A 57,671-nucleotide genomic window follows, 5' to 3' on the forward strand; every position below is an offset into this window, starting at 1 on the left:
AATGGGGGAACCCAGCCATCATAAGATGGTTATCTTGTACTGAATACATAGGTGCAAGAGGCGAACCAGGGGAACTGAAACATCTAAGTACCCTGAGGAAAAGAAATCAACCGAGATTCCCTTAGTAGTGGCGAGCGAACGGGGACTAGCCCTTAAGTGGCTTTGAGATTAGCGGAACGCTCTGGAAAGTGCGGCCATAGTGGGTGATAGCCCTGTACGCGAAAATCTCTTAGTCATGAAATCGAGTAGGACGGAGCACGAGAAACTTTGTCTGAATATGGGGGGACCATCCTCCAAGGCTAAATACTACTGACTGACCGATAGTGAACTAGTACCGTGAGGGAAAGGCGAAAAGAACCCCGGAGAGGGGAGTGAAATAGATCCTGAAACCGTATGCGTACAAGCAGTGGGAGCCCACTTTGTTGGGTGACTGCGTACCTTTTGTATAATGGGTCAGCGACTTATTTTCAGTGGCGAGCTTAACCGAATAGGGGAGGCGTAGCGAAAGCGAGTCTTAATAGGGCGTCTAGTCGCTGGGAATAGACCCGAAACCGGGCGATCTATCCATGGGCAGGTTGAAGGTTGGGTAACACTAACTGGAGGACCGAACCGACTACCGTTGAAAAGTTAGCGGATGACCTGTGGATCGGAGTGAAAGGCTAATCAAGCTCGGAGATAGCTGGTTCTCCTCGAAAGCTATTTAGGTAGCGCCTCATGTATCACTGTAGGGGGTAGAGCACTGTTTCGGCTAGGGGGTCATCCCGACTTACCAAACCGATGCAAACTCCGAATACCTACAAGTGCCGAGCATGGGAGACACACGGCGGGTGCTAACGTCCGTCGTGAAAAGGGAAACAACCCAGACCGTCAGCTAAGGTCCCAAAGTTATGGTTAAGTGGGAAACGATGTGGGAAGGCTTAGACAGCTAGGAGGTTGGCTTAGAAGCAGCCACCCTTTAAAGAAAGCGTAATAGCTCACTAGTCGAGTCGGCCTGCGCGGAAGATGTAACGGGGCTCAAACCATACACCGAAGCTACGGGTATCATCTTCGGATGATGCGGTAGAGGAGCGTTCTGTAAGCCTGTGAAGGTGAGTTGAGAAGCTTGCTGGAGGTATCAGAAGTGCGAATGCTGACATGAGTAACGACAATGGGTGTGAAAAACACCCACGCCGAAAGACCAAGGTTTCCTGCGCAACGTTAATCGACGCAGGGTTAGTCGGTCCCTAAGGCGAGGCTGAAAAGCGTAGTCGATGGAAAACAGGTTAATATTCCTGTACTTCTGGTTATTGCGATGGAGGGACGGAGAAGGCTAGGCCAGCTTGGCGTTGGTTGTCCAAGTTTAAGGTGGTAGGCTGAGATCTTAGGTAAATCCGGGATCTTAAGGCCGAGAGCTGATGACGAGTGTTCTTTTAGAACACGAAGTGGTTGATGCCATGCTTCCAAGAAAAGCTTCTAAGCTTCAGGTAACCAGGAACCGTACCCCAAACCGACACAGGTGGTTGGGTAGAGAATACCAAGGCGCTTGAGAGAACTCGGGTGAAGGAACTAGGCAAAATGGCACCGTAACTTCGGGAGAAGGTGCGCCGGTGAGGGTGAAGGACTTGCTCCGTAAGCTCATGCCGGTCGAAGATACCAGGCCGCTGCGACTGTTTATTAAAAACACAGCACTCTGCAAACACGAAAGTGGACGTATAGGGTGTGACGCCTGCCCGGTGCCGGAAGGTTAATTGATGGGGTTAGCTAACGCGAAGCTCTTGATCGAAGCCCCGGTAAACGGCGGCCGTAACTATAACGGTCCTAAGGTAGCGAAATTCCTTGTCGGGTAAGTTCCGACCTGCACGAATGGCGTAACGATGGCGGCGCTGTCTCCACCCGAGACTCAGTGAAATTGAAATCGCTGTGAAGATGCAGTGTATCCGCGGCTAGACGGAAAGACCCCGTGAACCTTTACTATAGCTTTGCACTGGACTTTGAATTTGCTTGTGTAGGATAGGTGGGAGGCTTTGAAGCGTGGACGCCAGTTCGCGTGGAGCCATCCTTGAAATACCACCCTGGCAACTTTGAGGTTCTAACTCAGGTCCGTTATCCGGATCGAGGACAGTGTATGGTGGGTAGTTTGACTGGGGCGGTCTCCTCCTAAAGAGTAACGGAGGAGTACGAAGGTGCGCTCAGACCGGTCGGAAATCGGTCGTAGAGTATAAAGGCAAAAGCGCGCTTGACTGCGAGACAGACACGTCGAGCAGGTACGAAAGTAGGTCTTAGTGATCCGGTGGTTCTGTATGGAAGGGCCATCGCTCAACGGATAAAAGGTACTCCGGGGATAACAGGCTGATACCGCCCAAGAGTTCATATCGACGGCGGTGTTTGGCACCTCGATGTCGGCTCATCACATCCTGGGGCTGAAGCCGGTCCCAAGGGTATGGCTGTTCGCCATTTAAAGTGGTACGCGAGCTGGGTTTAGAACGTCGTGAGACAGTTCGGTCCCTATCTGCCGTGGACGTTTGAGATTTGAGAGGGGCTGCTCCTAGTACGAGAGGACCGGAGTGGACGAACCTCTGGTGTTCCGGTTGTCACGCCAGTGGCATTGCCGGGTAGCTATGTTCGGGAAAGATAACCGCTGAAAGCATCTAAGCGGGAAACTTGCCTCAAGATGAGATCTCACTGGAACCTTGAGTTCCCTGAAGGGCCGTCGAAGACTACGACGTTGATAGGTTGGGTGTGTAAGCGCTGTGAGGCGTTGAGCTAACCAATACTAATTGCCCGTGAGGCTTGACCATATAACACCCAAGCAATTTGCGTCGAAGAGACCAGATTGCGGTGTGTGAAGACGAAACGAACCGAAAGTTCGATGTTCACAAACACCGACAGCTGTCACATACCCAATTTGCTGAAGCGAGGCCATCAGGTCACGACTCAGTACCCGAATTTCTTGACGACCATAGAGCGTTGGAACCACCTGATCCCATCCCGAACTCAGCAGTGAAACGATGCATCGCCGATGGTAGTGTGGGGTTTCCCCATGTGAGAGTAGGTCATCGTCAAGATTAAATTCCGAAACCCCAATTGCGAAAGCAGTTGGGGTTTTGTTTTGCCCGCGAAAAAATTTTGAATGCCTCCGTGCCCGCCCAATTGTCGCAAGAGCTTCCATTAGGGAAAAACCTTCTGAAGTGATCGGGCAGTTTTTGGTATGGTGCAGCTCGTTTTTTCACGGACTGATGTCACGCCTATGGATCGGCACTCATTTATGTCAAAGAGTTGCTGTAGAAATGCATGAAGCCATCCCGATCAAGGATCACGAAAAAGAGACGCGTCTGGTCAACAAGCGGTTGATCGCCTGCGCCTTGTTCGTTTTCGCCATCAGTTGTGCCCTAGTGGTGCGCCTCTACATCCTGCAAGTGGTGGAGTTCGATTACCACTCGACCATTTCCGAAAACAACCGTGTTCACGTTTACCGATCCCACCGACGCGCGGACTGATCTACGACCGCAATGGCGTACTGCTAGCCGACAATCGTCCCAGCTATAACCTGACCATTACCCGCGAGCGAGCTACCAACGTCAATCAAGAACTGGATGAGGTTATTGATCTCCTGCACCTGCCTGTCGAAGACCGCACAGTGTTCGACAAGGCCATGAAGCAGTCCCGTCATCCCTTCACGCCGGTCACGCTGTTTTACGAGCTGACCGAGGAGCAGATCGCCGTATTAGCGGTCAACGAGTTCCGTTTGCCCGGCCTCGATGTAGAGCCGCAGTTTGTTCGGCACTATCCGCTGGGTGCGCACTTCGCGCATTCGATAGGCTACGTCGGCCGTATCAATGAAAAAGAATCCAAGACCCTCGACTCGGTTGAATACCGCGGCACCCAATCTATCGGTAAAACCGGAATCGAGCGTTTCTATGAAGCACAGTTACACGGCCATGTCGGTTACGAGGAAGTGGAAACCAACGCCCAGGGTCGAGTGCTACGTGTGCTCAAACACACCGACCCGGTACCTGGTAAAAACATCGTACTGAGTCTCGATGTCAAACTGCAGGAAGCTGCCGAAGCTGCTTTGGGCGATCGTCGAGGCTCTGTCGTGGCGCTCGACCCTTCCACTGGGGAAGTGCTGGCCATGGTCAGCAATCCGAGTTTTGATCCGAACCTGTTCGTCACAGGTATCAGTTCCAAGGAATATTCAGCACTGCGTGATTCCATCGACCGGCCACTGTTCAATCGCGTGCTGCGCGGTTTGTACGCGCCGGGTTCGACGATCAAGCCGGAAGTGGCAATCGCCGGTCTCGATGCCGGAGTCGTGACGCCGCAGACCCGAGTATTCGATCCGGGCTACTACCAACTTCCGGATTTCGATCACAAGTATCGCAACTGGAACCACAGCGGCGATGGCTGGGTAGATATGGACGCAGCAATCATGCGCTCCAACGACACTTACTTTTATGACCTGGCGCACAAGCTCGGGATTGATCGCCTGCACGATTACATGGCCATGTTCGGTCTGGGCGAAAAGGTCTCGCTGGACATGTTCGAAGAATCTCCCGGCCTGATGCCGTCCCAAGCCTGGAAGCGCGCGACGCGGCGCCAGGCCTGGTTTCCGGGCGAAACCGTCATTCTGGGTATCGGACAGGGCTATATGCAGGTGACGCCGCTGCAACTGGCTCAGGCCACGGCGCTGATTGCCAACAAGGGCGTGTGGAACCGTCCGCACCTGGCCAGGACCGTCGATGGTGTGGCGCCGGTCGACGAGCACCCGATGCCGAACATCCTGCTCAAGGATCCCCGTGACTGGGAGCAGGTCAACCATGGTATGCAGATGGTGATGCACGATGCCCGCGGCATTGCTCGCGCGGCGGCGGCGGGTGCGCAATATCGCATTGCCGGCAAAAGCGGAACGGCGCAAGTGGTGGCGATCAAACAAGGCGAGCGCTACAACCGCGAGAAGACCCTCGAACGCCACCGTGATAACGCCTTGTTCGTCGGCTTTGCCCCGGCGGAGCATCCGAAGATCGCAATTTCGGTGATGATCGAGAACGGCGAGGCCGGTGGTCGCGTCGCAGGCCCTGTGGTGCGGCAGATCATGGACGCCTGGCTACTTGATCAGGACGGCCATCTCAAGCCGCAATACGCGGCGCCAACCAAAGTGCCGGGTAATCCGCACGTTTGACCTGAACCGCTTCCAGCGCAGGCTGAGCCCGTGCTGGAAGCTGTCGAGATGCCTACGGACTACTTGCAACTGTAGCCTTCAGGCATCGTCACGCTGTAGTTGCGTTGTACACGGTTCTGGAAACTCAGGTTTTGCAGGCCTTGTTCAACGAGAAAGGCCTCGACCTTGGCCGGCTGGCAATCTTCGTTATAGGAGGTAGCCCGAAGCAGGTAGACCGCACGCTTGCTCACTTCATCCCGAGCCGTGGCGATGAACGTGCTGAGCGTGGTATAGCCGGTTCGCTCCGAAGTGCCCACCGGGCCATAAGTGGTATTTGGCGTACTTGTGCAATTCAGCTGATTGTCTTTTTTCTTCTTGTTCTTGCACACAGTCGAGGTACTGGTTACCACTTGCCCATAGTCGGTGGCTGTGTAGCGGTAACTCACTTGCCGGCTGCCAATATCGAGGCTGATGGTCAGTTTGATCGGAGCATGGTTTTTCGGCAGGCTCGCGTCGGTATAAACCTCCTGAAAGCCGTTGTCTTTTAACGCGTTGACCATATCGCGAAGATAGTAACGGGCATTCAGTGCGTTCTCATCACTGTTGCTTGCAGATGTCACGAGCACAGTTGCCTTGCGGTCGAAGTGATAATCCGGATCGGGTGTTGCGTTGAGTGCTACGTCTAGCTTTGTGGCGCAGCCACTGAGAAACGCCGTCAGTAACAGCAGCGCGCAGGATAAGTAACGGGACATGGAATAACAGCCTTGCAACTAAGGATTGAATAAAAATTAAACGGTTGGGGCCGACGATAAACAAACTGCAGGGGCTCAGTCTCTTTGGTATTCCAGTAAATCGCCAGGCTGGCACTCAAGCAATGCGCAGAGCTTGTCCAGGGTTGCCATTTTCACCCCCTTGACCTTGCCATTTTTCAGTAATGACAGGTTTGCCTCGGTGATGCCGAGCAAGTTGGCTAACTCTTTCGAGCGAATTTTTTGCGTGGCCATGACGACGTCAAGGCGGACGATAATGGTCATTGTATTGTTCTATATATATTGACTTTGCTCATCGCTGAGTACTTTTGCATCGCGCATGATAATTGAAAACGAACAGAGCAATATGCCTTTGACAATCTCATAGGCGGAAGAGGAAGACAGGCCGATCGAGAATTGAAAAATGCGCTCTCCCGCAGGAAGGTCTATCGACAGTGCCAAACCTTGTAAGGTTTCCACCAAAGGGTAGGCGGCGGGAGTAACGATACACAGTACCCCCACTTGCCACAGGACCTTGATATTGCGGTTAGTCCAGGTTTCACCGCGGGACAAGCGCAGGAAAAACAAGCCGGTCAGCCATAAGGCGTAGGCTGATAGCACCACGGGCAGGAAGTCCAGGACAACGAGTAGCACTGTGGCCAAAGGCGAAAGCCAGTTATTGGGGTCAAGCAGCGCGCCTTCAACAAACGGATCCAGCAGTTGTGGGGAGCCTTCAGCGAAGGCATAGAGCAGAGCTGCCAGCATGTCATCCTTGTTGAACAGCCAGAGCATCGCGCTGCCGCCGACCTCGGTCATACCCAATACCCAGACCAGAATCGCTGCCAGCAGCCCCACCCAATGCATGCGTTGTAGCGCCATTACGTTGATGCGATTACTCATGAAAATTCCTTGCTATGTCAGTTGGTGTGACTGATTTTCGATGTTTAATTATCGAATAGCAATAATATATTTCAATTAATTTGTGATGGTTTAATCGTTGTCACGCTACATTCAACAATGTGGCGATTTTTGATGCCGAAACGATGTGGCAGGCGGGAGTATCAAAATGTCTGGTGGGGAGATAGCGATTACTACAGCGCAGATCTTCGTGCGCTACTTTGCGATGTCTGGTCTGAGGGGCCCTCGCCAGCCTGCTAGCGACGGCCCCCTGTAATGACCGAAAAATCAGGCCCCAGGCACCGGGCAGCTCATGTCACCTTCTTCACACTTCAAATACTGCTTGAGCGCCTCGACCCGCACCTTGGTCACGGCCGTCATGCAGTTGCTGTAAATCAACGGATAAACACTGCCACCTGTTACCCCGGACGCGGAAAACTTGCACTCGGCATCACGAAAGCCGATCCACGCCCGCTGCGCACTGATCAACAGCTTTTTGCCATCGGGGTTGTCCTTCAAGCGCCCGGTGATCTGCTGATACACCGTATTCAGCTCCTTGTCCGCCGCCTTGAAATCCTGCCCGGCGCATTGGTTCATCGTCGCCTGATCGCTGGCGTTGGCGCAGTCGACAGTGGCATTGGCGAGAGGGCTAAGCAGCAGTGGCGTCAAGGCCAGGAGCAGGCGTGGGGACATTGGAGGTTCTCACTGTATCGGATGAAAGTACGCAGCAGTGTAGCGGCTGCGCAACTTCTATTCAGGCACTCGTTGCCGGGAAGCTTGCAGCAAACGATCTGCGGTCGCCGCAATCTCTTCACCTTCATGCAACAATTCCAGCCAGTGCCCAGGAATGGCTCGCACACCATAGTAAGCACCGGCCAATTGGCCAACAATCGCGGCGGTGGTGTCAGTGTCATCGCCCAGGTTGGCGGCTTGCAGGATGGCCGCAGCAAAATTGTCGGTGTGATGAAAGCACCACAGCGCTGCTTCCAGCGATTGCACGCAGTAGCCGCTGCCACGGATTTCGCTGGCCGGCTTTGCAAGGTAGTCACCCCTGGCAATCGCCGCGACGTTCGATTGGGTGAAGGTCAAGTGTGGCAGCTTGCGCATTTCTGTTTTAGAGGCGCCAAGCAGAGCTGTGCTGATCAATTCAGCAAGCAGCTGGCAGCATTCGATGGCTTCAGGGGCGGCGTGGGTGGTTCGTGAGCTTTCGGCGCAAAACCGTTGAGTCTGTCGGGCGTCGGGAAAGAAAAACAGCACCACCGGTGCCAGGCGCATCAGCGAACCGTTGCCGGCGGTATACGGATCGGTTGAACCGGCAAAGGGCTCACCGGTTTGCTGGTATCGTGAAAGTGCCTGACTGACGGTCATGCCGATATCGAAACACTCACCGGTCGAACTCAAGTAGCCCCATTTCCACCAGTTAAGGTAGCGGCCCATCTGGTCAGCCGCATCAAAGCCGTTTTTGCTCAGCAGACTTTCTGCCAGACACAACGCCATGGAGGTGTCATCCGTCCATTGCCCTGGTTTCAACTGGAAGGGGCCGCCACCCATCATGTCGGTCATCGGCTCAAACGAGCCGCGCAGCTGGAATTCGACTGTGGTGCCGACCGCGTCGCCGCAGGCCAGGCCGAGCAGGGCGCCGCGATAACGTTCGGAGAGAGATGGCTGCATGATTCGTCCTTGGTTGAGTCAACGCACTGGAAAAGGTAACAGTTTCATCCGCCGGGTTGCGCCCGAAATCGCTCGAACAGCGACTTCAACATGCAGCCAGATGTTTCCTGTTCCATGACCACCAGCACGGCTTTGATACAACTTCGGATTGGACATGTGGTCATACAAGCCTAGTGTTCAGAACAGGAGGTGACGTATGAAACCAGTACCCAATAGTTTCGAGCGCAAAATCACGCTCAAGGCGCCCCGTTCACATGTCTGGCGTGCATTGGTCGATGCCGAGGCGTTTGGCCAGTGGTTTGGGGTGGCGCTGGAGGGCAGGCGGTTTATTGCCGGTGAATGGACGCAAGGGCAGGTCACGTATCCGGGTTTTGAACATGTGTTGTGGAATGTGCTGATCGAACGGGTCGAGCCGCAACAGTTGTTTTCATTCCGTTGGCATCCGTATGCGGTCAATCCGAAAATCGACTATTCCCAAGAGCCGACCACGCTGGTCAGGTTCGAACTGGAGGACTTTGAGAGCGGCACCCTGCTCAAAGTGTCCGAGTCCGGCTTTGCGCACATTCCCGATATTCGCCAGAAAGAGGCTTACTACATGGACAGCCGTGGCTGGGAAGAGCAGTTGAGCCGGCTCAAACAGTTTCTCGTCGAAAGCGCCAAGGCACGCGAGCGCGATGGTGGCTGACGTTTTCGAACCGTGGTTGCAGCGCTGGGCCTTGGTGGCGGACGGTGCGCCGCTTATCACCCCTGGCAGCCGTCTGTTGCCGGTACGCCTGGGCGATACGCCGGCCATGCTCAAGATTGCCCTGGATATCGATGAAAAACATGGCAATCAACTGATGGCTTGGTGGGAAGGCAACGGCGCGGCACAGGTGTTGGCCCTTCACGAAGACGGCTTGCTGATGGAGCGGGCCATGGGCCGGCGTTCATTGATGCAGATGGCGCTCAACGGTCAGGACGACGAAGCCAGCCGTATCTTGTGCACGGTACTGGCGCGGTTGCATGCAGTGCGCGACAAGCCGCCTCCACCGCTGGTGGAGCTGGGGCCATGGTTTGCTTCACTGCGCTGCGCTGCCGCAGTACACGGTGGGTCTTATGCCCTGAGCCTGCAGACTGCCGAAGCCTTGCTCGCCGCCCCGCAGGAGGTGGTGTTACTGCACGGTGACATGCATCACGACAATGTTCTTGATTTCGGTGCGCGCGATTGGTTGGCGATCGACCCGAAGCGGGTGAGGGGCGAGCGGGGCTTTGACTACGCCAACCTGCTCTGTAACCCGGCATTACCGACGGCCAGTAATCCTGAACGTTTCCGTCGACAGGTCGAGGTGATCGTCGAAGCCGCGCAGCTTGATCGCCACAGGCTCCTGCAGTGGGTGCTGGCGTTTGCCGGATTGTCCGCTGCCTGGTTTCTGGAGGATGACCTGCAGGATCAGGCCTCAGGACAGCTGAAAGTCGCGCAGATCGCCACTTCCATGCTTGACGCCTGACACGTCTAAGGGTTTTCGGAAGGGCTGCTATGGCGAATGTCTTACACGCGATGGTAGCTATGTCGACTATTGCCGATTGGATCCACCACGTAATCTACACCCATCAACTGAAGCACAGGGAGTGTTTCAGGATCACGGATGATCGACCATTAGCAAGGATCGCTGCCGACAGGGAGTCGATAATGGTCTTGGGAAAACCCGCTTCGGCGGGTTTTTTTTCGCCTGTAGAAAACTTTGGTGCCGCTCTCAATCAATCTAGGAGCTGCCGCAGGCTGCGATTTTTTGATGTTGGTTTTTAAGATCAAGATCAAAAGATCGCAGCCTGCGGCAGCTCCTACAGTTGTTTTTGCGTCTTTATGAGGCAATCAACTGTCGCAGGACATAGTGCAGAATCCCCCCCGACTTGAAGTACTCCACCTCATTCAAGGTATCGATCCGGCACAGCACCTCGATTTTCTCCTGATGCCCGTCCTCACGGGTAATCACCAAGGTCAGGTTCATCCGCGGTGCCAGTTCGACGCCGGTCAAGCCTTGAATATCGAATGTTTCCTTGCCGGTCAGGTGCAGGCTTTTGCGGTTCTGGTCCAGCTTGAACTGCAGGGGCAGCACACCCATGCCCACCAGGTTGGAACGGTGGATGCGCTCGAAGCTCTCGGCGATCACCGCTTTGACGCCCAGCAGGTTGGTGCCTTTGGCAGCCCAGTCGCGACTGGAGCCGGTGCCATATTCTTGCCCCGCGATCACCACCAGTGGTGTCCCCGATGCCTGATAGCGCATGGCCGCGTCATAGATCGGCAGTTTCTCGCCGGTGGGGATGTAGATCGTGTTACCACCTTCTTCACCGCCGAGCATTTCGTTGCGGATGCGAATGTTGGCGAAGGTGCCGCGCATCATCACTTCGTGGTTGCCGCGACGTGAGCCATAAGAGTTGAAGTCGCGCGGCTCCACGCCTTTTTCCCGCAGATAGCGTCCGGCCGGGCTGTCAGCCTTGATGTTACCGGCAGGGGAGATGTGATCGGTGGTCACCGAGTCGCCGAGCAGAGCCAGCACCCGTGCACCCTTCACATCCTTGATCTCTGGCAGCGGGCCGGAAATGTCGTCGAAAAACGGCGGATGCTGGATGTAAGTCGAGTCGTCCTGCCACACATACGTCGCCGCTTGCGGCACCTCGATGGCTTGCCACTGTTCGTCACCGGCAAACACTTCGGCGTATTCCTTGTGGAACATCGCCGTGCTGACCTGGTTCACCGCGTCGGCGATTTCCTTGCTGCTTGGCCAGATATCGCGCAAGTACACCGGATTGCCCTGTTGATCATTACCCAGCGGTTCGCTGCTGATATCGGTACGCACAGTCCCGGCCAAGGCATAAGCCACCACCAACGGTGGCGAGGCCAGCCAGTTGGTTTTCACCAAAGGATGCACGCGGCCTTCAAAGTTGCGGTTGCCGGAGAGTACTGAGGCGACGGCAAGATCAGCGTTTTGAATGGCTTTCTCGATCGGCTCCGGCAACGGCCCGGAGTTGCCGATACACGTGGTGCAGCCATAGCCGACCAGCGAAAAGCCGAGCTGATCGAGATACTGCGTGAGCCCGGCAGCCTTGTAGTAGTCGGTGACCACTTTCGAGCCTGGCGCCAGCGAGCTCTTCACCCACGGTTTACGGGTCAGGCCTTTCTCCACGGCTTTTTTCGCCAACAGCCCGGCGGCCATCATCACGCTCGGGTTGGATGTGTTGGTGCAAGAGGTGATCGCGGCGATGACCACGGCGCCGTTTTTCAGGCGATAGGTGTGGCCTTCGTATTCGTACTCGGTCTCGCCGACCAGATCGGCATTGCCCACGGCGACGCCGCCGCCACCTTCACTTTCCAGACGGCCTTCTTCTTTGCTGGTGGGTTTGAATTGCAGGTCGAGGAAGTCGCTGAACGCTTGGGCGACATTGGGCAGTGAAACGCGATCCTGCGGGCGTTTCGGCCCGGCCAGACTGGCTTCGACGCTGCCCATGTCGAGCGAAAGGCTGTCGGTGAACACCGGCTCCTGACCGGGCAGGCGCCACAAGCCCTGAGCCTTGGTGTAGGCCTCGACCAGTTTCACCACTTCCGGTGGCCGCCCGGACAGGCGCAGGTAATCCAGCGTGACGTCATCGACCGGGAAGAAACCGCACGTCGCGCCGTATTCCGGGGCCATGTTGGCGATGGTCGCGCGGTCGGCCAGCGGCAGATCGGCGAGGCCGTCACCGTAAAACTCGACAAATTTGCCGACCACACCTTTCTTGCGCAGCATCTGTGTCACGGTCAGCACCAGGTCGGTGGCGGTGATGCCTTCCTTGAGCTTGCCGGTGAGTTTGAAGCCGATCACTTCAGGGATCAGCATCGACACCGGTTGCCCGAGCATCGCCGCCTCCGCTTCGATGCCGCCGACGCCCCAGCCTAGTACGCCGAGGCCGTTGATCATGGTGGTGTGGGAGTCGGTGCCGACCAGGGTATCGGGGAAGGCATAGGTGCGGCCATCTTCATCCTTGGTCCACACGGTGCGGCCGAGGTATTCGAGGTTGACCTGATGGCAAATCCCTGTGCCCGGCGGCACCACGCTGAAGTTGTCGAAAGCACTCTGGCCCCAGCGCAGGAACGCGTAACGTTCGCCGTTGCGCTGCATCTCGATGTCGACGTTCTGTTCGAACGCGCTGGCGGTGGCGAATTTGTCGACCATCACTGAGTGGTCGATCACCAAGTCCACCGGCGACAACGGATTGATTCGCTGCGGATCGCCGCCGGCCTTGGCCATGGCGGCGCGCATCGCGGCGAGGTCGACCACCGCCGGTACGCCGGTAAAGTCCTGCATCAGCACACGGGCCGGGCGGTACTGGATCTCGCGGTCGGAGCGACGCTCCTTGAGCCATGCGGCGATTGCCCGGAGATCGGCGCCGGTAACGGTTTTTTCGTCCTCCCAGCGCAGCAGGTTTTCCAGCAGGACTTTCAGCGACATCGGCAACTGGTCGATATTGCCAAGGCTCTTGGCAGCATCGGGCAGGCTGAAATAGTGGTAGGTCTTGTCGTCGATTTGTAAGGTTTTAAGGGTCTTCAGACTATCGAGGGACGGCATTACGATCACTCCTTTGAATCCGCACGGCTACGGATTGAGGGGACGGGCAGAGCTATCAACGTAGCCCTGTTTTCATTAGCTGGCTAATAACTGGACTCTATGAAGAGAACCAAGGTTCCGACATCGGCTATCATGCGCCGGTTTTCGTGACAGGCTTTGCTGCAAAGCAAAACCTGAGCATCGCGCAGGGGCCGAATGTCCGCCCTCTGCCCAGGAGTCAGAATGAACACCCTATTCATGCATTGCCGGCCAGGCTTCGAAGGCGAAGTCTGTTCGGAAATTTCCGACCTCGCCGCCCAACTTAACGTGGCCGGTTACGCCAAAGCCAAAGCGGCCACCGCCTGCGCCGAATTCGTCTGTACCGAAGAAGACGGCGCCGAGCGCCTGATGCGCGGTCAGCGTTTCGCCGAGTTGATCTTCCCGCGCCAATGGGCGCGTGGCGTCTTCATCGATCTGCCGGAAACCGACCGCATCAGCGTGATCCTCGCGCACATGGCCGATTTCCCGGTGTGCGGCAGCCTGTGGCTGGAAGTCGTCGACACCAACGACGGCAAGGAACTGTCGAACTTCTGCAAGAAATTCGAAGGCCCACTGCGCAAGGCTCTGACTGGCGCCGGCAAACTGGTGGATGACGCCAGCAAGCCGCGTCTGTTGCTGACCTTCAAAAGTGGCCGCGAAGTGTTTCTCGGCATGGCCGACGCCGGTAACTCGGCGATGTGGCCGATGGGCATTCCGCGTTTGAAGTTTCCGCGTGAGGCGCCGAGCCGTTCGACGCTGAAACTGGAAGAGGCCTGGCACCACTTTATCCCGCGTGATCAGTGGGAAGATCGTTTGCACAGCGACATGACCGGCGTTGACCTCGGCGCCGCGCCAGGGGGCTGGACCTGGCAACTGGTCAACCGCGGAATGCTGGTAACGGCCATTGATAACGGCCCAATGGCCGAAAGCCTGATGGACACCGGGTTGGTGCAGCACTTGATGGCCGACGGTTTCACCTTCAAGCCCAAGCAACCGGTGGACTGGATGGTTTGCGACATCGTTGAGAAACCGGCGCGTAACGCGGCGATGCTCGAAGAGTGGATTGGCGAAGGCCATTGCCGCGAAGCGGTGGTCAACCTCAAGCTGCCGATGAAGCAGCGCTATGCCGAAGTGAAGCGTTTGCTCGAACGCATTGCTGACGGGTTCAAGGCGCGCGGGATCAAGGTCGATATCGGCTGCAAGCAGCTCTATCACGATCGCGAAGAAGTGACCTGCCATCTGCGCCGGCACGATGTGAAAAAGACCAAAAGATGACCGAACACCCGGCAATACGCGACAATGCCGGCAAGTTTCAGGAGTGAATCATGAGTGAAATGATCGACACGCCGGTCGACGGCACCCTCGACGCCACCGGCCTCAATTGCCCGGAACCGGTGATGATGCTGCACCAGCACATCCGTGATCTGGCACCCGGTGGCCTGCTCAAGGTGATCGCTACCGATCCCTCGACCCGTCGCGATATTCCCAAGTTCTGTGTGTTTCTCGACCACGAGCTGGTGGGGCAGCACGAAGAGGCCGGTACTTATCTGTACTGGATTCGCAAGAAACAAGCCTGAATTCCAGGCCAAACGCAAAACCAATTGTGGGAGCGAGCCTGCTCGCGAAGACGATGTACCAGTCACTGCTGATGTTGACTGAGACAGCGCTTTCGCGAGCAGGCTCGCTCCCACATGTTTGTCTTGCGTATGGGGCTTAACCCAACGAACGACTGATCCGAATGCGTTTGCGTGCGCTGCGGGTCAGGCGGATCGACAGCATCAGCGCCGCACAGCTCAAGCCGACGATCAAACCCTGCCACAAGCCGCTCGGGCCACGCGGTTCACCGAGCCAGTCAGTCAGGCCGAGGGCGTAACCTACTGGCAGGCCGATGCCCCAATAGGCGAACAAGGTCAGGATCATCGTCACGCGAGTGTCCTGGTAACCGCGCAGGGCACCGGCGGCGGTCACTTGGATCGCATCGGAAAACTGGAACAGCGCCGAGTACACGATCAACATCGCGGCGATGTGAATCACCGTCGGATCAGCTGTGTAGATCGCCGCAATCGGCTCACGCAGCAGCAACATCATGCTTGCAGACAAGCAGGCATAAGCCAGCGCCGCGCCCATGCCGACGCCAGCGGCAAAACGTGCTTCGCGCGGTTCTTCACGGCCCAGTGCCTGACCGACACGCACGGTGACGGCCATGCCTAACGAGTAGGGGATCATGAACACGAGTGAGCTGACGTTCAGCGCGATCTGGTGCCCGGCAACCACGGTGGCACCGAGGCTACCGATCAGTAGAGCGATTACGGCGAAGATGCTCGACTCGGCAAAAACGGCGATGCCGATCGGCAAACCGATGGCCAGCAGACGTTTGATCACCGCCCATTGCGGCCAGTCGAAACGGCTGAACAGTTCGCTCGAACGATAGGCTGGGGCCCAGCGCTCATAACCGGCCAGACCCAGCGCCATCACCCACATCACGATCGCCGTGGCCCAACCGCAGCCGACGCCGCCCATGGCCGGCACACCAAAGTGGCCATAGATGAAGATGTAGTTCAGCGGAATGTTCAGCGCCAGCCCGCATAGGCCCAGCACCATGGCCGGGCGGGTGCGACCGATGCCGTCACTGGTGCAGCGCAGCACGTGATAGAACGCCACCGCCGGCAGACCGCTGGCGATGCCGTGCAGGTATTGCATGCACGGGCCGATCAGTTCCGGATCGACCTTCATCAGGTGCAGCACCGGTTCGGCGGCGACCAGCATCGCGGTGGCAATCAAGCCAACCACCAGCGCCAGCCACAACGCCTGACGCACCAGCGGGCCGATCTCGCTGTGCGTGCCAGCGCCGAAACGCTGGGCGACTTTCGGCGTGGTGGCCAGCAAGGTGCCGGTCATCAGCAGGAACACCGGCACCCAGATCGAGTTGCCCAGTGCGACTGCCGCCAGATCCTTCGGCCCGACGCGACCGGCCATCACCGCATCAACGAAGCCCATGGCCGTGGTTGCCAGTTGCGCGATGATGATCGGCAACGCCAGGGCGAGCAGGTTTTTGAACTCCAGTCGGATCCGCGCGGGGCGGGTCAGGGAGACGGCGACAGGTTGGTCAGTTACAGAATTCACAGAAAAAGCGTCCACAGATGTTGATGCGCAGGGCGCCGCATTCTACGCCGCTGACGCTTTGGTCAGGAAAAATCCTCTGTTGCGGATTTGTAATCACAAAGCTTGCTGGCCCAACCGTGCATCTGCACCTAAACTGCCGATCCGCCCCAGGAGCCCGCCATGCTGATTGTTGCCGACGAAAATATCCCGCTGCTCGAAGACTTCTTTGCCGGTTTCGGTGAGATCCGCCGGATACCGGGCCGCTCCATCGACCGTGCGACGGTCGAACAGGCTGACGTGTTGCTGGTGCGTTCAGTGACCACTGTCAGCCGTGCGTTGCTGGAAGGCAGCAAGGTGCGCTTTGTCGGCACCTGCACCATCGGCACTGATCATCTGGATCTTGAGTATTTCGCCGAGGCCGGGATTACCTGGTCCAGTGCACCAGGCTGCAACGCCCGGGGCGTGGTCGATTACGTGCTCGGCAGTCTGCTGACCCTCGCCGAAATCGAAGGGGTTGATCTGACTCAACGCACGTTCGGGGTGGTGGGCGCCGGTGAGGTGGGCGGTCGACTGATCAACGTCCTGAAGGGCCTGGGCTGGAACGTGAAGGTCTGCGATCCGCCGCGTCAGGCGGCCGAAGGTGGCGAGTACGTCAGCCTGGAGCAGATCATCGAGCAGTGCGATGTGATCAGCCTGCACACGCCGTTGACCCGCAGCGGTGACGGTGCGACCTGGCACTTGTTCGATCAACAACGGTTACAGCAACTCAAACCCGGTGCATGGCTGATCAACGCGGCGCGTGGCCCGGTGGTGGATAACGCCGCACTGCGCAAAGTGCTGCTAGCGCGTGAAGACCTGCAAGCGGTGCTTGATGTCTGGGAAGCCGAACCCGAGGTCGATGTAGCGCTGGCCGATCTCTGTGTACTGGCAACGCCACACGTTGCCGGCTACAGCCTCGATGGCAAGCAGCGTGGAACCGCGCAGATTTATCAGGCGTACTGCGAATTCATCGGGCAGCCCGCCAGCCTCCAGCTCAGTGATCTGTTGCCGGCGCCATGGTTGTCGCAAGTGACCCTGCATGCCGACAGCGATCCGGCCTGGGCGTTGGCAATGTTGTGCCGTGGCGTGTACGACCCGCGCCGGGATGATGCCGATTTTCGCCGCAGCCTTGTAGGTAATGTCGGTGAGCAGCGTGCGGCATTTGATGTGTTGCGCAAGCAGTACCCGATCCGGCGCGAGATTGAAGGGCTGAAGGTGCGGATCGACGGGGATTCACCGGGGTTGCGGCAGATTGTGGCGGCGCTGGGCGCAGTCACTATCTGACCTGATCCCTTTTAGGAGCTGCCGAAGGCTGCGATCTTTTGATCTTGCTCTTAAAAAACAAAGTCAAAAGATCGCAGCCTCGTTTCACTCGACAGCTGCTACAACAGTCCCGCAGCAGTGGCAAACCGCAGCCAGAAAAAACCCGGCCAAAGGGGCCGGGCCAGGAAGACGGTGGCTATATCACTCTTGTTCGGCAGGCTTGACCAATCGCTTCTCCAGTTCACGGCAAGCGTCCTGGATCATGTCTTCAGTGATCGGTACTTCACGCCCGTCCTTATCGATAATCGAGCAACCCAGAGTCTGGCCGGGCTTGGTGCGGATCACTTCAATCTTGTCTTCGCTGCTGTGTTGCAAGGACATGGCCTGTCTCCTCATCAGGTTGTGCGCCTAGGTTAAAACCCCCACGTGACCGGGCTGTGACAACTCCCTGCGGTCTGTCGGCGGCGGCATCTCCACTCAAACAGAAATGACCGCCCGTCTCAACCGGGACTTTAGACCAATAGCAACTATGGCCTAGTCTTTGGGGGCATATTTAACCTGACTCATTGTGATTTACAGAGTTCCACCCCAAAGAAGGTTTACGCTAGCCCTTTCATCACCATGGATGCGTACCTGAATGACCCCGAAGCTTTCTTCAAGGCACCGTCGCGCGTTGCGTCTGACCAGTCGATTTCTGGCCCCTTACCGCTGGCAAGTCATCGGTGCGCTGCTGGCGCTGATCGTCACCGCCGCCGTCACCTTGTCGATGGGGCAGGGGATCAAACTGCTGGTCGATCGGGGCTTCATGACCCAGTCGCCCCACCAGCTTAATCAGAGCATCGGCATTTTCATGTTGATGGTGCTTGGGCTGGCTGTCGGTACGTTCGCGCGGTTTTACTGGGTGTCCTGGATTGGCGAACGCGTCGTGGCCGATATTCGCCGCGTGGTGTTCAACCATCTGGTTTATCTGCACCCAGGCTTCTACGAGAACAACCGCAGTTCAGAGATCCAGTCGCGGTTGACCGCCGACACCACGCTGCTGCAATCGGTGATCGGTTCGTCGCTGTCGATGTTCCTGCGTAATCTGCTCATGGTCATCGGTGGCGTCATCCTGCTGTTCGTGACCAACGCAAAACTCACCAGCATCGTGGTGATTGCCTTGCCGTTCGTGGTGGCGCCGATTCTGATTTTCGGTCGGCGTGTACGCAATCTTTCGCGGTTGAGTCAGGACCGGGTTGCCGATATCGGCAGCTACGTTTCCGAAACTCTCGGCCAGATCAAAACCGTGCAGGCCTACAACCATCAGGTGCAGGACGAACAGCGCTTTTCGGCGACGGTGGAGGACGCTTTCGACACCGCGCGCAAACGCATTTTCCAGCGCTCATGGATGATTACCATGGTGATCGTGCTGGTGCTAGGCGCGGTGGCAGTGATGCTATGGGTCGGTGGCATGGACGTGATCGCCGGGCGGATCACCGGCGGCGAACTGGCGGCGTTTGTCTTTTACAGCCTGATCGTTGGCAGTGCGATCGGTACTTTGAGCGAAGTGATCGGCGAATTGCAACGCGCTGCCGGCGCTGCCGAGCGCATCGCTGAATTGCTGCGTTCGGAGAACATCATCCAGTCGCCGACCACGGGCCTTGTGACCTTGCCGGCGCGGGTGCGCGGTGAGCTGCAATTGCAGGATGTGCGTTTTTCCTACCCCTCGCGTCCTGAAAGCTACGCCGTTAACGGCTTGAATCTGACTGTCCGCGCCGGAGAGACGCTGGCGCTGGTGGGGCCGTCCGGAGCTGGCAAGTCCACGGTGTATGACTTGCTGCTGCGCTTTTATGACCCGCTGGAAGGACGGATCCTCATCGATGGCGTGCCGCTGACCCGTCTCGATCCGTTGGATCTGCGCCGCCACTTCGCCCTGGTGTCACAGTCGCCAGCACTGTTTTTTGGCAGCGTTGAAGAGAACATTCGCTACGGCAACCCGGGGGCGACGCTGGACCAGGTCAAGCAAGCGGCAAGAATTGCCCATGCCCACGACTTCATCGAGAAAATGCCCAACGGTTACCAGACCCATCTCGGCGATGGTGGTCTCGGCCTTTCCGGCGGCCAGCGTCAGCGTCTGGCGATCGCCCGTGCGTTGCTGGTCGACGCGCCAATCCTGCTGCTGGATGAAGCCACCAGCGCCCTTGATGCGCAAAGCGAGCATCTGATCCAGGAAGCTCTGCCAAGTCTGATGGAGAACCGCACCACGCTGGTGATCGCGCATCGACTGGCCACGGTGAAAAACGCTGACCGGATTGCGGTGATGGACCAGGGCAAACTTGTGGCCATTGGCACCCATCAGGAACTCATCGTCAGCAATCCGCTGTATGCGCGGCTGGCGTCTTTGCAGTTCAACGATGGAAAAAGCGCTTCAACGAATGCTGTCACCGACCCTGTCATTCACTAAGCAACCGATCAGGTCGTGCACATAAAAAATGCCCGTGTCTCGCGATACGGGCATTTTTCGTTACTCGGCATCAGCCGTGTGATTATTGATCGTCGAAGTAGCGCTCGTGCCAATCCACCAGCGGCTGCGGCGAGTTGAGCTTCTGGCCGTAGATCACCGAATAAGACAGCACGTTCTGCACGTACTGACGGGTTTCGTCGAAGGGAATGCTTTCCACCCACACGTCGAAACTCAAGTGATCAGCGCCGCGCAGCCATTGACGCACGCGGCCGGGGCCGGCGTTGTAGGCGGCGGAGGCGAGGACGCGGTTGCCGTTGAACTGGCTGTGCACCTGGCTCAGGTAAGCGGCACCGAGCTGGATGTTCTTGTCCGGATCCAGCACTTGCTGCGGCGAGGCCAGCGGGATGCTGAACTTGCGTGCGGTTTCTTTGGCAGTGCCAGGCATCAATTGCATCAGGCCGCTGGCGCCGACGCCGGAGCGGGCATCGTCCATGAAGGCGCTTTCCTGACGGGTGATGGCGAACACCCAACTCGAATGCAGGCCGCGAACCTTGGCTTCGCGCACGAGGGTTTCGCGGTGAGCCATCGGGAAGCGGATGTCCAGATCGTCCCAGTACTGCGCCTGACTGATGGTGCGGATCGCCGGGAAATACCACTTCAGGTCATAGGCAAGTTTCGCCTGGGCGACCATTTCGTCGCGGTTGAAGTGGCGGCTGACGTGATACCACTCGCGACGACCGTCGACGATCTGCCCGCGAGCGTGGAACTCCAGCGCACGGCGTACGCCTGGAGTGTTGCGCACCTTGTTGATCAGCGCTTGGCTGAGGACCAACGGCTTGTTGTTCAGCGAGTACGGCGATTGCGAGCGGTCGGCAGCGAGGAATCCGTAGAAATCACGCTCGCGGGCGAGGTTCTTGTACAGCGTCTGCGCTTGCGGATTCTGCGGCTCTGCCAACTCCAGGCTACGGGCCTGCCAGTAACGCCAGCGATTGGTGGTGGCCAGATCTTGTGGAAGACGTTTAGTCAGTTGATAAGCGTCGTCCCAGCGCGCCAGACGCAGCAGCAGGCGCAGGCGCCACTCGGAAACAGTGTTGTCACGCAGCTCCGGGTCGTATTTGGTCATTACGTCCAGCGCGCGGCTGTCGAAACGCCGGGCCAGGGTCAGGCCGATTTCCCGGGCGATCGCGACTTTCTCGTCACGGGAGAAGTGCATGCTGCTGGCATAGCCGTCGAGCAGCGCCATAGCCTTGTCCGGGTCCTGACGGGCGAGGCGGCGCAGGCCGAGGCTGACCACATCGGACATTGGCTCATCGGCCGGGGTGAAGCGCGACGGCTGATTGAGCAATTCCGGTTTCTGCGCCACATCCACCAACAACCGACCACGTGGCGCGAGGGTGGTGAGGCCGTTGGTCAGGCTGTTGGCGAGCGGATAGTTACGTGCCTGAGCGGCGAGTTTGGTGCGCTCCCAGCGTTTCTTTTCGGTGAGCTGGCCGTCGGCCGCCCAGATGCCGAACAGGGCGTCACACGCCGCGGGTTGCGACTTGCCGGTCAGCCAGAGTTTGTCGGCATTGGCATAGCCTTCAGCCTTGTGACCGCTGCTGATCTGGTACTGCGCATTAAGGCAGTCCAGCTCAGTGAAGTTGAGTTTCGGGTCGTAATATTTGACGAAGGTTGCCCAGTCCCCGCGATCGGCGAGCCAGCGCAACCAGCGCAGCTTCATCCAGTTGGCTTGGGGCAGGTCCCCGTGTTCGGCGAGGAATTTCTCGATTTCCGCGTTGCTCGCGGTTTTCAGGCGCGCGGTCAGTTCGTCGTAGGCCAGATACGGTTCGAGCGGATAATCGGCCAACGCCTGGCTGTAACGGAAATACGGGCCGGTGTCGCCCTTGGCCAGCGCGCGCTTGGCTTCATCGTAATACTGGCGTTGGGTCGACAGATCCACCGCCTGGGCGGATTGAACGGCAGTGGCGGTAAGTAGCAAACAGGACAAAACACTGAGAAGGCGACTGCGCATGAGACATCCGGGCAGAGAAATCATGACAAGTGCCGACCTGAATCAGCACTGAATTGTCTGTAGCTTAGCCTTTTGCCAGCAAGCGGCGAAAGCTTTGCCGGCCTCGCAGCACAAGTTCGCAACAAATGTTGTGCAGAGTGCTTCGACAGACAAATTGCCGGCCTGCTGAAGCCCTAAGTCAGGTAGAATGCGCGCCCGGTTTTTGGAGAAGCTCATGACCCTGCTCAAATTCAGCGATGTGTCCCTTGCATTCGGCGCGATGCCGTTGTTGGACAAGGTGTCCTGGCAGATCGCCCGTGGTGAGCGGGTGTGCATCATCGGCCGCAACGGCACTGGCAAGTCCAGCATGATGAAACTGGTCAAGGGCGACCAGAAGCCCGATGACGGCTCGGTGTGGCGTGCCCCCGGTCTGAAAATCGGCGAATTGCCGCAGGAATTGCCAGTGGCCGACGAGCGGACCGTGTTCGACGTGGTAGCTGAAGGCCTCGACGGCGTTGGCGCCTTGCTCGCCGAATACCATCACCTGAGCCAGAACATCGTCACCGACGCCGATCTGAACAAGCTGATGCACGTTCAACAGGACCTCGAAGCCCGTGATGGCTGGCGCTTGCAGACCCTGGTCGACAGCACCCTGAGTCGCCTGCAACTGCCGGCCGACAAGACCCTCGCCGAGTTGTCCGGCGGCTGGCGTCGTCGCGTGCTGCTGGCGCAGGCGCTGGTGTCCGAACCGGATCTGCTGCTGCTCGACGAACCGACCAACCACCTGGACATCGGTGCGATTGCCTGGCTCGAAGAAGCGCTGAAGGATTTCCAGGGCGCCGTGCTGTTCATCACGCACGACCGTTCTTTCCTGCAGAACCTCGCTACCCGTATTCTGGAACTGGATCGCGGCGGCCTGATCGACTGGAACGGTGACTACGCCAGCTTCCTGGTGCACAAAGAAGCCGCGCTGGCCGCTGAAGAAACCGCTAACGCGTTGTTCGACAAGCGTCTGGCGCAGGAAGAAGTGTGGATCCGTCAGGGCATCAAGGCGCGCCGCACCCGTAACGAAGGTCGCGTACGTGCATTGAAAGCTTTGCGCGTAGAGCGCAGCGAACGTCGCGAGCGCACCGGCAAGGCCAATATCCAGCTGGAAACTGCCGACAAGTCCGGCAAGCAAGTGATGGTGCTGGAAAATGTCAGCTTCCATCACCCGGACGGTCCGTTCCTGATCAAGGATTTCTCGATGGTCCTGCAGCGCGGCGACCGTATCGGTTTGCTTGGCGCCAACGGTACCGGCAAGACCACCCTGTTGAAGCTGATGCTCAACGGTCTGCAACCGACCAGCGGCAAAGTCGAAGAGGGCACGCGGATCGACGTGGCGTACTTCGACCAGTTGCGCCATCAACTGGATCTGGAAAAGACCGTGATCGACAACGTCGCCGAAGGTCGCGACTTCATCGATATCGACGGCCAGAGCCGCCACGTGCTGAGCTACCTCGGCGATTTCCTGTTCAGCCCGCAGCGTGCCCGCACGCCGGTCAAGGCGCTGTCGGGTGGTGAGCGTGCGCGCTTGCTGCTGGCGAAACTGTTCAGCAAACCGGCAAACCTGCTGGTGCTCGACGAACCGACCAACGATCTCGACGTGGAAACCCTCGAGCTGCTCGAGGAAGTGCTGCTGACCTTCAACGGCACCGTGCTGATGGTCAGCCACGACCGGGCATTCCTCGACAACGTCGTTACCAGCACACTGGTCTTCGAAGGCGAAGGCAAGGTGCGTGAATACGTCGGCGGTTATCAGGACTGGATCCGTCAGGGTGGTTCGCCGCGTCTGTTGGGCGTGACCGAAAGCAAGTCGGGCAAGGCTGACCTGAATTCGGCAGTGGTGACTGCTGAACCGGCGACCGTGGCAGCACCGGCTGCCGCTGCACCGGCGGCCAAGAAAAAGCTGAGCTACAAGCTGCAACGCGAGCTGGAAGCGCTGCCGGGTGACATCGATGCCAAGGAGCAGCAGATTGCTGCCGTTGAGGCTGAAATGGCCGACGCCGGTTTCTATCAGCGTCCTGCGGCCGAGACCGCCAAGGTGATTGCCTCGCTTGAGCAGTTGCAGGCTGAGCTGGATGTTCTGGTGGAGCGTTGGGCGGAGCTGGATGCCTGATTGATCCGGCAATAAAAAAGCCCGGCCTCATTCGCGTGAGGCCGGGCTTTTTGCAGGAGTCGGCGAAGGGATCAGCGTTTGACCAGGTGCACCGCCAGCACATCACAAGGCGCACCGTGCAGCACATCGTTGGCGGTCGAGCCAAGCAATAGCGCCAGGCCATGCCGGCCGTGGCTGCCAACCACGATCAGATCGCATTGCTGTTCCTTGGCGAAATGGTGGATTTCCTGGCGCGGCTGGCCGTAGGTCAAGTGGCAGTTGGCGCCTTCGAGTTCGGAATACTTGAGTTTCAGGCGCTCAAGGCGTTCCTTGGCCTGATCGAACTGCTGCTGTTGCAGTTGTGACAGGTCCATCGGCACGTCGCCGCCGAACGCCATGGCCATCGGTTCGACAATGTGCACCAGCGACAGCTTGGCGCCATTGCTCACCGACAGCTCTCGGGCACGGTGGATGACAGGGTCGCACTCTTCAGTCAGGTCTACGGCGACCAGGATGTGGTGGTAGGGCATGAGGCGCTCCTTGTAAGGGTTCAATATTGTTAAGTATGGCTGGTTTCAAGCGCATTGGTTCCAAAGTGACGCAATGGGCTCATGAAGATTCGGGAGTACAGATATGACGGTCTGGATAGTGGTGTCAATCCTGCTGGTGGTTTTGAGTCCGCTGGCGTGGCTGCGCCCATCGCGCGCGCAGAGCGGCCGCATCGCCCTGCGCATGGAGGCGCGACGCATCGGGCTGGCCATGCAGCTGGCGCCCCAGGAATGGCCGCACTGGCTGTCGCAGGAACCACCGAACCCGTGCGCGCAGTACCATCGGCCGCGCCTTGGCAAGCAACCGGCGTGCTGGGCGTACTGGCAGAAATCGCCAGAAGTGTGGGTCAATCAATGGCAGGAGGTCTGCGAGGATCGGGCGCTGCTCAATTATTTCGAAAGATTGCCGGACAATGTCTTCAAGGTCGAAGCAGACAAGCAGATGATCGCCTTGTATTGGGGCGAGAAGGGCGAAGCCTCGGTTTTGCAGGATATTGACGCCACACTGAAAGCGCTGGCGTGACTCGCGGATTTTTCGCACTGCAACGGTGCGAAACGTCCGGCAGACGAGCAATAAAAAGCCCGACATGATTCATCGGGCTGGGGTTGGCCAGGCAGGCCGGAAACTCATTTGATGGTGGTCGCCGTGAAGCGGCAAGCACACTTTCTCTGTAGTCCCAGCCAGCGTAGCCTGTTAAACAGGGCTCGTTGCGAATTGGGGCGACTTTTCTAGCTATTGATTCTATGAATGGCCTCACATGCAGACGCATGTTGCGGGTCTTCGTGGTACGGAAATGACCGCAAAGTCGCATTTCAACCCATATTTTGGGCGATTGACAATTGTCGGAAATTCCGTGAAGGTGACGTACCCAAATCAAACGGGCGTATGAATTGAGCGTTTGTCTTACAGACTGCTCCTACAGAATCCCGACTATCGCGTTGGCGGGTGTGCCGGGTGGATTGGCGACAGCATCGACGAAAAAGCGTCCTGCCGAGTCATTCGCCTGCGTCCGACGTGTACTGTTCAGCTTCCATATCGTGGAGATCAGTTGATGATTTACGAAGGTAAAGCCATCACGGTTAAAGCTCTTGAAAGTGGCATCGTCGAATTGAAATTCGACCTCAAGGGTGAGTCCGTCAACAAGTTCAACCGTCTTACCCTGAACGAGCTGCGTCAGGCCGTAGACACCATCAAGGCAGATGCTTCGATCAAAGGCGTGATCGTCAGCAGTGGCAAGGACGTGTTCATCGTCGGCGCCGACATCACCGAATTTGTCGACAACTTCAAGCTGCCGGATGCCGAGCTGGTTGCTGGCAATCTCGAAGCCAACAAGATCTTCAGCGATTTCGAAGACCTCAACGTTCCGACCGTAGCGGCCATCAATGGCATCGCCCTCGGCGGCGGTCTCGAAATGTGCCTGGCAGCTGACTATCGCGTCATGTCCACCAAGGCCAAGATCGGTCTGCCGGAAGTCAAACTTGGCATCTATCCAGGCTTCGGCGGCACCGTGCGTCTGCCGCGCCTGATCGGTGTCGACAACGCGATCGAGTGGATTGCCGCTGGCAAGGAAAACCGTCCTGAAGACGCCCTGAAAGTCAGTGCAGTCGACGCCGTGGTTGCTCCCGAGAAGTTGCAGGAAGCTGCCCTTGAACTGATCAAGCGCGCTATCTCCGGCGAGTTCGACTACAAGGCCAAGCGTCAGCCGAAGCTGGAAAAACTCAAGCTGAACGCCATTGAGCAAATGATGGCTTTCGAAACCGCCAAAGGTTTCGTGGCCGGCCAGGCTGGCCCGAACTACCCGGCGCCGGTTGAAGCGATCAAGACCATCCAGAAAGCCGCGAACTTCGGTCGTGACAAAGCACTGGAAATCGAGGCCGCAGGCTTCGTGAAACTGGCCAAGACTTCTGCTGCACAGAGCTTGATCGGTCTGTTCCTGAATGATCAGGAACTGAAGAAAAAGGCCAAGGCCTACGACGAAATCGCCAAGGACGTGAAGCAGGCCGCCGTGTTGGGCGCCGGCATCATGGGTGGCGGTATCGCTTATCAGTCGGCTTCCAAAGGCACGCCGATCCTGATGAAGGATATCAACGAGCACGGTATCGAACAGGGTCTGGCCGAAGCCGCCAAACTGCTGGTTGGCCGCGTTGATAAAGGTCGCATGACCGCTGCGAAAATGGCTGAAGTGCTCAACGCCATTCGTCCGACCCTGTCCTACGGCGACTTCGGTCACGTCGATCTGGTGGTCGAAGCTGTCGTCGAGAACCCGAAGGTCAAGCAAGCTGTGCTGGCTGAAGTCGAAGCTCAGGTCAAAGAGGACACCATCCTCGCATCCAACACCTCGACCATTTCCATCAGCCTGCTGGCCAAGGCCCTCAAGCGTCCGGAAAACTTCGTCGGCATGCACTTCTTCAACCCGGTGCACATGATGCCGCTGGTGGAAGTAATTCGTGGCGAAAAGTCCAGCGAGCTGGCTGTTGCCACCACCGTTGCCTACGCCAAGAAAATGGGCAAGAACCCGATCGTCGTCAACGACTGCCCGGGCTTCCTGGTCAACCGCGTACTGTTCCCGTACTTCGGTGGTTTCGCCAAACTGGTCAGCGCCGGTGTGGACTTCGTCCGTATCGACAAGGTCATGGAAAAATTCGGCTGGCCGATGGGCCCGGCGTACCTGATGGACGTGGTCGGCATCGACACCGGTCACCACGGTCGTGACGTGATGGCTGAAGGCTTCCCGGATCGCATGAAGGATGACCGCCGTTCGGCCATCGACGTGCTGTACGAAGCCAAACGCCTGGGTCAGAAAAATGGCAAGGGTTTCTACGCCTACGAGGCCGACAAGAAAGGCAAGCAGAAGAAAGTTGCCGATCCATCGGTTCTGGAAGTGCTCAAGCCGATCGTCTACGAGCAGCGTGAAGTCACTGACGAAGACATCATCAACTGGATGATGATCCCGCTGTGCCTGGAAACCGTGCGCTGCCTGGAAGACGGCATCGTTGAAACCGCCGCCGAAGCCGACATGGGTCTGGTCTACGGTATCGGTTTCCCTCCATTCCGTGGCGGTGCGCTGCGCTACATCGATTCGATCGGTGTTGCCGAGTTCGTTGCCCTGGCTGACCAGTACGCTGATTTGGGCGCGCTGTACCACCCGACCGCGAAGCTGCGCGAAATGGCCAAAAACGGCCAGAGCTTCTTCGGTTAAGCGCCCCCAACTAGAGTGAGAGTGAACTTATGAGCTTGAATCCTAGAGACGTCGTGATTGTCGACTTCGGTCGTACTCCGATGGGCCGCTCCAAGGGCGGCATGCACCGCAACACCCGCGCCGAAGACATGTCGGCGCACCTGATCAGCAAACTGCTGGAACGCAATGCCAAGGTCGATCCTGCTGAAGTCGAGGACGTGATCTGGGGCTGTGTGAACCAGACCCTGGAGCAAGGCTGGAACATTGCGCGCATGGCGTCGCTGATGACCCAGATCCCGCACACCTCGGCCGGCCAGACCGTGAGCCGTCTGTGCGGCTCCTCGATGAGCGCTCTGCACACTGCTGCGCAAGCGATCATGACCGGTAACGGTGACGTCTTCGTGGTTGGCGGCGTCGAGCATATGGGGCACGTGAGCATGATGCACGGTGTCGATCCGAACCCGCACATGTCTCTGTACGCGGCGAAAGCCTCGGGCATGATGGGCCTGACCGCTGAAATGCTGGGCAAAATGCACGGCATCACCCGCGAACAGCAGGACGCCTTTGGCGTGCGTTCCCACCAGTTGGCTCACAAGGCGACTGTGGAAGGCAAGTTCAAAGACGAAATCATCCCGATGCAAGGCTACGACGAGAACGGTTTCCTGAAACTGTTCGACTACGACGAAACCATTCGTCCGGAAACCACCCTGGAAAGCCTGGCGGCCCTCAAGCCTGCCTTCAATCCAAAGGGCGGCACCGTGACTGCCGGTACTTCGTCGCAGATTACCGATGGTGCTTCGTGCATGATCGTGATGTCGGCGCAGCGTGCGCAGGACCTGGGTATCCAGCCAATGGCGGTGATCCGTTCGATGGCAGTGGCGGGTGTGGATCCGGCAATCATGGGCTATGGTCCAGTTCCGGCTACACAAAAAGCCCTGAAGCGTGCGGGCCTTGGCATCAACGATATCGACTTCTTCGAGCTCAACGAAGCTTTCGCCGCACAGGCTCTGCCAGTGCTGAAAGATCTGAAAGTGCTCGACAAGATTAACGAGAAGGTTAACCTGCACGGCGGCGCGATCGCCCTGGGTCACCCGTTCGGTTGCTCCGGTGCCCGTATCTCCGGCACCTTGCTGAACGTGATGAAGCAGAATAGCGGCACCTTCGGTGTGGCCACTATGTGCATTGGTCTCGGCCAAGGCATCTCCACCGTCTTCGAACGCGTTTAAGCGTCTCGTCGATGGAAGCCGGGGCCAAGTGCCCCGGTTTTTGTTTTTGCGGATTTATTTTGTTTTTATTTTGAAAAAATTTGAGTGAGGGCCGAAGCGTGCCGATACAACCTGGGCTCTACCAACATTACAAAGGTCCGCAGTACCGTGTATTCAGTGTTGCGCGGCATTCCGAGACCGAAGAAGAAGTGGTCTTTTACCAAGCCCTGTATGGCGATTACGGCTTTTGGGTGCGTCCCTTGAGCATGTTTCTCGAGTCGGTCGAGGTTGACGGCGAGCAAGTGCCACGCTTTGCTTTGGTGCAAGCCGAACCGAGCCTTTTTTCCAAGGCATAAGGCGAGTGCGCACAGAACCCTGTGCTTGACCTCACCTTGTATCAACTATATATAGCGGTGCCGCGTCAGGCGCCAACCGCCTTTCACTTCTAGAATTCAGGAATTTTCTGATCCATGGGCAAATCGCTGGTCATTGTGGAATCCCCGGCTAAGGCCAAGACCATCAACAAGTATCTGGGTAACCAATACGTGGTGAAGTCGAGTATCGGCCATATCCGAGACCTGCCCACCAGCGGTTCGGCTAGCGCCAGCAAAGAGCCAGCCGCCAAGCGCGGCAAGGCTGCCGCAGGCGAAGGTCCGGTGCTTACGCCGAAAGAGAAAGCGCGCAAGCAGCTGGTCTCGCGTATGGGTGTCGATCCCGATCATGGCTGGAAGGCCAAGTACGAGATCCTTCCGGGTAAAGAGAAGGTGATCGAGGAGCTGCGCCGGCTCGCCAAGGATGCTGACACCATCTATCTCGCAACCGACTTGGATCGCGAGGGGGAAGCCATTGCATGGCACCTGCGCGAAGCCATCGGTGGTGATGACAGCCGCTACAAGCGCGTGGTGTTCAACGAAATCACCAAGAAGGCCATTCAGGAGGCCTTCTCCAAGCCGGGCGAGCTGGACATCGATCGTGTCAATGCTCAGCAGGCGCGTCGCTTCCTCGACCGCGTTGTGGGCTACATGGTCTCGCCGTTGCTGTGGGCCAAGATCGCCCGTGGCCTGTCCGCCGGTCGTGTGCAATCGGTTGCCGTGAAACTGGTGGTCGAGCGTGAGCGTGAAATCCGTGCGTTCAATCCGGAAGAGTACTGGGAAGTGCATGCCGATCTCGGCACCACCAAGGGCTCGACCGTGCGCTTCGAAGTCGCTCGCGAGAAAGGCGAAGCCTTCAAGCCGCTGAACGAAGCGCAGGCCATGGCCGCACTGGAGAAGCTCAAGTCTTCCAGCTACAGCATCGTCAAGCGCGAAGACAAGCCGACCAGCAGCAAGCCGTCGGCGCCGTTCATCACGTCTACCCTGCAACAGGCTGCGAGCAACCGCCTGGGCTTCGGCGTGAAGAAAACCATGATGATGGCCCAGCGTCTGTACGAGGCTGGCTACATCACTTATATGCGTACCGACTCCACCAACCTCTCGGCAGATGCCGTGACGATGGCACGCGCTTATATCGAAGACGAGTTCGGCAAGAAATACCTGCCGGAAACGCCAAACGTCTACAGCAGCAAGGAAGGCGCACAAGAGGCTCACGAAGCGATTCGTCCGTCTGACGCCAATACCATTCCGAGCAAGCTTGCCGGCATGGAGCGCGATGCAGAGCGTCTCTACGAACTGATCTGGCGCCAATTCCTTGCTTGCCAGATGCTGCCGGCGCAATACCTGTCGACGACTGTCAGTGTCGGCGCGGGTGATTTCGAGCTGCGCGCCAAGGGTCGTATCCTGAAGTTTGACGGTTACGCCCGCGTGATGCCGCAGATTGCCAAACCTGGCGATGACGACGTTCTGCCTGATATGGCGCAGGGCGATGTCATGAAGCTGATCAAGCTTGATCCGACCCAGCACTTCACCAAACCGCCGGCGCGTTACTCCGAAGCCAGTCTGGTGAAGGAAATGGAAAAGCGCGGCATCGGTCGTCCTTCCACTTACGCGGCGATTATTTCGACCATTCAGGATCGCGGCTACGTGACCCTGCACAACCGTCGTTTCTATTCGGAAAAGATGGGCGACATTGTCACCGAGCGTCTGTCGGAGAGCTTCTCGAACCTCATGGACTACGGCTTCACCGCCGGCATGGAAGAGAACCTCGATGACGTGGCTCAAGGCGAGCGCGACTGGAAAAATGTGCTGGACGAGTTCTACGGCGACTTCAAAAAGAAACTCGAAGTAGCCGAAAACCCGGAAAGCGGCATGCGTGCCAATCAGCCGGTCATGACCGATATTCCGTGCACCACCTGCGGTCGTCCGATGCAGATCCGTACCGCATCGACCGGTGTATTCCTCGGCTGCTCGGGTTACAGCCTGCCGCCGAAAGAGCGCTGCAAGGCCACCGTCAACCTGGTGCCGGGCGACGAGATTGCTGCGGACGATGAAGGCGAGTCTGAATCGCTGGTACTGCGTGGCAAGCATCGCTGCCCGATCTGCAGCACGGCGATGGACGCCTACCTGCTCGACGAGAAGCGCAAGCTGCACATCTGCGGTAACAACCCGGATTGCGCCGGCTACGAAATCGAAGAGGGCAGCTATCGCATCAAGGGCTACGAAGGTCCGAGCCTGGAATGCGACAAGTGCGGCAGCGAGATGCAGCTCAAGACCGGCCGTTTCGGCAAGTTTTTCGGCTGCACCAACCCGACGTGCAAAAACACCCGCAAATTGCTCAAGAGCGGTGATGCGGCGCCGCCGAAGATGGATCCGGTGAAGATGCCTGAGCTGAAATGCGAAAAGGTCAACGACACCTATATCCTGCGCGACGGTGCGTCCGGTCTGTTCCTGGCGGCCAGTCAGTTCCCGAAAAACCGCGAGACCCGTGCTCCGCTGGTGATCGAGATTCTGCCGCACAAGGACGAAATCGATCCGAAGTACCACTTCCTGTGCGAAGCGCCACAGAAGGATCCTGACGGTCTGCCAGCGGTGATCCGCTACAGCCGCAAGACCAAGGAGCAATATGTGCAGACCGAAGTCGACGGCAAACCAACCGGCTGGAAGGCTTACTACGACGGTGGTAAGTGGACGGTTGAGGACAAGCGCTCTGCGAAGGCCAAAGCCGAGTAAGCGTTAGTCCGGTACTGAAAAGGCCGCATGAGAACTCTTGAGTTTTCATGCGGCCTTTTTGTTTTGTGCTTGCGGTGGGATCGGCTGATCCACGACACTGTCTGGTCTGTTTGAAGCATTTATTTCGTTGTGGAGACTGCCGTCATGGCCCACGAACTCTATACCCGTACCAATCAGAAGATCTATTTCGCCGGCCTGTCGCTGGAAGCCCTGGCTCGAGCTGAAGAAGGGCGGGCGATGAATTCTCTGGCGCTGATTCAGGCTGGGCGTGAATCGGCTTTGTTTCATCTCTATGGTGCTCTGTTGGGGCTGTGTCATGAGATAGCCGGGTTCTACCGTTTGCCGCAGGCCAATGCGCCTAGGGCAGAGATGTTGCTGACGCGCGAAGTGCTGGAGTCGATCGCCATTCCCGAGTTGGCCGAAATGATCGAGCTGGCGGGTAACTCTGAAACGTGGCTGGCGAAACTGCTAGCGGCGCATTCGGCGCTGTTTCAACCACCGCGCGTCCCGCACAAGCCCAAAGGAGATGTAACCCAGCCGTTGATTCTGGCGGTGAATCTTGACGAGGAAGAGGCGTCAGAGGAGTTGAGTCGAGAGGAGTTGGAGAGTTGGCGGCAGAACCTCAAAGGTCTGGCGCTGCGTTTTCGCGAAGGCTTGAATGAGTGCTGATGGTGATTGACACGGTGGCAATCTGAAACATGCTGCTGGTCAAGATCCCAAGCGAAGCCTGAATGATGTCTATATAATGCCTGCCTTTCGTGGAGAACAGACCTATATGCCAACGTCCTTTCTAGAAATTGTCGAGTTACCAGACGGCCGTATCGAGCTGCGCAGGGCTGAGGACGAGGGTTCTCTGGTGACGCTGGATTTCTCCGAGGATGCCAAGGCGTTCCTGCAAGGCCAGCATGTAGAAATCGCCAAAGCGATGTTGAGCGTCGGTGTTCAGATGGCCGGTCGTATGGTTGAAGGCGAGTTTGACAAGGACGAGGGGCCGCAGGTTCTTCATTGATCCCCGCTTGTCGGCGTCAGCCAATACCGCTTCAGATCGGCTTCTCTGTCCTTGGAGAAGCCTGGCGCTTCACGCCGCGCGTGTTACAAGAACATCAACCCAATCGAATGTTCAGGCTCTGAGCGTCACCCGTGCGTGCAGCGCTGATCAACTGCTGCCGTGAACTTGTGTTCAGCGGATTAAGCCAGGTGACGACGGTGTGGCTGCGACCCAGACGCAACGCTTCGCATGCCAGTTGTTGAGCGCTTTGAGTGCCCCTCGGTTGCAGCAACAGAATGCGCTCGCGATTCAGGCCTGCATCTCGCAGCCATGTTTGGGTCAGGCTGGCCGGTGGGGCGATCAGCGTCAGCCAGCGTGCGTCCTGATCATCGCTCAATTCGCGCAGAATCGGGGCCAGCAGGTTCAGGCAGTTCCCGGCCGCACCACGCAGTGACAGCTCACTGAATACTTCGGGCTCGGCATTCCACGGGCGTTCGACCACGTCTTTCAGGGTCGGCGCCATCGGTTGCGCCAGAAACGCTTCGAATAAAGGCAGTTGTGTTTGCTGAGGTGTGTGTGGGAACTGCATAAAGCCTCCTTTAGCGGCGGATGACGCCGACACTCAAGCCTTCGATAACCAGTTCCTGATCTTTCAGGTCGACTTCGATAGGGGCGAACTCAGGATTTTCGGCAATCAGCCAGACCTTGCTGCCTTCACGCTTGAAGCGTTTGACGGTCACTTCATCGCCGATGCGGGCGACGACAACCTGGCCATTACGCGCTTCGCGAGTGGTGTGGACTGCCAGAAGGTCGCCGTCGAAAATGCCGATGTCCTTCATGCTCATGCCGTGCACGCGCAGCAGATAGTCGGCGCGCGGGTGGAAGAAAGTCGGATTGATGTTGCAGGATTCTTCGATGTGCTGCTGGGCCAGGATCGGTGCACCGGCAGCAACCCGGCCAATAATCGGTAAGGTGGAGTCGTCGGCCTTGGCCTCGAATCCGGGGATGCGAATGCCTCGGGAAGCGCCAGGGGTCATCTCGATGGCGCCTTTGCGGGCCAGTGCCTTGAGATGTTCTTCCGCCGCATTGGGCGATTTGAAACCCAGTTCCTGAGCGATTTCCGCACGGGTTGGCGGGTAGCCGTTGTCTTCGAGGCAACGTTTGATAAAGGCCAGAATCTCGGCTTGGCGTGGCGTCAGCTTTAGCATATTGATCGCTCTGTCTTTTTATACAGTGACTGGGATTATATACAGTGAAGCGGTCTTGGCAATGCCCGTTTTTTTGCAGCCCGCCGGACGGTCGGCAGGGGTGTTTATTAATGCGGCCGCCTTGTGTGGTTAAATAGCTGACCGACCATTCCCAAAACGAACTGGCAGGCTTGACAAGGCACAGGCTGAAACGTATGTTTCAAACAAGTGTTTGTCAGGCGGAGTAGCCATGGCCCAGTCGGAAACCGTTGAACGCATTCTTGATGCTGCCGAGCAGTTGTTCGCGGAGAAAGGTTTTGCGGAAACCTCATTGCGTTTGATCACCAGTAAGGCTGGCGTCAATCTGGCGGCAGTGAATTATCACTTCGGCTCAAAGAAGGCGCTGATTCAGGCGGTTTTTTCGCGTTTCCTCGGCCCGTTTTGTACCAGCCTCGATAAAGAGCTGGAGCGACGTCAGGCCAAGCCTGAAAACAAACCCACCCTTGAAGAACTGCTGGAAATCCTCGTTGAGCAGGCGCTGGTGGTTCAGCCACGTAGCGGCAACGACCTGTCGATCTTCATGCGTTTGCTGGGCCTCGCATTCAGCCAGAGCCAGGGCCACCTGCGCCGATATCTGGAAGACATGTACGGCAAGGTATTCCGTCGCTACATGCTGCTGGTCAATGAAGCGGCGCCACGCATTCCGCCGATCGAGTTGTTCTGGCGCGTGCACTTCATGCTCGGTGCTGCTGCATTCAGCATGTCCGGAATCAAGGCTTTGCGCGCTATCGCCGAGACTGATTTCGGCGTCAATACTTCCATTGAGCAGGTCATGCGCCTGATGGTGCCGTTCCTCGCTGCTGGCATGCGCGCCGAGACCGGTGTCACCGATGCTGCCATGGCCACCGCGCAACTGCGCCCGCGCAGCAAATCAACGCCGGTCGCCGCCAAGGTTTAACCGCGCACGGGTGGGCGCGGCAGCTTGTATCCGCTAAGCTAGCCGCCCATGCCGACTCTCGTTTTGAACCCGTTCTCAATCGATATCGCCGACCTGCCGGGCACTGCCCTCGGTAGCGATTTCGTGTGCAACGGGTTTTCGTTTTCAAGGAATCTTTATGACTGCTGACCTGCAAGGCTCGTTGATGGTGGACGTCGCCGGTACCTGGCTGACGGCCGAAGATCGCCAATTGTTGCGTCAGCCCGAAGTGGGTGGCCTGATCATTTTCGCGCGCAATATCGAGCATCCGCGCCAGGTGCGTGAATTGAGCGCGGCGATCCGCGCAATTCGTCCGGATCTGCTGCTGGCGGTGGATCAAGAGGGTGGTCGCGTACAGCGTCTGCGTCAGGGCTTCGTACGGCTGCCGGCCATGCGCGCGATTGCTGACAATCCGAACGCTGAATACCTGGCCGAGCAATGCGGCTGGATCATGGCCACCGAAGTGCTGGCGGTCGGTCTAGACCTGAGTTTCGCCCCGGTGCTCGATCTGGATTACCAGCGCAGCGCCGTGGTCGGCACTCGCTCGTTTGAAGGTGATCCCGAGCGCGCGGCATTACTCGCCGGCGCATTCATTCGCGGCATGAACAGTGCGGGCATGGCTGCCACTGGCAAGCATTTCCCCGGCCACGGCTGGGCAGAAGCGGATTCCCACGTCGCGATACCCAACGACGAACGCAGCCTCGATGAGATTCGCGCCAACGACCTGGTTCCATTCGCCAGACTCAGCAAGCAACTGGCTGCGGTCATGCCGGCTCATGTCATCTATCCGCAAGTCGATTCACAGCCTGCCGGTTTCTCCCGCCGCTGGTTGCAGGACATCCTGCGCGGCGAGTTGCAGTTCGACGGTGTGATCTTCAGCGACGACCTGTCGATGGCCGGCGCCCATGTGGTCGGCGATGCCGCCAGCCGCATCGAGGCCGCTCTCTCTGCCGGTTGTGACATGGGGCTCGTGTGCAACGATCGTGCTGCGGCTGAGCTGGCCCTGAGTGCCGCACAGCGCATGAAGGTCAAACCGTCCGCCCGCATCGCGCGTATGCGCGGTCAGGCGTTCGCCAGCACCGACTACCGTCAGGACCCGCGCTGGCTCACCGCCATCGGCGCGCTCAAAGACGCTCAACTGATCGATTAAGGATTTTTCGTTATGACGGTTTACGCAATCATCGGTGGCACCGGTCTGACCCAGCTCGAAGGCCTGAGCATTCGCCAATCGCTGGCGGTGGACACTCCTTACGGCGCGCCATCGGCCGAGGTGCAAATCGGCGAATACGCAGGCAAGGAAGTACTGTTCCTCGCCCGTCACGGCCATCCACATCGTTTCCCGCCGCACAAGGTCAATTACCGCGCCAATCTATGGGCGTTGAAGCAGGCCGGTGCCGAAGCGATCATCGCGGTCAACGCTGTGGGTGGTATTCATCCGGCGATGGGCACCGGGCATTTCTGCGTGCCGCATCAGATCGTCGATTACACCAGTGGGCGTGAGCACACCTATTTCGCCGATGATCTGGAGCATGTCACCCACATCGACTTCAGCTTTCCCTACAGCGAGCCGTTGCGTCAGCAACTGATTGCTGCCGTGGCTGCGCAAGGTTGCGAGTACAGCGATCAGGGCGTCTACGCCTGCACCCAAGGCCCGCGTCTGGAAACGGTCGCCGAGATCGTGCGTCTGGAGCGTGATGGTTGCGACATCGTCGGCATGACCGGCATGCCGGAAGCGGCGCTGGCCCGCGAGCTGGATCTGGATTACGCCTGTCTGGCGCTGGTGGTGAATCCAGCGGCGGGCAAGACCACTGAAGTGATCACCATGGCCGAGATCGAGCAGGCGTTGCATGACGGGATGGGGAAGGTGAAATCGGCATTGGCGCGGGTGTTGGCCGGCTGAAGGACTGCCCATGAGCATTCTCATCGAACGGCTCAAGTCGTTGGCCTGGACTCAGGCATTCAGTAGCAAGGCCCTGGCCAAGGCTCGCGCTTATGCCGCCGATGATCGTGTAGAGATCATCGAGATCAATGACAAAAAGATCGAGGCGTTCTGCGTCGGTTCTGAAAGTCAGGCGTATGAACAAAGCATTTACTTGTCCGAAGATCGGCTGGGTTCCGTCAACTTGCGTTGCCTGTGCAGCTGTCCTGTCGTAATCGACTGCAAGCACTGCGCTGCGGTGCTCTATCATCTGCTGGGCAGTGCTGATGATGCGTCTGAAAGTGACGCACAGATCCCTTTGGGGCGGGCGCTGGAGCATTGGCTTTCGACCATTCCCGTGCCGAACAAGCCCGCCGAAGAAGGCGCGCAAACCGCAGGCCCGCGCCTGTTTTACAAGCTCAAGCCAACGTCAGTGAGCGGCAAGTGGCTGCTCGATATTTTCAGGGTCTCCCAGCTCAAGAGCGGCGAGTTACGCGAAGTCAAACCGATGTATTCGCTAGCGGAAATGCTCATGCGTCAGCCCGGCTACCTGTCCGAGCTGGATCTGCGCGTTGCCAGGCTGCTGGTTGCCATGCACTCTCACCACGCCTATTACAGCGGCTATCCGCTGGAAGGCAGCAGCGGTGCCGAATTGCTGGAAATGCTCCTGCGCACCTCGCGGCTGTTCCTCGATTTCGAGGATCTGCGACCGTTGGTGCCGGGCGCGAAGCGCATCGGCCAGTTCGCCTGGGCCGAACAGGCCGACGGCGGTTTCCGTGCGCAGTGGGGCAGTGCCGAGGCTGCGCAGGAAACCGTGCTGGCGCTGGAGCCGCTTTATTACCTGGATCGTGAACAGCGGCAGATTGGCCCTCTGTTCAATGATCTGGAAGAAAAACTGGCAAGCCATTTGACTCTGGCGCCGGACATTCCGGCGCGTCAGGCGATGCAGTTCAGCCATCGCATGAGCGCGGCAACGAGAATCCCGCCGCCCCACCAACTGACCGAACGAGTCATCGACGACGTACTTCCGCAGCCACAACTGACCCTCGTCAGTGGTTGGGAGCGCTCGCGCTGGGAATACATTCTTGAGCACCGCGCCGCACTGGTGTTTACCTACAACGGCCAGCCGACGGTGGATCGCAACCCGGAAGTGATGATCCTCAACGGTACCGAAACCCAGCGCATTCAACGCCAGCCTGCGGTGGAAAAGAAACTGCGCCAGATCCTGCAAAGGCTCGGCTTCAAGAAAGCCACGCGCAAGAGCTCTCTGGATCGTCCCGGCGAGATGTTCACGTTGCCAGATGATTCCGCCTGGCTCGGGTTTATGCACGAAGGGCTTGCCACGTTGCGCGCCTCGAACTGGGAAGTGGAGATGAGTCCCGGCTTTCATTTCAATGTGCAACCGGTTGAGCATTGGTACGCCGAGGTCGAAGAAGAGGCCGGGCATCAGTGGTTTGATTTGCAGTTGGGTATCGTCGTCAATGGCCAGCGCTATAGTTTGCTACCAATACTTCTGCACTTGTTGCGCACCCAGCCGCGCTTGCTTGACCCGGTCAATCTGGCACAACGCAGCGATGACGAAAAACTCCTGATCGAACTGAAATCCAGCGGTTTTGGCGACCCTTCGGGTGCCAGGGTCGCGCTGCCGCTGAGTCGGGTCAAGCCGCTGATGGCCACGCTGGGCGAGTTGTACCTGGGCGGTCATCAGGGCGATGCACTGCGCTTGAGTCTCCCGGACGCCGCGCGCTTGAGTATGCTCGATGGCCTTCCCCTGGATTGGCAGGGTGGCGAGCGGCTGCGTACCTTTGCCAAACGCCTGCAGAATTCCAGTCACACCCGCGTCGCTGTTCCGGCCGGCCTTAACGCGCAACTGCGCCCCTATCAGCTCGAAGGCCTGAACTGGATGCAGACCCTGCGCGAGCTTGAGGTCGGCGGCATTCTGGGCGATGACATGGGGCTGGGCAAAACGCTGCAAACCTTGGCGCATCTGCTCACGGAAAAACACGCCGGTCGCCTCGATTGCCCGGCTCTGGCGGTGATGCCGACCAGCCTTATTCCCAACTGGCTCGACGAGGCCGAGCGTTTCACCCCCCAGTTGAAAGTATTGGCGTTGCACGGCACGGGGCGGCAAAAGGATTTCGCTGATCTGGCTGAATACGATCTGGTGCTGACAACTTACGCCTTGCTGCCGAGAGATCTGGAGGTCCTGCAGCCGCAGCTGTGGAGCGTACTGATTCTCGACGAAGCGCAGAACATCAAAAACCCGATCAGCAAAGCGGCGCAAGCGGCCCGTGACCTGCAGGCCCGCCAGCGCTTGTGCCTGAGCGGCACGCCATTGGAAAACCACTTGGGCGAGCTTTGGTCGCAGTTTCATTTCCTCATGCCCGGTTGGCTTGGCGACAGCAAGTCCTTCAATCGCGATTACCGCACGCCAATCGAAAAGCACGGCAATGTTCAGCGTATGCAGCACCTGACAGCGCGCATCAAGCCGTTTTTGCTGCGCCGCAAAAAGGATCAGGTGGCCACCGAACTGCCGCCGAAAACCGAAATTGTCCATTGGGTTGATCTCAGCGACGGCCAGCGTGATGTCTATGAAACGGTGCGCGTGGCGATGGACAAAAAAGTCCGCGACGAAATTGCCCGCAGTGGCGTGGCGCGCAGTCAGATCATCATTCTCGATGCCTTGCTCAAGCTGCGTCAGGTCTGTTGCGACTTGCGCTTGATCAAGATGCCGCTGACAGCGAAGGCGCTGCGCTCCGGCAGTGGCAAGCTGGTCAGCTTGATGGAGATGCTCGAAGAGCTGCTCGGCGAAGGTCGCAGGATTCTGCTTTTTTCGCAGTTCACTTCGATGCTTGCCTTGATCGAGGAAGAATTGCAGCGGCGTGACATTGCCTACTCGCTGCTGACCGGTGAAACCACGGATCGACGCACGCCGGTGAAGGATTTTCAGGGCGGCAAGGTGCCGCTGTTTCTGATCAGTCTGAAGGCCGGGGGTACCGGTTTGAACCTGACCGCTGCGGATACGGTGATTCACTTCGACCCTTGGTGGAACCCGGCGGTGGAAAATCAGGCCACTGATCGTGCGTATCGAATCGGGCAAAACAACCCGGTGTTCGTTTACAAGCTGATCGCTCGCGGCACGGTGGAGGAAAAAATACAGGCGCTGCAACAAGAGAAAGCGGCGTTGGCCGGTGCGGTGCTTGAGGGCGGGACGACGGGTGGCTGGAAGCTGGAGCAGAGTGACATTGAGGCGCTATTTGCGCCGTTGCCCGTTTCCAAGGGTTGAGCCTGGGTTTTAACCGTTAGACCGAGGTGAGCCATTCGCGAGCAGGCTCGCTCCCACATTAGATTTGTGTGATTCACAAGATCCCTGTGAACACTGGATTGGTGAATGCCACAGATCCAGTGTGGGAGCGAGCCTGCTCGCGAAAGCTGGTTAACACACGACAAATATTTCAACGCTTCTCGAGCTTATCCGGCAACGGCGCAAACAACGCTTCAATATCGTCGTTCTGCAATTTCCAGTCCCCAGCCTTGCGTCCGTCGAGGACGCCCGCCGCCAAGTCGGATTTTTCCTTTTGCAGGTGCTGAATCTTCTCTTCCACCGTGCCCCTGGCAATCATCTTGTAAACGAACACCGGTTTCTCCTGGCCGATCCGATACGCGCGGTCAGTCGCTTGATTCTCGGTCGCCGGGTTCCACCACGGGTCGTAGTGAATCACCGTGTCCGCTTCGGTCAGGTTCAGACCTACGCCGCCAGCCTTCAGACTGATCAGAAAGATCTGACGCTTGCCGCTCTGGAATTCCTTCACCGGCGTGCGTCGATCGCGGGTCTGCCCGGTCAGCAAAGCGTAAGAGATATCGCGTTTTTTCAGCTCTTCTTCGATCAGTGACAGCATCGAGGTGAACTGTGAGAACAGCAGAATCCGTCGACCTTCCTCGAACAACTCTTCAAGCATTTCCATCAGGCTATCGAGTTTGCCCGACGTGCTGCCGCGAGCGGGCAGGGGGGCGTCGTTGATCAGGCGCAGATCGCAGCAGACCTGCCGTAACTTGAGCAACGCTTCAAGAATGATGATCTGGCTGCGCGCCACCCCTTTGCGGGTGATCTCGTCGCGGACTTTCTTGTCCATGGCCAGGCGCATGGTTTCGTACACGTCGCGCTGTGCTTCGTTGAGATCGACCCAATGGATGATTTCAGTCTTGGGCGGCAGTTCAGTGGCGACCTGTTCCTTGGTGCGGCGCAGCAGAAACGGTTTTATCCGACCGTTGAGGTGCTGGAGTCTGACTTCACTGCCGCGCTTTTCGATCGGCACGCGGTAATCGGCGTTGAAACTTTTCACGTCGCCGAGCCAGCCCGGCAGCAGAAAGTGGAACAGCGACCAGAGTTCGCCGAGGTGGTTTTCCAGTGGCGTACCACTCAGGCACAGGCGTTGGCGCGCATTCAAGTCGCGGGCCGCTTGAGCGGCTTTGCTGTTCGGGTTCTTGATGTACTGCGCTTCATCCAGCACCAGCACATGCAGCGGCTGTTTGGCCAGAATCTCGACATCCTTGGGCAGCAGCGCGTAGGTGGTGAGAATCAGGTCGAAGTCGGCCAGATGTTCGAAGTGTTTCTTGCGGCTGGCGCCATACAGCGCCACGACTTTCAGTTGCGGCGTAAAATGCGCCGCTTCATCGAGCCAGTTCGGAATCAGACTGGTAGGCATCACCACCATGCACGGCCGGTCCAGACGTCCAGCGTTCTTCTCGCTAAGAATGTGCGCCAGTGTCTGTAGGGTTTTACCCAGGCCCATGTCGTCCGCGAGAATCCCGCCGACTTCCAGTTGCCGCAGCGATTGCATCCAGCTCAAGCCTTCGAGCTGATAGGGGCGCAGCGTCGCATTCAGGCCTTCGGGCGCTTCTACGCTGAATTCGCGAATGTCACGCAGGCGTTGAGCGAAACTGCGAATCTGCTCGCCGCCCTCCCAAAGCAGCGGAAGACCTTCCAGCGAATTCAGGCGTGTGGCGTCGGCCTTGCTCAGGCGCAGGGTGGTTTCCCCGGGCTCCTGCAAATAGAACGCGCCAAGGGTCGTCAGTACCGGTTTCAATCGGCCCAGCGGCAGCGCGACCTGCAAGGGCCCGTGCTCGGTGTTGCGCTGCGGAATATTGACCAGAATCAGCTCGTCATCGCGCCGGCGCGCGAGGCGTTCCGGGTTGAGGATTTCAGTGTGCGAGCGCATCAGATTGAGCAGGATCGGCAGCAGGCTCAGGCGCTCTCCGTTGACGATGATCCCCAGCTCCAGATCAAACCAGTCGCGCTCCGGCGCCTGCTCAACCGTGGCGTACCAGTCATCGACGGCGGTCAGATCGAAGCCGAACTCCTCGTCGATCTGCAATTCCCAGCCCTGGGTGCGCAGCTTCGGCAGATCGTTGAGCGTAAAGGTCAGCCACGCGCTGTCATTGACCATCTCATACAGTTCACCGGCACTTTCCGGCAGCGCTTTGCTTTGGCGAGTGGCGATGCGAAAACCGAGGATTCTTAGCTGTTCGCGGTAGGACTGTTCGACTTCCGGGTGACGTTTTATCCGCAGCGTCTGGGTTTCCTGACGAATCAGGATGTCGCTGTTTTTCTGCCCACTGACGTATTCGTCCAGATAACTGAACGACAGCGCCGCGCGATGCTGAATGTAGCGCTGCATCTTGCCGTTGCGCGGCTCGAAGGCGCTGAACTCGACGCTGGCCAGCCACAGGCGCGGCACCGGCTGCACGTTGTCGACCAGCACTTGCGGCGGCGCTTTCGGGCCGCGGTTTTCCAGCACGGCCTGAAGTTTTTCCAGCAGTTCGACGTCTTTGGCAGCCGCGGGATACTCGAGGGTTTCCTGGATTTGCAGCAGTACCGCGGCGCAGTGTTTGCAGTTGGTGCGAACCGGGCAGGTGCACGCGGCATCGACCAGCAGCAAGGTGCCTTTGGCCGACTCGCGCAGGTGAATGGTCTGCCGGTAGACGTTACCGCCGGAGCCTTCGCAACTGGCGGTGATGGTCGCATCGCCGACCTGGGCGATGCGTACCCGATTCTCCAGGGCGTAGCGGCGGCCACGCTCCAGGCTCTGTTCCTTGAATCGGCTGACCCAGGAGGGTGCCAACGGTTTACTCAGGGGCGCGGACATAAGGACTTCAATCAGTCCGGGATGGCTTCAGGCGCTTCCCGTGGCGCCGGCGCCGTCAGGGAAGTGATCTTGATCAGCAGGGCCAGGTGGCCGTTGTCGAGATAGTTGAGTTGGCCGTTTTTGGTGTGGCTGTCCTGCCGCAGGCGCTCACTGGCAGTGACCAGGCCGTTGGCGTCAATCTGGTTGACCCAGAAATCGGCGGTTACGTCGGTGAAGCGCCCGAGTTTCATCTCAAGCGTGCCCTCGATCGGGAATTGGCCGAATTGCTCCTGACCGTCGCTGACGGCCACTTTGGTCGGCGCCTCGCCAAGGGTCTGCTGCCAGGCTTTGTGCATCAATACCGTGTAGTCGCCGCTGGCGGTGAGTTTGCCGGCAACGTCGCCGAGTGCCGGGGTGCGTTTGCTGTCATCGCCCAGGCGCTGGGCGCCGGCGGCCCAGTCTTCCGGCGCGGCGCGGCTGACAATGGCCGGAACCGCGTTCTGGCGCACCAGAATCATTTCGACCATATAGGTGTCATCGGCAAATGCCGAAGGAGCTACCAAGGTCAGTAGCAAAGTCAGTGAGCGAAACAGGCGCATGCGGCGTCCTTCAAGCAGTTTTCGGGATGAGGCGCTCGAACAGCGCCTCTACAGTATTAAAGCGCTCTTCCGGGCGCTCCATTGGCACCTGGAACTTGAACATCGTGGCACCTTCAAATTTGTAGCGTTTTGGCTGACTCTGGATCAGTTTGATCAAGGTCATCGGATCGACCGGCGTCTGCGCGGCGAACTCGATACGGCCACCCTGCGGGCCACCGTCGACCTTCTTGATCCCCAATTGCTCGGCCTGCAATTTCAAGGCTGTGATGCGCACCAGATTCTTGGTCGGTTCCGGCAGCAGGCCGAAGCGGTCGATCATCTCCACTTGCAGATCCTTCAGGCCTTCCTCGTCGGTGGCCGAAGCGATGCGCTTGTAAAGGATCAGACGGGCGTGAACGTCCGGCAGATAATCTTCCGGAATCAGCGCCGGTACGCGCAGGTTGACCTCCGGGCCGCCACCGAGCGGTTGATCGAGGTTAGGCTGTTCGCCCTTGCGGATCGACTTCACCGCGCGTTCGAGCATTTCCATGTACAGCGTGAAGCCGACGGCTTGAATCTGGCCGCTCTGGCCATCGCCAAGCAGTTCACCCGCGCCACGGATTTCCAGATCGTTGGTGGCCAGGACGAAACCGGCGCCGAGATCCTGGGTATTGGCAATCGCCTCCAGACGCTTTTCCGCGTCCGAAGTGATTTGCTGGCGCGGCGGCGTCAGCAAGTACGCGTAAGCCTGGTGGTGACTACGTCCCACGCGACCGCGCAACTGGTGCAGTTGTGCCAGGCCGAACTTGTCGGCGCGCTCGATGATGATGGTGTTGGCGCTCGGCACGTCGATGCCGGTCTCGATGATGGTCGAAGCGATCAGCACGTTGAAGCGCTTGTGATAGAAGTCGCTCATCACCTGTTCGAGTTCGCGCTCACGCATCTGTCCGTGACCGATACCGATCCGCGCTTCCGGCACCAGTTCGGCCAGGTCAGCGGCGCATTTCTCGATGGTCTTCACATCGTTGTGCAGGTAATACACCTGACCGCCGCGCAGCAGTTCACGCAGCAGGGCCTCTTTGACCGTGCTTTTGTTTTGCTCCATGACGAAGGTGCGCACCGACAGACGTCGGGCCGGCGGCGTGGCGATGATCGACAGGTCGCGCATGCCCGACACCGCCATGTTCAGCGTGCGCGGAATCGGCGTGGCGGTCAGCGTGAGGATGTCGACTTCACTGCGCAGGGCCTTGAGCTGTTCTTTCTGACGGACACCAAAGCGGTGTTCTTCGTCGATGATCACCAGCCCGAGATTCTTGATCTTCACATCGTCGGACAGCAGCTTGTGCGTGCCGATGACGATGTCGATCTTGCCTTCCGCCAGATCGGCGATTGCAGCATTCACTTCTTTGGCCGATTTGAAGCGGCTCATCACTTCCACGGTCACCGGCCAGTCGGCGAAGCGGTCGCGGAAGCTGTTGTAGTGCTGTTGGGCGAGCAGGGTGGTCGGCACCAGAATCGCCACTTGGCGACCACCATGCACAGCGATGAACGCGGCGCGCATGGCCACTTCGGTCTTGCCGAAACCGACGTCGCCGCAGACCAGTCGATCCATCGGTTTCGGCGCGAGCATGTCTTCGCGTACGGCTTCGATGGTCGATTGCTGGTCCGGGGTTTCTTCGAACGGGAAGCCAGCGCTGAACGTCGCGTAATCGGCTTTTGGATCAGCAAACGCATAACCTTCGCGCGCGGCGCGACGGGCATAGATGTCGAGCAGTTCGGCGGCGACGTCGCGCACCTGTTCGGCGGCTTTGCGCTTGGCTTTCTGCCACGTCTCGGAGCCGAGACGGTGCAGCGGGGCCAGGGAATCGTCGCTGCCGGTGTAACGGGCGATGAGGTGCAGGTTAGCCACCGGCACGTAAAGCTTGGCGTTCTCGGCGTATTCGAGGGTGAGGAACTCGGCAGCCTGATTGTCGATTTCCAGAATCGTCAGGCCCAGATAGCGGCCGACACCGTGGTCAATGTGTACCACCGGCGCGCCTTCGCGCAGTTCGGTGAGGTTCTTGATGACGGCGTCATTGTTGCCGTCGGCGCGCTTCTCGCGGCGGCGACGTTGCATGACGCGCTGACCGAACAGCGGGCTTTCCGCGACCAGTGCCAGCGCCGGGTCATCCAGCATCAGGCCTTCGTCGAGCGGAGCAATGGTGATCGCCAGGCGATCCTTGCTCGCGACGAAGTCCGGCCAGCTGTCGACGGTTTTCGGCCGCAACTTCAGACGTTCGAGCAACTCCAGCAGCACTTCGCGACGGCCGGCGGATTCGGCGGTGAACAGCACGCGTCCGGGGAATTCGTCGAGGAAGGTCGACAGTGCCGCCAACGGTTGTGTGGCTTTGGCTTCGATGGCCAGATTCGGCAGCGTCTGAGCCGGGAATCGTTCGCGGCCGACGCCGGTTTCCACGTCTTGCTGACTGGCGACCACGCGTGGCCAGCTCTTGAGGCGAGCGAAGCAGTCTTCCACTGGCAGGAACAGTTCAGCCGGTGGCAATAAAGGACGCGATGGATCGACACGGCGCTCTTCATAGCGATTGCGCACGTCGTTCCAGAAATTCTCTGCCGCTTGCTCGATGCCCGGCAGCGAGAACACTTGCGTGTCTTGGGGCAGGTAATCGAACAGGGTCGAGGTTTCGTCGAAGAACAGCGGCAGGTAGTACTCGATACCGGCCGGGGTAATCCCGCTGCTCAGATCCTGAAAGATCGGGCAGCGACGGAAGTCGACATCGAACCGCTCGCGGAAACGCGCCTTGAAACGGGTGACCGCATCTTTCTGTAGCGGGAATTCACGCGCCGGCAGCAGCTTGACCGAATCGACCTTGTCGATGGAACGCTGGTTTTCCGGGTCGAAGGTGCGCAGGGTTTCGATTTCGTCGTCGAACAGGTCGATGCGGTACGGCAGCTTGCTGCCCATCGGGAACAGATCGATCAGCGCGCCACGCACGGTGAATTCGCCGTGCTCGTAGACCGTGTCGACGTAGCGATAGCCGCTGGCTTCGAGCCGCGAGCGCATCTGCTCGACATCGAGCTTCTGGCCGACATCCAGCACCAGGCTGCTGCCGAGCAGGAACTTGGTCGGCGCCAGCCGATGCAGGGCGGTGGTGATCGGCACCACCAGCACGCCATGCGCCAGTTCCGGCAGCCTGTATAAGCTGGCGATGCGCTGGGAAATGATGTCCTGGTGCGGCGAGAACAGGTCGTACGGCAGGGTTTCCCAGTCGGGGAAATGCAGAACGGGCAAATCCGGGGCGAAGAAACTCAGCTCCTGTTCCAGCCGTTCGGCACTCTGGCTGTCGGCGGTCAGTAGCAGGGTGAAGCGCTTGGCAGCGCTGGCAGCCTCGGCAATCGCCAGGCTCAGTGCGGCACCGGGCAGATTGCCCCAGTGCTGTTTACCTGCCTCGGCAGGGAGAAGCGGTAGACGCAGAACAGGCACGGAAGGTTGAGCTCCAGGCGTTGCGACAAAGTCGGTAATTGTAGCGGCGTCCGATGCTGCCTGTCAGTTGCAGACTGCGTCTATCTTCGCTGTTTCGGCAAAATGTAGTGGTAACCATAAAAAAGAGCACTTTTTCAGTGGTTATGTAGTGCCGAAACGGGGTGGTGTTACGGAGGGTTACAGACATCGTCTAACAGTCGTCGAAAAATTGACTGCGCTGAAAGCCCCGGTTTTACTGGGCTGGCGCGGGGCGTAATTTTTTTGAACGGAATTTTGTTACCGATTTCGCGACAGGCGCGCATTGCTGAATGAGGTTGTCGGCGGCATAATGTAGCCCCTTTTTTCTGCCCCTACATGTGGAAGGTTACCGTGACTCAGAAGCCCGACCAGTGTCTTGGTGAATGGATCGACCGTGAAGCACTCGCAGAAGCGATGATTCCGCTTATCGGTCAGCTCTACCGCAATAACAACGTGGTGAGCTCGATCTATGGCCGCAGCCTGATCAACCAGTCTGTCATCGCGATTCTCAAAGCTCACCGCTTTGCTCGCCACCGTTCTTCCGACGACAGCGAACTCTCCGTCCACGAAACATTCCCACTGCTCAAAGCCATGAGCGAGCTCAAGCTCGGCGCGGCTTCGGTAGATCTGGGCAAGTTGGCGTTCAAATTCCGCAACGAGGGCAACGGCCGCAGCGCCGAGCAGTTCGTTCGTGAAGAAATGGCTGACGTGGTTGGCCAGCAAAACGCTTCCGCACGTAAAGGCACCGACGTTGTGCTGTATGGCTTCGGTCGTATCGGCCGTCTGCTGGCGCGCATCCTGATCGAAAAAACCGGTGGTGGCGACGGTCTGCGTCTGCGTGCCATCGTGGTGCGTAAAGGCGCCGACAACGACCTGACCAAGCGTGCCAGCCTGCTGCGTCGCGATTCGGTACATGGTTCGTTCAATGGCACCATCACCATCGACGAAGAAAACAACACCATCACCGCCAACGGTAACCTGATCCAGGTGATCTACGCGAAGAACCCGACCGAGGTGGATTACACCCAGTACGGCATCAAAGACGCGCTGCTGGTGGACAACACCGGTGTGTGGCGTGACGCTGATGGCCTGGGTCAACACCTGGCGTGCCCGGGCATCGACCGCGTTGTTCTGACCGCGCCTGGCAAAGGCAAGCTGAAGAACATTGTTCACGGCATCAACCACGGTGAAATCACCGCTGACGACAAGATCGTGTCCGCCGCTTCCTGCACCACCAACGCCATCGTGCCGGTGCTGAAGGCTGTGAATGACAAGTTCGGCATCATCAACGGTCACGTCGAAACCGTTCACTCGTACACCAACGACCAGAACCTGATCGACAACTTCCACAAGGGCGATCGCCGTGGTCGTTCCGCTGCGCTGAACATGGTCATCACCGAGACCGGTGCTGCCACTGCTGCTGCCAAGGCCCTGCCTGAACTGGCCGGCAAGCTGACCGGTAACGCGATCCGTGTTCCGACGCCAAACGTGTCGATGGCCATTCTCAACCTGAACCTTGAGAAAGCCGCTACCCGTGAAGAGATGAACGAGTACCTGCGCTACATGGCGCTGCACTCCGATCTGCACAAGCAAATCGACTTCGTCAATTCGCAGGAAGTGGTGTCCACTGACTTCGTGGGTTCGCGTCACGCCGGTGTGGTCGACGCTGAAGCGACCATCGTTCAGGACAACCGCGTTGTTCTGTACGTCTGGTACGACAACGAGTTCGGTTACAGCTGCCAGGTTGTTCGAGTGATGGAAGACATGGCCGGTGTGAACCCGCCAGCGTTCCCGCGCTAAGCCTTAGCTGCCAATGAAAACGCCCCGACTTTGGTCGGGGCGTTTTTGTTTGTGTGCCTGGTCAATCTCTATTGCCTGTATTGGCCTCTTCGGGAGCAAGCCCCCTCCCACAATTGGAATGCATTCTCCTGTGGGAGGGGGCTTGCTCGCGAAAGCGTCCTATCAGGCACCGCCAGGCACAGCCGCTTGAGCAGTGCGCAGTTCATGCTTGTTGCCACGAAACAGTACCAACGTCGCAATCAATCCCAGCACCGCCGCGCCACTGAGCCAGATGCCCGGCGCAGCCTTGTTATCCAGCACATGAATCAGATAAGTACACGCCGCCGGTGTGAAGCCGCCGAACGTCGCGGTTGCCAGACTGTAAGCCAGAGAGAACCCCGTCGTACGCACTTCCACCGGCATGATTTCGGTCAGCGCCACCACCATCGCGCCGTTGTACGAACCGTACAGGAACGATAGCCAGAGCTCGACGATCAGCAGATGGCTGAAGCTCGGATTCGCCACCAGCCACGAAAGGGCAGGGTAAGCCGTCAGAATCGCCAGAATTGTCGCCGCCAGCAGTAGGGGTTTGCGGCCGATCCTGTCAGACACCGAGCCCATCACCGGCAGCCAGAAGAAGTTCGACAGGCCGATGCACACCGTCACCAGCAAAGCATCCAGATCCGACAGATGCAGTTCAGCCTTGCCGAACGTCGGGGTATACGCGGTGATCAGGTAGAACGACACGGTGGTCATCACCACCAGCGCCATGCCGGCGATGACGATGCCAAAGTTCTGACCGATCGAGCGGACGATCTCGCGCAGGGTCGGGCGATGTTTGCGCGCCTGGAATTCCGGGGTTTCCTCCAGCGAACGGCGAATGACGAAGATCACCGGGACGATCATGCAGCCAATCAGAAACGGCACGCGCCAGCCCCATTCCCCCATTTGTTCCGGGCTCAGCCAATGGTTGAGGCCGACGCCGAGCAGACCGGCGAATACCACCGCAGCCTGCTGGCTGGCAGACTGCCAACTGACGAAAAAGCCTTTGCGGCCCGGCGTGGAAATTTCCGCCAGATAAACCGAAACCCCGCCCAATTCCACGCCAGCCGAGAAGCCTTGCAGCAAGCGCCCAAACAGTACGATCAGCGGCGCCGCGACGCCAAGGGTGGCGTAACCCGGAACGCAGGCAATCAACACCGTGCCGGCGGCCATCATCGCCAAAGTAATGATCAGTCCTTTACGGCGGCCGTGACGGTCAATGTAGGCGCCGAGAAAGATCGCCCCCAGCGGACGCATCAGGAAGCCAGCACCGAAGGTCGCCAGTGAAAGCATCAGGGAGGCGAAGGCGCTGTCGGCCGGGAAGAAGGTCTTGGCGATGGCCGTGGCGTAGAAGCCGTAGACCATGAAGTCGAACATTTCGAGGAAGTTGCCGCTGACAACGCGAAAAATCGCTTTGCCTTTGCCGGTCGTGGAGGACATTTCTGGGTACTCGCTTTTAAATCTTGTAAGAAAGCGTTTCGCTCGTGTCCCATAATGGCCGGCACGGTTTTGCAGGGAGATGAAGAATTGTTAACTGGACGGTGGCATGGGCTTGTGATGCTGGCGGGCCTTTTGTGCGGCTGCGGCAATGGCGATTCCGTGGAGAGTTTCGGCGGCCCGACCATGGGCAGCACGTATTCGATCAAGTACGTGCGCCGCGCTGATTTGCCGGAATCGATGCAAGTCCGCCGCGAAGTAGAGGGCATCCTCGCCAAAGTCGATCAGCAGATGTCCACTTACCGCAGCGATTCGGACATCGAGCAATTCAACGCATTGCCGGCCAATAGTTGTCAGACGATGCCCGCTTCCATACTCGAATTGATTCGGGTCGGTGAACAGCTGTCGGAGCAAAGCGAAGGTTCCTACGACCTCACTGTCGAACCGCTGATGAATCTCTGGGGCTTCGGCCCGCAAGGTCGCGAAGAAAAACTTCCCAGTGCAGTTGCATTGGCCGAGGTGCTGCAACGGGTCGGTCATCAACATCTGCGAATCGATGGCGATCAGTTGTGCAAGGACGCTGCCGTCGAAGTTGACTTCAACAGCATCGCCGCCGGTTACGCCGTGGACACGATCGCGGCCAAACTGGATGCAATGGGCATCCACGATTACCTCGCCGAGGCCACGGGTGAACTCAAGGCCAAGGGTAAAAAGCTCGACGGCTCGCCATGGCGCATTGCACTGGAAGAGCCGCGCGATGATCAGCAGGTTGCCGAGCGGGTTATCAACGTCGACGGCTATGGCGTGTCCACCTCCGGCGACTATCGCAACTATTTCCTCCAGGATGGCCGGCGCTATTCCCACACCTTCGATGCGCGCAACGGTGCACCTGTCCTACACAACCTGGCGTCAGTCACAGTGATCCATCCTTCAGCGTTGATGGCCGATGGACTATCGACCCTGTTGCTGATTCTCGGGCCGCAAAGGGCTTGGGACTACGCCGAAAAACACGACATTGGTGCATTCTTTGTGATTCGTGCCGATACAGGTTTTGTCATCCGCACCAGCCAGGCTTTCGAGCGGTTAAATGGCAAAAAACCTGATAGAGGACAACACGAAAGCTGGCGTTGTAGTGCAGGCAAAAGTAGCCTACGACGCGACCAAGGGTTAATGTGCGCGGCGTTGACGCTTCTATAGACTGTGTCCGGGTTCTTGATTGACCCCCAATTGTTCCTTCGCGCCGCCGTTCGGCGTGATTTAGCCGCCGGTGCTGCTGGCACCGCGGCCTGTTCTGAGGAGTACGCATGGCTGTCTACAACTACGACGTGGTGGTGCTGGGTTCCGGCCCCGCGGGAGAAGGCGCGGCAATGAACGCCGCCAAAGCAGGGCGCAAGGTCGCGATGGTCGACAGCCGTCGTCAGGTCGGCGGCAACTGCACCCACCTGGGCACCATCCCGTCCAAGGCACTGCGTCACTCGGTGCGGCAGATCATGCAGTTCAACACCAACCCGATGTTCCGGGCGATCGGCGAACCACGCTGGTTCTCCTTCCCGGACGTGCTGAAAAGCGCCGAGAAAGTCATTTCCAAACAAGTCGCCTCGCGTACCGGCTACTACGCCCGTAATCGCGTCGACGTGTTCTTCGGTACCGGCAGCTTCGCCGACGAGCAAACCATCGAAGTGGTCTGCGCCAACGGCGTGGTCGAGAAACTGGTGGCCAAGCACATCATTATCGCCACCGGCTCGCGCCCGTATCGTCCGGCGGACATCGATTTCCATCACCCGCGTATCTACGATAGCGACACCATCCTCAGCCTCGGCCACACCCCGCGCAAACTGATCGTTTACGGCGCTGGCGTTATTGGTTGCGAATATGCGTCGATCTTCAGCGGTCTGGGTGTACTGGTCGAGTTGGTGGATAACCGCGGTCAGTTGCTGAGCTTCCTCGACTCGGAAATCTCCCAGGCGTTGAGCTACCACTTCAGCAATAACAACATCACCGTGCGCCACAACGAAGACTACGACCGCGTAGAAGGCGTGGACAACGGCGTGATCCTGCACCTCAAGTCCGGCAAGAAGATCAAGGCCGATGCCTTGCTCTGGTGCAACGGTCGTACTGGTAACACCGACCAGTTGGGTCTGGAAAACATCGGCGTCAAGGTCAACAGCCGCGGCCAGATCGAAGTCGACGAGAACTACCGCACCTGCGTGCCGAACATCTACGGTGCTGGCGACGTGATCGGTTGGCCGAGCCTGGCCAGTGCCGCGCATGACCAGGGTCGTTCCGCCGCTGGCAGCATCGTCGACAACGGTAGCTGGCGTTTCGTCAATGACGTGCCGACCGGCATCTACACCATCCCGGAGATCAGCTCGATCGGCAAGAACGAGCAGGAGCTGACCCAGGCCAAAGTGCCGTACGAAGTCGGCAAGGCGTTCTTCAAGAGCATGGCGCGAGCGCAGATCGCCGGCGAGCCGCAAGGCATGCTGAAGATCCTGTTCCACCGTGAAACCCTGGAAGTGCTGGGCGTTCACTGCTTCGGTTATCAGGCGTCGGAGATCGTTCACATCGGTCAGGCGATCATGAACCAGCCGGGCGAGCTGAACACGTTGAAGTACTTCGTCAACACCACGTTCAACTACCCGACCATGGCCGAAGCCTATCGGGTAGCTGCTTACGACGGCCTCAACCGGCTTTTTTGACGGGCTCCGGCCGGTGGCCTGAGCCGGCCGGGGAGACCGATTTCAGCAATTCTCGAGGGTGGCAGTGGCCAAACCGGGAAAGTCTGTAATCAGGCTGTCAACGCCGAAGTCGGCGAGTCTGCGCATCAGCGCAGGCTCGTTGACGGTCCATACCGACACATGCAGCCCCTGACGCTGCGCCTTCTGCAGGCGTTCCGGCGTACACAGCGTCCAGTTCAGCGCGAGAAACTCACAGCCATAGCTCTGGGCGACCTTCAACGGGTCGAGCCAGGCGTATTCGGCCACCAGTCCGCGCGACACGTCCGGCACCAGATCCAGCGCCGCTTTCAATACTTCCCGCGAACTTGAAGTGATCGTCACCTTGTCCAGCAGGCCGTGGCGCTGCGCCATTTCACGAATCGCCAGCACCGTGGTTGCGGCGCGGGTGCGTGAAGCGCTTTTGACTTCAAGCTGCCAGTGCTCGAAATTGCACTTCTCGAACAGTTCCTCCAGCGTCGGAATCGGACACGGCTTGATCCAGCCCGGGCCACCCTTGCGTGCGTCGTAAGTCACCAGTTCGGCAGCGGTGTGTTCGACGACTTTGCCGCGGCGGTCGGTGGTGCGCTTGAGGGTCGGGTCGTGGATGACCATCAACTCGCCGTCCTTGGACAGGTGCAGATCCAGTTCGCAGCGGCGCACGCCGTGCTTGAGACATTCCTGAAAACTGCTCAGGGTGTTTTCCGGTGCTTCGCCCTTGGCGCCGCGGTGGCCGTAGATGAGGGTCACGGTTCTTCCTTAATTTAGATGCCTGATTCGTTCTGTTCGCGGGCCAGACGTCGTTCCTGGGCCTGCTTCTGCAAGATATAGCGGGCGAGCAACTGGCGTTGAGCGTCGCTCAGGTGTTCGAATTCGGTGCCGACGTCATAGCCTTCGCCCTTGCGGTCGCAATGGGTGACGCGGGCGCGCAGCAACAGGCCCAGCGCCTGCGGCATCAGCACCAGTTTCACCGACAGGTGCGCGCCGATCGCGATTGGCGTGGGGTACTGAAAGTCGATCCCGCCCTCGGAGATGATCACCGGTTGTGGCTCGCCGATATGGCCGAGCACGGTCAGGGCGACCACCTGGCTGAGCAGGTCGATGCGTTTGTTCTGGGATTTCAGGAACGCGGCGATGGCCCGGTCGCGCTCGCTGATCTGGCGCAGCAGGTGCTGCGACTCGAATTCGCTCAGGTGCAGTTCGCTGAGCAGGTTGAAGAGCGGGGAAGCATCCTGCAACACTTCCTGGCCTGCGGCTTCGGGAGCAGACAGGGGCCGAATTTCCAGTGCGATCGAATCCTCGATACGGTAGTATTCGCGGCGATCTTCTTCATCTAATGTCGACATGGCGAACCCATGGTAGCGGCGGTGGTCTGAGTGTAAAGCTGGTTATCGACCCCCGCCACAAGGACGTTCCTTTTCCCTCCGAACAAGCCCCGACATGTTCAGACCTCTCTTCGTATTTATCGGCACGCGTTATACCCGTGCAAAGCGTCGCAATCATTTTGTGTCATTCATTTCCCTGACTTCGATGATCGGGCTCGCCCTTGGCGTGGTCGTGATGATCGTCGTGCTCTCGGTGATGAATGGCTTCGATCATGAGATGCGCACCCGCGTGCTGGGCATGGTGCCCCACGCGACCATCGAGTCCACCGAGCCGATCAACGATTGGCAAAGCCTGGCCACCAAGGTCAAGCAGAACCCGCAGGTGACGGCGGTAGCGCCGTTCACGCAAATGCAGGGTCTGCTGACCAACAATGGTCAGGTGTCCAAGGTGTTGCTCAACGCCATCGACCCTGCGCTTGAGCGCAACGTCTCGATCATCGACAACTTCATGAAGCAGGGCAAACTCGACGATCTCACGCCGGGCAGCTTCGGCATCGTGATTGGCGACAAGGCTGCGACCAAGCTGGGCGTGGGCATCGGTGACAAAGTCACCTTTGTCGCCCCGGAAGTCAGCGTGACCCCGGCCGGGATGTTCCCGCGCATGAAGCGCTTCACCGTGGTCGGCATTTTCCATGTCGGCGCCGGCGAGCTCGATGGCTATCTGGGCGTTACCAACCTGCAGGATCTGGCGAAAATGCATCGCTGGAAGCCTGATCAGGTGCAGGGCATCCGCCTGAAGTTCGATGATCTGTTCCAGGCGCCACGCGTGGCGTGGAATATCGCCCAACAACTTGGCGAAGACCATTACTACGCCCGTGACTGGACCCGCACCCACGGCAACCTGTATCAGGCGATCCGCATGGAAAAAGCCATGATCGGCCTGCTGTTGTTGCTGATCGTTGCCGTGGCGGCGTTCAACATCATTTCCACACTGGTGATGGTGGTGAACGACAAGAAGGGTGATATCGCCATTCTGCGTACCCTCGGCGCCACGCCGGGCACGATCATGCGCACGTTCATGGTGCAAGGCACGGTCATCGGCGTGGTCGGTACGGCCATTGGCGCTGTGCTCGGGATCCTCGCAGCGCTCAACGTCAGCGCAGCGATCTCGGCGCTGGAAGGTCTGCTCGGTCACAAGTTCCTTAATGCTGACGTGTATTTCATTGATTATCTTCCGTCGCAGGTGCAGAGCCAGGATGTCGTCATGGTCTGCGCGGCTGCGTTGGTTTTGAGTTTCCTCGCCACCCTGTATCCCGCCTGGCGTGCCGCGCGCACCCAGCCGGCGGAGGCGCTACGTTATGAGTGAGTCGGGCATGAGTGAAAAAGCAATCTTGAGCTGCCGCAACCTGGGCAAATCCTACGAGGAAGGCCCGGAGTCGGTGCAAGTGCTGGCCGATCTGCAACTGGAGTTGCACCCGGGCGAGCGTGTGGCGATTGTCGGCACCTCGGGCTCGGGCAAAAGTACCTTGCTCAACCTGTTGGGCGGCCTCGATACGCCAACCCAGGGCAGTGTCTGGCTCGATGGCGAAGAGTTGTCGGCGCTGAGCGAGAAGAAACGCGGTCTGCTGCGTAACCGTGCGCTGGGTTTCGTTTACCAGTTTCACCACCTGCTGCCGGAATTCACCGCGCTGGAAAACGTCTGCATGCCGCTGCTGATTGGCAAGACGCCGATCCCGGAAGCGCGTCAGCGTGCTACTGCATTGCTGGAGCGGGTAGGGCTGGGCCATCGTCTGGAGCACAAACCGGCCGAACTGTCCGGTGGCGAGCGTCAGCGTGTGGCCATCGCCCGCGCCCTGGTGAACAAGCCGGGTCTGGTGATGCTCGACGAGCCGACCGGCAACCTCGACTCCCACACCGCCCAAGGCATTCAGGATTTGATGCTGGAACTCAGTACCTCGATGCGCACGGCGTTCCTGGTGGTGACCCACGATATGAACCTGGCTCGCCAGATGGATCGCGTCCTGCACCTGCAGGAAGGTCGCCTGACACCCATCTGATTGGCCGAAACCCGGCGTCTGAAAAAGGCGTCGGGTCTTTTATTTTTATACGGTGCCCCAGCGAATGTTCAGACCGTTATCGATCTTTATCGGCACGCGCTATACCCGCGCCAAGCGCCGCAATCGCTTTGTTTCGTTCATTTCGATGACCTCGATGATCGGCCTCGCCCTCGGCGTGCTGGCGATGATCGTGGTGTTGTCGGTGATGAACGGCTTCCAGCGCGAAATGAGCTCGCGCATCCTCGGCATGGTGCCGCACGCGACCATCGTCGGCGTCAAGCCGATTGATGACTGGCAGCCCGTGGCTGCCGCGGCCATGAAAAACCCCGAAGTCACCGCCGCCGTGCCGTTTACAGAAATGGAAGGCATGCTCTCCTACAAGGGCCTGATGCAGCCGATCCAGATCAGTGGCGTCGATCCGGCCCAGGAAGGCAAGGTGTCGATTGTTGCGCAGCACATCGTTCAGGGGCGTCTCGATGCTCTGAAGCCGGGCGAATTCGGCGTGGTGATCGGTGAAATCACCGCGCGCCGTTTCCGCTTGAATGTCGGCGACAAGATCACCCTGATCGTGCCGGAAGTCAGCACCGCTCTGGGTGGCATCACCCCGCGCATGCAGCGGCTTAACGTGGTGGGCGTGTTCAAGGTGGGCGCCGAGCTGGACGGTTCGATGGGCCTGATCCACGTGGCCGATGCGGCGACCATGCAACATTGGCAGCCCAATCAGGTGCAGAGCGTGCGTCTGGCGGTGAAAGACCTGTACGCCGCGCCAAAAGTCTCCTCGGACATCGCCGCTGGCCTCGGTGCCGATTTCAGGGCTGACGACTGGACCCACACCCAGGGCAGTCTGTTCAGCGCCATGAAAATGGAAAAAACCATGATCGGCCTGCTGTTGCTGATGATCGTTGCAGTAGCGGCGTTCAACATCATCGCAACGCTGATCATGGTGGTGAACGACAAGGGCGCGGACATTGCGATCCTGCG

General features: G+C 58.6%; 42 protein-coding genes, 2 rRNA genes and 1 pseudogene (2 of these 45 cut by a window edge). 27 read left to right on the forward strand and 18 right to left on the reverse strand.

The annotated features are described in order from the left end of the window. The 3 genes and pseudogenes from ATI02_RS26530 to mrdA all read left to right on the forward strand — a co-directional run. Positions 1–2,777, forward strand: a 23S ribosomal RNA gene (locus ATI02_RS26530) (it extends 117 nt beyond the left edge of the window). Between the two features lie 151 nt (positions 2,778–2,928). After that, positions 2,929–3,044 (forward strand): 5S ribosomal RNA (gene rrf, locus ATI02_RS26535). Positions 3,045–3,266: 222 nt separating this feature from the next. Continuing rightward, a pseudogene (gene mrdA, locus ATI02_RS26540) lies at positions 3,267–5,158 on the forward strand (penicillin-binding protein 2). Between the two features lie 59 nt (positions 5,159–5,217). On the opposite strand, the gene ATI02_RS26545 reads toward mrdA, so the two are convergent. The 5 genes from ATI02_RS26545 to ATI02_RS26565 all read right to left on the reverse strand — a co-directional run bounded on the left by ATI02_RS26545 (position 5,218) and on the right by ATI02_RS26565 (position 8,454). Further along, a complete protein-coding gene (locus tag ATI02_RS26545) occupies positions 5,218–5,889 on the reverse strand; it encodes a hypothetical protein (RefSeq protein WP_100847803.1) in 672 nt (223 codons plus the stop codon). 75 nt (positions 5,890–5,964) lie between these two features. Then, positions 5,965–6,171: a helix-turn-helix domain-containing protein gene (locus ATI02_RS26550; protein ID WP_100847804.1), complete on the reverse strand. Its 207-nt coding sequence runs from the start codon at positions 6,169–6,171 to the stop codon at positions 5,965–5,967. Positions 6,172–6,180: 9 nt separating this feature from the next. After that, positions 6,181–6,786, reverse strand: a complete 606-nt coding sequence (locus ATI02_RS26555; protein WP_095189164.1) for a hypothetical protein — start codon at positions 6,784–6,786, stop codon at positions 6,181–6,183. Between the two features lie 285 nt (positions 6,787–7,071). Beyond that, on the reverse strand, positions 7,072–7,476 hold the full coding sequence (locus ATI02_RS26560) for a lysozyme inhibitor LprI family protein (protein WP_095189163.1): 405 nt from the start codon (positions 7,474–7,476) through the stop codon (positions 7,072–7,074). 57 nt (positions 7,477–7,533) lie between these two features. Next, positions 7,534–8,454 carry an ADP-ribosylglycohydrolase family protein gene (locus ATI02_RS26565; RefSeq protein ID WP_100847805.1) on the reverse strand — a complete coding sequence of 307 codons (921 nt, stop codon included), beginning with the start codon at positions 8,452–8,454 and terminating at the stop codon, positions 7,534–7,536. A gap of 196 nt (positions 8,455–8,650) precedes the next feature. Between ATI02_RS26565 and ATI02_RS26570 the strand changes: the two genes are divergently transcribed. Continuing rightward, positions 8,651–9,139, forward strand: coding sequence for an SRPBCC family protein (locus tag ATI02_RS26570; protein ID WP_100847806.1), 489 nt, complete (start codon positions 8,651–8,653; stop codon positions 9,137–9,139). Further along, positions 9,129–9,941, forward strand: a complete 813-nt coding sequence (locus ATI02_RS26575; protein ID WP_095189160.1) for an aminoglycoside phosphotransferase family protein — start codon at positions 9,129–9,131, stop codon at positions 9,939–9,941. The genes ATI02_RS26570 and ATI02_RS26575 overlap by 11 nt, the downstream gene beginning before the upstream one ends. 354 nt (positions 9,942–10,295) lie before the next feature. Here the strand turns inward: ATI02_RS26575 and acnA are convergent, their stop codons facing one another. Continuing rightward, complete coding sequence (acnA, locus tag ATI02_RS26585) at positions 10,296–13,037, reverse strand: aconitate hydratase AcnA (RefSeq protein WP_100847807.1); 2,742 nt, start codon at positions 13,035–13,037, stop codon at positions 10,296–10,298. A 222-nt stretch (positions 13,038–13,259) separates the two neighbouring features. Here acnA and rlmM point away from each other — a divergent pair, with 222 nt between their 5' ends. Together rlmM and tusA are read left to right on the forward strand one after the other, a co-directional pair. Then, positions 13,260–14,330 carry a 23S rRNA (cytidine(2498)-2'-O)-methyltransferase RlmM gene (gene rlmM / locus ATI02_RS26590; RefSeq protein WP_100847808.1) on the forward strand — a complete coding sequence of 357 codons (1,071 nt, stop codon included), beginning with the start codon at positions 13,260–13,262 and terminating at the stop codon, positions 14,328–14,330. A 50-nt stretch (positions 14,331–14,380) separates the two neighbouring features. Then, a complete protein-coding gene (tusA, locus tag ATI02_RS26595; RefSeq protein WP_095189156.1) occupies positions 14,381–14,632 on the forward strand; it encodes a sulfurtransferase TusA in 252 nt (83 codons plus the stop codon). A gap of 136 nt (positions 14,633–14,768) precedes the next feature. On the opposite strand, the gene ATI02_RS26600 is transcribed toward tusA, so the two are convergent. Then, positions 14,769–16,178, reverse strand: coding sequence for an MATE family efflux transporter (locus ATI02_RS26600; RefSeq protein ID WP_100847809.1), 1,410 nt, complete (start codon positions 16,176–16,178; stop codon positions 14,769–14,771). Positions 16,179–16,337: 159 nt separating this feature from the next. Here ATI02_RS26600 and pdxB point away from each other — a divergent pair, with 159 nt between their 5' ends. Beyond that, positions 16,338–17,480: a 4-phosphoerythronate dehydrogenase PdxB gene (pdxB, locus tag ATI02_RS26605; RefSeq protein WP_100847810.1), complete on the forward strand. Its 1,143-nt coding sequence runs from the start codon at positions 16,338–16,340 to the stop codon at positions 17,478–17,480. Between the two features lie 180 nt (positions 17,481–17,660). On the opposite strand, the gene ATI02_RS26610 is transcribed toward pdxB, so the two are convergent. Next, positions 17,661–17,840 (reverse strand): PA1571 family protein, encoded by a 180-nt coding sequence (locus tag ATI02_RS26610; protein WP_095189153.1) that lies wholly within the window; start codon positions 17,838–17,840, stop codon positions 17,661–17,663. Positions 17,841–18,096: 256 nt separating this feature from the next. Here ATI02_RS26610 and ATI02_RS26615 point away from each other — a divergent pair, with 256 nt between their 5' ends. After that, positions 18,097–19,902, forward strand: a complete 1,806-nt coding sequence (locus tag ATI02_RS26615) for an ABC transporter transmembrane domain-containing protein (protein WP_095189152.1) — start codon at positions 18,097–18,099, stop codon at positions 19,900–19,902. 82 nt (positions 19,903–19,984) lie between these two features. On the opposite strand, the gene ATI02_RS26620 is transcribed toward ATI02_RS26615, so the two are convergent. Continuing rightward, positions 19,985–21,913 carry a transglycosylase SLT domain-containing protein gene (locus tag ATI02_RS26620; RefSeq protein ID WP_100847811.1) on the reverse strand — a complete coding sequence of 643 codons (1,929 nt, stop codon included), beginning with the start codon at positions 21,911–21,913 and terminating at the stop codon, positions 19,985–19,987. 214 nt (positions 21,914–22,127) lie between these two features. On the opposite strand from ATI02_RS26620, the gene ATI02_RS26625 reads away from it, so the two are divergent. Continuing rightward, entirely contained in the window at positions 22,128–24,050 is a 1,923-nt protein-coding gene (locus ATI02_RS26625) for an ATP-binding cassette domain-containing protein (RefSeq protein ID WP_100847812.1), read from the forward strand. A 71-nt stretch (positions 24,051–24,121) separates the two neighbouring features. Here the strand turns inward: ATI02_RS26625 and ATI02_RS26630 are convergent, their stop codons facing one another. Continuing rightward, positions 24,122–24,559: a universal stress protein gene (locus tag ATI02_RS26630; protein ID WP_093433662.1), complete on the reverse strand. Its 438-nt coding sequence runs from the start codon at positions 24,557–24,559 to the stop codon at positions 24,122–24,124. 103 nt (positions 24,560–24,662) lie between these two features. Between ATI02_RS26630 and ATI02_RS26635 the strand changes: the two genes are divergently transcribed. The 7 genes from ATI02_RS26635 to ATI02_RS26670 all read left to right on the forward strand — a co-directional run bounded on the left by ATI02_RS26635 (position 24,663) and on the right by ATI02_RS26670 (position 33,074). Further along, positions 24,663–25,100 carry a hypothetical protein gene (locus ATI02_RS26635; RefSeq protein ID WP_095189149.1) on the forward strand — a complete coding sequence of 146 codons (438 nt, stop codon included), beginning with the start codon at positions 24,663–24,665 and terminating at the stop codon, positions 25,098–25,100. 529 nt (positions 25,101–25,629) lie between these two features. Further along, positions 25,630–27,777: a fatty acid oxidation complex subunit alpha FadB gene (gene fadB, locus ATI02_RS26645; RefSeq protein WP_095189148.1), complete on the forward strand. Its 2,148-nt coding sequence runs from the start codon at positions 25,630–25,632 to the stop codon at positions 27,775–27,777. A 29-nt stretch (positions 27,778–27,806) separates the two neighbouring features. Next, positions 27,807–28,982, forward strand: a complete 1,176-nt coding sequence (gene fadA / locus ATI02_RS26650) for an acetyl-CoA C-acyltransferase FadA (protein WP_100847813.1) — start codon at positions 27,807–27,809, stop codon at positions 28,980–28,982. A gap of 98 nt (positions 28,983–29,080) precedes the next feature. After that, the gene (locus tag ATI02_RS26655; protein ID WP_007910467.1) at positions 29,081–29,317 is read left to right on the forward strand and encodes a DUF1653 domain-containing protein; all 237 of its coding nucleotides are present in this window, start codon (positions 29,081–29,083) and stop codon (positions 29,315–29,317) included. A 114-nt stretch (positions 29,318–29,431) separates the two neighbouring features. After that, positions 29,432–32,065, forward strand: a complete 2,634-nt coding sequence (topA, locus tag ATI02_RS26660) for a type I DNA topoisomerase (protein WP_100847814.1) — start codon at positions 29,432–29,434, stop codon at positions 32,063–32,065. Positions 32,066–32,209: 144 nt separating this feature from the next. Further along, the gene (locus tag ATI02_RS26665; protein ID WP_095189146.1) at positions 32,210–32,734 is read left to right on the forward strand and encodes a DUF6586 family protein; all 525 of its coding nucleotides are present in this window, start codon (positions 32,210–32,212) and stop codon (positions 32,732–32,734) included. A gap of 106 nt (positions 32,735–32,840) precedes the next feature. Then, a complete protein-coding gene (locus tag ATI02_RS26670; protein ID WP_095189173.1) occupies positions 32,841–33,074 on the forward strand; it encodes a hypothetical protein in 234 nt (77 codons plus the stop codon). A gap of 94 nt (positions 33,075–33,168) precedes the next feature. Here ATI02_RS26670 and sulA read toward each other — a convergent pair whose 3' ends face one another. Both sulA and lexA read right to left on the reverse strand, forming a co-directional pair. Beyond that, complete coding sequence (gene sulA, locus ATI02_RS26675; protein WP_095189145.1) at positions 33,169–33,642, reverse strand: SOS-induced cell division inhibitor SulA; 474 nt, start codon at positions 33,640–33,642, stop codon at positions 33,169–33,171. A 10-nt stretch (positions 33,643–33,652) separates the two neighbouring features. Then, entirely contained in the window at positions 33,653–34,261 is a 609-nt protein-coding gene (gene lexA, locus ATI02_RS26680) for a transcriptional repressor LexA (RefSeq protein ID WP_016775490.1), read from the reverse strand. 229 nt (positions 34,262–34,490) lie between these two features. Here lexA and ATI02_RS26685 point away from each other — a divergent pair, with 229 nt between their 5' ends. From ATI02_RS26685 to ATI02_RS26700, 4 genes are all read left to right on the forward strand, one after another. Beyond that, on the forward strand, positions 34,491–35,198 hold the full coding sequence (locus ATI02_RS26685; protein WP_100847815.1) for a TetR/AcrR family transcriptional regulator: 708 nt from the start codon (positions 34,491–34,493) through the stop codon (positions 35,196–35,198). A 169-nt stretch (positions 35,199–35,367) separates the two neighbouring features. Further along, a complete protein-coding gene (gene nagZ / locus ATI02_RS26690) occupies positions 35,368–36,366 on the forward strand; it encodes a beta-N-acetylhexosaminidase (protein ID WP_169844079.1) in 999 nt (332 codons plus the stop codon). Positions 36,367–36,378: 12 nt separating this feature from the next. Further along, positions 36,379–37,116: an S-methyl-5'-thioinosine phosphorylase gene (locus ATI02_RS26695; RefSeq protein ID WP_095189141.1), complete on the forward strand. Its 738-nt coding sequence runs from the start codon at positions 36,379–36,381 to the stop codon at positions 37,114–37,116. Positions 37,117–37,126: 10 nt separating this feature from the next. Continuing rightward, positions 37,127–40,420 carry a DEAD/DEAH box helicase gene (locus ATI02_RS26700; protein WP_100847816.1) on the forward strand — a complete coding sequence of 1,098 codons (3,294 nt, stop codon included), beginning with the start codon at positions 37,127–37,129 and terminating at the stop codon, positions 40,418–40,420. Between the two features lie 169 nt (positions 40,421–40,589). Here the strand turns inward: ATI02_RS26700 and ATI02_RS26705 are convergent, their stop codons facing one another. Genes ATI02_RS26705 through mfd form a run of 3 tightly spaced genes read right to left on the reverse strand, consistent with a single transcriptional unit; the run spans position 40,590 to position 47,318 of the window. Continuing rightward, the gene (locus tag ATI02_RS26705; protein WP_100847817.1) at positions 40,590–43,280 is read right to left on the reverse strand and encodes a DEAD/DEAH box helicase; all 2,691 of its coding nucleotides are present in this window, start codon (positions 43,278–43,280) and stop codon (positions 40,590–40,592) included. Positions 43,281–43,291: 11 nt separating this feature from the next. After that, positions 43,292–43,858: a CsiV family protein gene (locus ATI02_RS26710; protein WP_100847818.1), complete on the reverse strand. Its 567-nt coding sequence runs from the start codon at positions 43,856–43,858 to the stop codon at positions 43,292–43,294. A gap of 10 nt (positions 43,859–43,868) precedes the next feature. Further along, positions 43,869–47,318 (reverse strand): transcription-repair coupling factor, encoded by a 3,450-nt coding sequence (gene mfd / locus ATI02_RS26715; protein ID WP_100847819.1) that lies wholly within the window; start codon positions 47,316–47,318, stop codon positions 43,869–43,871. A gap of 354 nt (positions 47,319–47,672) precedes the next feature. On the opposite strand from mfd, the gene ATI02_RS26720 reads away from it, so the two are divergent. After that, on the forward strand, positions 47,673–49,136 hold the full coding sequence (locus ATI02_RS26720) for a glyceraldehyde-3-phosphate dehydrogenase (protein WP_095189136.1): 1,464 nt from the start codon (positions 47,673–47,675) through the stop codon (positions 49,134–49,136). 162 nt (positions 49,137–49,298) lie between these two features. Here the strand turns inward: ATI02_RS26720 and tcuC are convergent, their stop codons facing one another. Next, the gene (tcuC, locus tag ATI02_RS26725; RefSeq protein WP_100847820.1) at positions 49,299–50,597 is read right to left on the reverse strand and encodes an MFS transporter; all 1,299 of its coding nucleotides are present in this window, start codon (positions 50,595–50,597) and stop codon (positions 49,299–49,301) included. A 54-nt stretch (positions 50,598–50,651) separates the two neighbouring features. Here tcuC and ATI02_RS26730 point away from each other — a divergent pair, with 54 nt between their 5' ends. Beyond that, positions 50,652–51,791: an FAD:protein FMN transferase gene (locus tag ATI02_RS26730; protein WP_100847821.1), complete on the forward strand. Its 1,140-nt coding sequence runs from the start codon at positions 50,652–50,654 to the stop codon at positions 51,789–51,791. A gap of 107 nt (positions 51,792–51,898) precedes the next feature. After that, on the forward strand, positions 51,899–53,293 hold the full coding sequence (gene sthA, locus ATI02_RS26735) for a Si-specific NAD(P)(+) transhydrogenase (protein ID WP_095189133.1): 1,395 nt from the start codon (positions 51,899–51,901) through the stop codon (positions 53,291–53,293). Between the two features lie 42 nt (positions 53,294–53,335). Here sthA and ATI02_RS26740 read toward each other — a convergent pair whose 3' ends face one another. Then, positions 53,336–54,058 (reverse strand): glycerophosphodiester phosphodiesterase, encoded by a 723-nt coding sequence (locus ATI02_RS26740; protein WP_100847822.1) that lies wholly within the window; start codon positions 54,056–54,058, stop codon positions 53,336–53,338. Between the two features lie 14 nt (positions 54,059–54,072). Beyond that, entirely contained in the window at positions 54,073–54,654 is a 582-nt protein-coding gene (locus tag ATI02_RS26745) for a PilZ domain-containing protein (protein WP_100847823.1), read from the reverse strand. Positions 54,655–54,748: 94 nt separating this feature from the next. Here ATI02_RS26745 and ATI02_RS26750 point away from each other — a divergent pair, with 94 nt between their 5' ends. The 3 genes from ATI02_RS26750 to ATI02_RS26760 form a co-directional block, all read left to right on the forward strand. Then, positions 54,749–55,999 (forward strand): lipoprotein-releasing ABC transporter permease subunit, encoded by a 1,251-nt coding sequence (locus ATI02_RS26750; RefSeq protein ID WP_100847824.1) that lies wholly within the window; start codon positions 54,749–54,751, stop codon positions 55,997–55,999. 7 nt (positions 56,000–56,006) lie between these two features. Beyond that, entirely contained in the window at positions 56,007–56,690 is a 684-nt protein-coding gene (lolD, locus tag ATI02_RS26755) for a lipoprotein-releasing ABC transporter ATP-binding protein LolD (RefSeq protein WP_167394896.1), read from the forward strand. A 64-nt stretch (positions 56,691–56,754) separates the two neighbouring features. Then, positions 56,755–57,671: the 5' portion of a lipoprotein-releasing ABC transporter permease subunit gene (locus tag ATI02_RS26760; protein WP_100847825.1), read on the forward strand. 328 nt of this gene lie beyond the right edge of the window; only the first 917 of its 1,245 coding nucleotides appear in the window; the start codon lies at positions 56,755–56,757; the stop codon falls past the right edge of the window.

This window comes from Pseudomonas baetica (assembly GCF_002813455.1).
GTDB lineage: Bacteria > Pseudomonadota > Gammaproteobacteria > Pseudomonadales > Pseudomonadaceae > Aquipseudomonas > Aquipseudomonas baetica.

Coding starts and splice junctions, on each gene's coding strand:
- ATI02_RS26545 (WP_100847803.1), bottom strand. CDS start 5,889: ATGTCCCGTTACTTATCCTGCGCGCTGCTGTTACTGACGGCGTTTCTC.
- acnA (WP_100847807.1), bottom strand. CDS start 13,037: ATGCCGTCCCTCGATAGTCTGAAGACCCTTAAAACCTTACAAATCGAC.
- lolD (WP_167394896.1), top strand. CDS start 56,007: ATGAGTGAAAAAGCAATCTTGAGCTGCCGCAACCTGGGCAAATCCTAC.
- ATI02_RS26555 (WP_095189164.1), bottom strand. CDS start 6,786: ATGAGTAATCGCATCAACGTAATGGCGCTACAACGCATGCATTGGGTG.
- ATI02_RS26565 (WP_100847805.1), bottom strand. CDS start 8,454: ATGCAGCCATCTCTCTCCGAACGTTATCGCGGCGCCCTGCTCGGCCTG.
- ATI02_RS26700 (WP_100847816.1), top strand. CDS start 37,127: ATGAGCATTCTCATCGAACGGCTCAAGTCGTTGGCCTGGACTCAGGCA.
- ATI02_RS26685 (WP_100847815.1), top strand. CDS start 34,491: ATGGCCCAGTCGGAAACCGTTGAACGCATTCTTGATGCTGCCGAGCAG.
- ATI02_RS26710 (WP_100847818.1), bottom strand. CDS start 43,858: ATGCGCCTGTTTCGCTCACTGACTTTGCTACTGACCTTGGTAGCTCCT.
- ATI02_RS26625 (WP_100847812.1), top strand. CDS start 22,128: ATGACCCTGCTCAAATTCAGCGATGTGTCCCTTGCATTCGGCGCGATG.
- ATI02_RS26550 (WP_100847804.1), bottom strand. CDS start 6,171: ATGACCATTATCGTCCGCCTTGACGTCGTCATGGCCACGCAAAAAATT.
- ATI02_RS26720 (WP_095189136.1), top strand. CDS start 47,673: ATGTGGAAGGTTACCGTGACTCAGAAGCCCGACCAGTGTCTTGGTGAA.
- ATI02_RS26630 (WP_093433662.1), bottom strand. CDS start 24,559: ATGCCCTACCACCACATCCTGGTCGCCGTAGACCTGACTGAAGAGTGC.
- tcuC (WP_100847820.1), bottom strand. CDS start 50,597: ATGTCCTCCACGACCGGCAAAGGCAAAGCGATTTTTCGCGTTGTCAGC.
- rlmM (WP_100847808.1), top strand. CDS start 13,260: ATGAACACCCTATTCATGCATTGCCGGCCAGGCTTCGAAGGCGAAGTC.
- lexA (WP_016775490.1), bottom strand. CDS start 34,261: ATGCTAAAGCTGACGCCACGCCAAGCCGAGATTCTGGCCTTTATCAAA.
- ATI02_RS26570 (WP_100847806.1), top strand. CDS start 8,651: ATGAAACCAGTACCCAATAGTTTCGAGCGCAAAATCACGCTCAAGGCG.
- ATI02_RS26705 (WP_100847817.1), bottom strand. CDS start 43,280: ATGTCCGCGCCCCTGAGTAAACCGTTGGCACCCTCCTGGGTCAGCCGA.
- ATI02_RS26620 (WP_100847811.1), bottom strand. CDS start 21,913: ATGCGCAGTCGCCTTCTCAGTGTTTTGTCCTGTTTGCTACTTACCGCC.
- ATI02_RS26665 (WP_095189146.1), top strand. CDS start 32,210: ATGGCCCACGAACTCTATACCCGTACCAATCAGAAGATCTATTTCGCC.
- fadA (WP_100847813.1), top strand. CDS start 27,807: ATGAGCTTGAATCCTAGAGACGTCGTGATTGTCGACTTCGGTCGTACT.
- sthA (WP_095189133.1), top strand. CDS start 51,899: ATGGCTGTCTACAACTACGACGTGGTGGTGCTGGGTTCCGGCCCCGCG.
- sulA (WP_095189145.1), bottom strand. CDS start 33,642: ATGCAGTTCCCACACACACCTCAGCAAACACAACTGCCTTTATTCGAA.
- ATI02_RS26730 (WP_100847821.1), top strand. CDS start 50,652: ATGGCCGGCACGGTTTTGCAGGGAGATGAAGAATTGTTAACTGGACGG.
- tusA (WP_095189156.1), top strand. CDS start 14,381: ATGAGTGAAATGATCGACACGCCGGTCGACGGCACCCTCGACGCCACC.
- pdxB (WP_100847810.1), top strand. CDS start 16,338: ATGCTGATTGTTGCCGACGAAAATATCCCGCTGCTCGAAGACTTCTTT.
- ATI02_RS26695 (WP_095189141.1), top strand. CDS start 36,379: ATGACGGTTTACGCAATCATCGGTGGCACCGGTCTGACCCAGCTCGAA.
- ATI02_RS26745 (WP_100847823.1), bottom strand. CDS start 54,654: ATGTCGACATTAGATGAAGAAGATCGCCGCGAATACTACCGTATCGAG.
- ATI02_RS26750 (WP_100847824.1), top strand. CDS start 54,749: ATGTTCAGACCTCTCTTCGTATTTATCGGCACGCGTTATACCCGTGCA.
- ATI02_RS26615 (WP_095189152.1), top strand. CDS start 18,097: ATGACCCCGAAGCTTTCTTCAAGGCACCGTCGCGCGTTGCGTCTGACC.
- ATI02_RS26575 (WP_095189160.1), top strand. CDS start 9,129: ATGGTGGCTGACGTTTTCGAACCGTGGTTGCAGCGCTGGGCCTTGGTG.
- ATI02_RS26670 (WP_095189173.1), top strand. CDS start 32,841: ATGCCAACGTCCTTTCTAGAAATTGTCGAGTTACCAGACGGCCGTATC.
- fadB (WP_095189148.1), top strand. CDS start 25,630: ATGATTTACGAAGGTAAAGCCATCACGGTTAAAGCTCTTGAAAGTGGC.
- ATI02_RS26635 (WP_095189149.1), top strand. CDS start 24,663: ATGACGGTCTGGATAGTGGTGTCAATCCTGCTGGTGGTTTTGAGTCCG.
- ATI02_RS26560 (WP_095189163.1), bottom strand. CDS start 7,476: ATGTCCCCACGCCTGCTCCTGGCCTTGACGCCACTGCTGCTTAGCCCT.
- topA (WP_100847814.1), top strand. CDS start 29,432: ATGGGCAAATCGCTGGTCATTGTGGAATCCCCGGCTAAGGCCAAGACC.
- ATI02_RS26610 (WP_095189153.1), bottom strand. CDS start 17,840: ATGTCCTTGCAACACAGCAGCGAAGACAAGATTGAAGTGATCCGCACC.